Origin of the sequence: Pseudoalteromonas sp. 0303 (assembly GCF_013349995.1) — a bacterium.
Taxonomy (GTDB): Bacteria; Pseudomonadota; Gammaproteobacteria; order Enterobacterales; family Alteromonadaceae; genus Pseudoalteromonas.
The window spans coordinates 1-57,671 of sequence record NZ_JABVXF010000028.1; the positions used below are offsets into that span (position 1 = coordinate 1).

Genomic DNA, 57,671 nt, shown 5'->3' on the forward strand with positions numbered 1-57,671 from the left:
CCTTATTGGTAAAAGTAATTGTCCAATCTCTTTATACCGTACTCACCCCATTTGGGGGAGGAGTCCATACATCTCCTACCTCACATCTCGTACCTCGCATTTCGCACCTCACACCTCGCATCTCGCATCTCGCATCTCGCATCTCGACTTTTATCTGATGGCTGACGGCTGAAAGCTGACAGCTAGATTCTCTACCAACTTCCGCTTATTTTCATTACACTGCTCCAATACAAAAATAATTATAAAAATTGAGAATGATCATGACGTCGAAACTGTTTAAACCTCTGTGCTGTGTATTTGCACTAAGCCTTGTGGGCTGTGATGGAGGTGAGGTGTTTACTGCCCCTGCTAGTAGTGAATTTGCCCATGGCAATGAGCTACTAAGTGCCACGGCGCTAACCGAGGATGCGAGTCACGCGTTAGTGGCAACCCAATCTGAGGTGTGCGTTTGGGATAATCAGTTAGAAGCGCGTTTATACGATTGTATAACAGGGCAGGGCGCTGAACATGTTGAGCTTGCGGGCTTTAGCGCTAACAAATCTCGTTTTTTCATTTCAAATCGATTATCGGTGACTTTATACGATACTCGCACTGGGCGTAGTATTGGTACTTGGCTTACCGGGCAAGAAATCGCTAGAGACATCGCTATTTCAGCCGTAGGCGATACTTTGGTTATCGCTTATCGTAGCGGCAAGGCTGAGGTGATAAATACCCGTACAGGTGATACTAAGCGTTTTGATATTCATCGTTTAGATATTAATAGCGTGGCGTTATCGGCTGATGGTCAGTGGGCGTTTACTGGCTCAAGCGACAAGTACGTTAAGCTTTGGTCAACAAGTGATGGTAGCACTCGCTTTGAAGAGCGTTTAGCGACTAGAGTGAATCACGTTACTTTAAATAAAACAGCAAGCTTGGGCTTTGCAATTGACTCGGTTGATGATCGTGTATTCTTTGATTTAGCTAATAAAAAAGAGCTATCAGAAGTGGCCTCATACTCTAACTTTATTGAATTCACTGCATCGCAATTTATCAATCAAGATAAATGGCTATTAACGGGCTCACCAAAAATGAAGATGCGTTTATACCGCGTTGCAGATGGTGAACTAATCGCTGAATACGAAGCTAAACAACAGCGCCAGCGAACGTCGGTTCTGAGTGTGGCTTACGATGGTAAGCAACTATATTCAGAAACCAGTGACGGCCTATTGCAAGCTTGGCCTTATAAAGCAAATAAAAGCTAAAACAAAAACGCCTACTTTCAGTAGGCGTTTGTTTTTGAGTGCGATTAAATTAGTAATCAAACTTATGCTTGGTAAACAAGCTTTGCACTTGTTGCCAAACTGCACCAGGTTTACCATCGCCAACTAACTTGCCATTTACTTTTACAACTGGGCCAACTTCTTTAGTGGCGCTGGTGATCCATACTTCGTCGGCATCAAGTAACTCATCTTTACTAATAATGCGCTCTTGCACTTTAAAGTCACTGTAACTGTGAAGAATATTGAGGATTAACCAGCGGGTGATCCCCGGTAAAATTTGGTTATCAAGTGGTGGCGTACTGATCACACCCTCTTTTACAATAAACACGTTACTTGAACTAGCTTCGGTAATTTCTTCTAAGCGGTTAAATAGAATGGTTTCTTTGTTACCTGCTGCTGCACCGTGCTGGTAATGGATCACGTTGCCAAGCAGTGCCGTTGATTTAATATGGCAGCGTTGCCAGCGACGGTCTTGCTCAAGCGATACAGTGTAAGTTGTTGCATTGTCGATCTCGCCTTTTGGCTCTGCTGGAATTTCAAAAGCAAACGCGAATACGGTCGGGGTAATATTAGTTGGGTAACCGTGAGCACGTTTAGTATCAGCGCCGCGGCTGACGTGCAAATAAATCCCTAGGTTGTCACCTTGGTTTTTCTCGCATAAATCATTACAGATTTTACGCCATGTATCGGCACTGTAATCGAGCTTAATTTCAAGTTCGTTTAAACCGTTATTCATACGCTCAATATGTGCGCCAAAGCCTAGCATTTTACCTTGGTATGATGGGATCACTTCATAGATGCCATCGCCAAATAAGAAGCCGCGATCCATTGGTGAAATCTTTGCTTCATCAGCGCCAAGGTATTCACCGTTTAGGTATACCGTGCCCATAGTTAAACCTCATTCTCTGTCGTAAAGCCGCCAAGTTGGCGAAGCCGAGTTATTAATTGTTGACCATGCATAGCATGCAGGCCGTCTTCGGTGAGCTCATTTTTATGGGTGACGCCATCGACACTACCGCGCTCACTTAGGTAATGCAAAATGTTAAGTGGCTCAATATCAGCCAGCAAATCGGTGTTATGCCAGCGACTTAAAAAGGCAATGAGCCCGTATGCTGCCCAGTTAGATACATCGGCGAGTAACAGCTCATCACAGGTTGTTAAACAAGGAGTGATGTTTAGCGCTTGCATATGCTTTGCGAGGTTACCCATGCCTATTTCGTTACCGCCATCACCAATCGCTATGGTGGGGCAAGGTGCTTCTGTCACAAAAAAATCAAAGCAGCCGCAATGCTCAGAAATATCAATACCGCGCATATTATAATAACGCTGATGCTCGTTAAGCCCCGGGCGTTCTATTGATAAAACGCAATCAGGTTTTAGCTGCGCAAGGGCTTTAATGCTAAAAGTGTGTGCATTATCAATGCTATTAATTGGCAGCTCAAAACAGTTAAAGTCATTTTTTAGGGCACTGTAAAGGGGGTTGCCAGTAACCAAAATGGGCTGTTTACCAAGCTTTTCGAGTACCTTGTAAAGAGCTATCGCTCCAACAGGGCCGTCGGTTTCGAAAGTATTGTTAACCGCAAAGCCCGTACCTATCAACACAGTACCTTGTGCTTTATAAAGATGTTTTGCCGCGCGTAAATACGTCCCCGTTAGTTGTTTTGCGTATAAATGCTGCATACCACGCGGGTTCTGTTCAACCATCATGGTTTCAATTTGTTGGCTGAGCGCTGCGTCGCTTAGACTTGCTGACATAGTGCCTTGATCTCTTGAATGAGCGCAATACCCGCTTCATTATCGCCGTGAACACATAGACTATCGGCATTAAGTGCCAGCTGCTGACCACTTCGCGTTGTAACTGTGCCATGTGCAACTAACTGTTTTACCTGTGCCATTAGCGCCGCTTTGTCGTGTACACTGCCGGCTAAAGAGCGCGCAACAAGTTTACCTTCGTCTGTGTATTGGCGGTCGGCAAACGCTTCTAAAATGAGTTCTAGTTCAAGCTCTTTTGCTTGTACTTTGTGTTTGGCAGCTTGGTTGGTAGCTAAAATCATCAGCTTTAATGGCTTTGCATAACTTGCCACTGCGCGCATAACAATATTCAGCGTTTGCTCGTCACTCATCATATCGTTATACAGTGCGCCATGTGGCTTAACGTATTCGAGCGTTAAACCATGTACTGCAGCCATACCATCAATTGCAGCAATTTGATAATGCAGGCAATTGGTCAGCTCTTTTTCGCTCATAGCCATTGAGCGGCGACCAAAGCCTTGCTTATCTGGGTAACTTGGGTGCGCGCCAACCATTACTTTGTGCTGCTTGGCGAGGGCTAGGGTGTTTGCCATCACATCGGCATCGCCAGCATGAAAGCCACAAGCAATATTTGCCATATCAATATGTGGCATAACTTGCTCGTCTAAGCCCATTTTCCACATGCCAAAGCTTTCGCCAAGGTCACAGTTTAGTTTCATCGTCATTTATAACGCTGCCATTTTACTATTTGGAATATCAGTGATCAGCATGTGTCCTGGGCTATGCGTGATACAAAAATCAGGTGCTGCGTTGGCAATCGCAACTTGTGGAGTAACACCACAGGCCCAAAATACGGGCACTTCGCCTTCTTTAATGGTCACCGCATCGCCAAATTCAGGCTTGTTAATATCTTTTATGCCAATTGCTACAGGGTCACCAAAATGCACTGGCGCACCATGTACACTTGGAAAACGACTGCAAATTTGGATCGCGCGAATAGCATCTGCAGGTTTCATTGGGCGCATGCTAACGACCATATTGGCGTGGAAAATCCCCGCACTCTGGCAGGCCATATTGGTCACATACATAGGCACATTTTTTTGCTCGCTGATATTTCTGATCTCAAGACCTGCGGCAATAAGCGCTTCTTCAAACGAGAACGAGCAACCAATTAAAAAGGTGACTAAATCATCGCGCCAATGGCTTGTAATATCAGTTACTTCTTCAACCATTTGGCCATTTTTAAAGACGCGGTAACGAGGTAAGTCGCTACGAATATCTATATCTTCACCAACGGTTGGCATATCGGTAACGCCCGGTAAACGGCTAGTAGCAATGATCGGGCAAGCTTTCGGGTTTGCTTGGCTAAACTGCAAAAAATCAAACGCATATTGTTTAGGTAAAATCACTAAATTTGCTTGCACAAAACCCGGTGCAAAACCCGATGTATTTCCACTGTAGTCACCCTCACGTACCATTTTACGAATAGCCGCAGGAGTGGTTAAAGATGCATTTTTTTGCATGTGACTCTCCTTGAAGTTAACACTTGCCCATAGTTGCTACAATAACACTCAGTTCAGGTCATTAATAGTAACGGGCAGCTGCCCTTTAGCAGGGGCCTTCCCTAGTAAAACTTTTGCTAGTGCTGTGAATGCAGGACCAGCAATCTTTTCATCTGTATCTACATCTATATTGTAAGCATAGGTGGCAAGTACAGCATCACCAAATTTTCCGAATTGAGCAATATCGTAAGGGGCACGTAAGCTTACAAATACGGTCTTCTTATGGGCTAATTTTGCTTGTTTTAGCAATGATTCTAATGCCGCAGATTGATCTGCTTTAGCAATTGCAAATTCTGGGTTATCAGCTAAATCGTCCATTCCACCTACTTCAACAGCACTTTGTTTTGGTGAGGCATTTGCGGCAATGATTATATCGGCTTCGTTAATTTCTTTTAACGTGGCAAGCTTCTCATAGCCTTGCAAACTAGTGCAGCTAAAGCTGATTAACTTATCAGTGTTATCAACTAACGCCTGCTGTAGGGCATAGCACTTGCGGGTATCTGGCATAATAATATGCACTTTGCTGCCTGATTTAATGTCGAGTGGTAGGGTATTTTTTTCGTTTTTAACTTCGGTGATAGCTGCTAATGCTAATTCGGCTTCTACTTTTCTATGGCTTTGATCACCCAGTAAAAGCTGTGCTTTTTTGATTGCTGCCTCGTCATCAAGTAAAGAGGTGAGTTTAAACTTTTCTTTAAGTTTTAAAATGCGTGTTGCAGAAGCACTCATCTCGTTGGCATTTAACGTGCCGCGTTGTACTTCTTGCTCTAATCGCTCAATCAGGGCTTCAAGTACTGTTAAGTCTTTAGGGCTTCTTATTTCAATTGGCATAAGCGCAATATCAACACCCGCTGCAAAGGTATTTATCACTGCTTCAATTGGTTCAAAGAAGTGGCTAATCCCCGCCATATCAAGTGCATCGGTGATCACAATACCTTGATAACCGAGTTCATCACGCAATAAGTCGGTGATGATTTTGCGCGACATCGTTGCAGGTTTGATCATGGTTTTGCCTTCTTTACTGACAAACGTGCTGTCATCAAGGGCAGGGTATTGGATATGGGCAGTCATGATCATACCCGGTTGTTGGTTTTTAATAATTTCTTTAAAAGGGGGGAGATCTTGCTGCCAAATGGTTTCTTTATCATGCATTACTTTTGGCAGGCCTGTGTGGCTATCTACGTTCGTATCGCCATGCCCCGGAAAGTGCTTTAACGATGAAATAACGCCGTTGTTTTCAAACCCTGCCACTTGGGCACCACCTAGTTTTGCAACCAATTGCGGATCTTCACCGTAAGAGCGCACGTTAATAACGGGGTTATCTGGGTTCATGTTTACATCAACCGTGGGTGCATAGTTAACATTAACACCCAGTGCCAATAGCTCGTCGGCAATAATGCGTGCAGATTCAGTTGCGAAGTGGGTACCATGTTCTTTATAGGTCGCGCCAATCGACATGTTACCGGTAAACGACGTTCCTACATCACGAGGAATACGGGCAACTCGGCCACCTTCTTGGTCTATCGAAATAAACAGCGGTAAGCCTAACTCTGACTTAGCGGCGGCTTTTTGTAGGTCATTGTTAAGTTTGATCACTTGCGGCACAGTATCGATATTTTCTGCAAATAAGATCACCCCACCAATGTTATGTTTAGTGATGATATTTGCTAAATCGGCCGGCAGTTCTGTCACCGGTGTACGGCATTTTTGCTCACCCGGGTCTTGCTCGCAGTAATAACGTAGGTCAAGCATGAGCTTTTGCCCTAACTGTTGTTTTAAAGTTAATGCAGACTCAGCAAATGATGATTGTAATGGCATGAAACATCCTAATCCGATAACCAGTGACGATAGTGCAAACTTATTTAACACAGCAAGCTCCAAAGCAAAACGCTTATTTAGTTTTTAGAATAAATTATTCTTGATGTTAATGGGTTTTTAAATATAAATACAGTATTTTTTTGCTACCCTAGCGGTTTTTGAGTCCGACTGCAAAAAGCTAAGTTAGATCACCAAATAGGGCTAACAGGCATAAATAACCAAACCTTTATACTTATTAAAAGCGTGGCAAGTTGATAATTTATCAATTTAATGGGTCGCTTTTTAGTACAATTTAAAGTAATAATATATTCCATAATCATCAGCGTAAATATGACAAGCCTGGGGGCGAGATGGCTTTAACTCGGTTACACGCATTTAAACAGCAAATTAAACCTTTTTTACCAGAGTCAGCATTAATAGAAGATTACTCGCGCCGCTATGCGTACGGAACAGATGCCAGCTTTTATCGATTAATCCCTGAATTAATTGTATTAGTTAGCAATCAAAATCAAGCACGGCAAGTGATCATTGCCGCCAACGAGCAACACGTACCCATCACATTTCGCGCCGCTGGAACGAGTTTATCTGGGCAAGCAATTACTGACTCTGTATTGGTTTTACTTTGCGATAGTTGGAGCAAGTTTGAAATCCTTGATGACGCCGAGACAATACGCTTACAACCGGCTATTATTGGCGCTCGAGTAAATCAAGTATTAGCCCCGTTTGGTAAAAAAATAGGCCCTGATCCCGCTTCAATTAATAGCTGCAAAATAGCGGGGATGGCGGCAAATAATTCATCGGGCATGTGTTGTGGGGTGGCGCAAAACAGCTACCACACAGTAAAAGATATGACCCTCATTTTTGCCGATGGCACTGTGCTTAATACGGCTGATAGCCAAAGCTGTAATGCTTTTTTGCAAAGCCATAGTCTTTGGGTTGATGAGCTAATGAGCCTGGTTGATAGCGTAAAGCAAAACCCCGATTTGAGTGAGCGCATCGCCCATAAATACCGTTTAAAAAATACCACGGGCTATGGTTTAAATGCGCTGCTGGATTTTTCTGATCCAATCGAAATCATTAAGCACCTCATTATTGGCTCTGAAGGTACGTTAGCTTTTATCGCTGATATCACCTACCACACCGTAGTTGAGCATAAGTACAAACACACAGGTTTCTTTATTTTTGACGACATCAGCAAGGTGTGTGAGCTGGTACAAAGGCTGAGTGAACTTGATGTTGCAGCCGTTGAGCTACTAGATAAACGTGCCCTGATGTCGGTGTCTGAGCACGCCATCATGCCAAAAGAAGTGGCTAGTTACCCAGAGCAATCAGCGGCACTGTTAATCGAGTTAAGAGCTGAAAATGCACAGGCACTCGATGCGCTCACAAAGATCACCGAGCAACTTCTTGCCGAGTTTAAGCAAAGCCAACTGGCAGCGATTGAGTTTTCAGCAGACAGCGTCCGTAATGCGGCACTTTGGAATATCCGTAAAGGCACGTTTCCTGCGGTTGGCGCAGTGCGCGAAACTGGCACCACGGTGATTATTGAAGATGTTGCTTTTGCCCTTGATAAATTAGCTGAGGGCGTGAATGCGCTTCATCAACTTTTTGTTAAATATGGCTATGATGAAGCCATTATTTTTGGGCATGCACTTGCCGGAAATCTGCACTTTGTATTCACCCAAGCTTTTGATACACCAGAGCAAATAAGCCGATACGAGCAATTTATGGCTGATGTGGCGAACTTAGTGGCGGTTGAACTAAAAGGGTCATTAAAAGCTGAGCATGGTACAGGGCGGAATATGGCGCCGTTTGTTGCCACCGAATGGGGAGACGATGGCTTTGCGGTGATGGTTGCGCTTAAAGCATTATTCGATAAACAAAATATTCTTAACCCTGGCGTTATTATTAATCACGACAAAAATGCTCACACTCAGCATTTAAAAGTCATGCCAAAAAGTGATGATATTATCGATACCTGTATTGAATGTGGTTTTTGTGAAGTTGTTTGCCCGTCAAAAGGGCTTACCTTAACACCGAGGCAGCGTATTACTTTATGGCGACACCGCACAGAGCTGCACAATCAATTACTTACAACCGAAGATGTAGCAAGCAAACAGAAGTTAAATCAAAAGCTCAGTGTTATCGAGGCCGACTTTAAATACCTTGGTATTGATTCGTGCGCGGCAACGGGTCTTTGCGGCCTTAAATGTCCGGTGGGGATAAACACAGGTGAATTTATAAAATCACTCAGAGCAGAGCAAGCTTCTTCTAGCAAGGTTGCTCGATCATTATCACGCTTTGCGGGCAAGCATTTTGCGGTTGTTGCTAATGGTGCACGGTTTGGCTTATCCGTAATACAGGTGCTCGAAAAAGCAATCGGTAGCAGTAACCTAAGAAGCCTGAGTAAACCTGCTAATAAGTTGCTTGGTACACCGCTGTATTACTCGGCGTGGCCAAGGGCTGAGCAGCCAATTAATAGAAAGCTTCAACAACCCCAACAAGCGAAAAAGTTGGTGTATATGCCAAGCTGCGCAAGCCGAATTTTTGCGGCCGATAAACGTGCTGATGATAAGCGCCCACTGCTTGATGTTATTTATTCACTCGCAGCCAAAGCTGGCTATGAAGTGATACTTCCGACACAAGCAGATTCACTTTGTTGTGGTATGCCATTTGCTAGCAAAGGCTTTAATAAAGAGTCTAAAAATAAAAGTGAGCAGTTACTTACTGAGCTCGAGGCGCTTTCAAATAATGGCCAATACCCCATTGTTTTTGATGCCAGCCCTTGTGCGCTTACTACTCTAAATGCCACGCAAAATACGGCACTCAAAATTTATGAAAGTGCTGATTTTGCAGCCCAGCATTTACTGCCTAATTTACAAGTAACGCAAGTGAATGAGCCGGTAATGCTCCATGTTACCTGTAGCTCAAAGCGATTAGGTAAAGAGCAAAGCCTAGTATCACTTGCCAAGGCATGTAGTAATGAGGTGATTATTCCAGCTGATATAGAGTGCTGTGGTTTTGCCGGTGATAAGGGTTTTAACTTACCAGAACTCAATAGCAACGCGTTAAAAACCCTTAAACCACAAGTACCAAAAAACTGTAGTCGTGGCGTGTCTAATAGCCGTAGTTGCGAAATTGGTTTAACTGAACACAGTGGCATTAGCTACCAGTCAATTTTGTATCTACTCGATAAGCAAAGCCATACAATATAACAAGGCTTAATTGCTAATTTGATGAGCCAGTTACTGACTGGCTCATCTATTTTTAAAACTTACACTTTCCAAAAAATGCCTTTGCGGTAGCAGCTGTACATCACCCCATAAGACACCACTAAAAACAGCAGTGAAAAGCTAAAAGAAGCGAGGTAATCATTGCTGAACACTAATTGTATTAGGCCATAAATATAGCCTTTTAAACTGCTATCGCCGAGCGGGATCATAATTAATAGCCGTGCAAACACGCCTGCGAACATAAAAAATAATATTGCATTCGCACCAAATACAATAAACGGAGCGCCCCAGCTGCGCAGCTTATAAATATCTAAAATAGCACTGCACAGTGCATAGAAAATCGCTGCCAGCCCTGAGCTGAGCAGCACATAGCTCGGTGTCCATAAGGCTTTATTGATAGGCGTTAATGGCGAAATAGCATAGCCGGCAAGAACAGCCAATGTGCCCAGAAAGATAAGTGTACGGGCTTGTTTTTTAAGGTCGGTTTGCTTAGTTAAATAAACCGCAGCCAAGATACCGCTAAGTGCACTTGCAGTGGCAGGTAGTGTTGAGAATAGCCCTTCAGGGTCAAATGGCAGTGGCTTAGCGTTGGCATAATACAGGTGATGACTACCAAGTACGGTATTGTCTATGAAGGCGCTTAAGTTATTGCCATGTAACCATAAGCCACTCACTACCTCGCCGTTTGGCAAGGTATAAGGGATATAAAGCATGGCGGCGCCATAAAATAATAAGAGAGCGATGCAAGTAATGGCTATTTTCTTAGGTGATAAATAAAGATAACAACACAGAGCGACTAAATACACCAAACCGATACGTTGCAGCACGCCCAACACGCGCAGCTGCAATAGCTTGTCATCAACCCAGCTAAAAGAGGGGTCTCGAAAGTTGTAATAAAACAAGGCTAAAAACCAACCGAGGGCAATGAGTTTAATGGTGCGAATAACACCCGCTTTTAGTATTTGCTGATCACTGACTCCTTTAGCACGCAAGCTATTTACTGAAAGCGTGATAGACATGCCGACAATAAAAATAAAAAATGGAAAAATTAAATCGGTAGGCGTCCAACCATGCCACTGTGCATGTTTCAAAGGCCAATACATCGCTCCCCAACTACCTGGGTTATTCACTAATATCATGGCGGTAATAGTCAATCCCCGCATGACATCTAACGCCATAAGACGATGTGAAGGGAGTTTATTGATGATTTCAGCACAGTGTTGACGCATAGGAAAACTTTATTGTTGTATTTTTCTTATAGTGTAATAAATTATTACATCAAAGCAAACTGCTATTTGAACAATATAAATCGCATGTATTAGCTGTTCTTTTAACAGTACTAAGCTTTATAGTTTATTAAATTCAACATGTTAAATAACGAGGGTTGTTGGTAAGTGACTTTGATGTTGTTCATATTCAACGAGTGCTTGGTAGCTGAAGTTATTAAACAGAGTTACTTTAATTAATTAGAGTAATTGCACTCATTTGTTTGCGCTAAATCAAATTATGACAAAAGTTTTATAGAGGTACACAGAACATCTTGCTAGTATAAAGGTATTAGATATTCCCAATATGGACTTTGGGCCTGTATGTGAGAAGTATCGTGCTTAATAGTCTTAGTCGTGGTTTAAATCTACGCCGCTTAATTTTAGTGTTAGCGTTTTCAGCAACGCTTATAACCTTTCTAAATAGTTATTACTCGAGCTACCAAGTTCAAAAGCAACAACTAATAGATAAAACCCTTAATAATCATAAAGCATACGCCGCTAAGTTGGTGTCAGCGACCGATAATTTTTTACTTAATGCTCAGCAACAGCTTGCTTATGTTGGAAAAATTCTTGAAGACGATTTTAATAATCAAGGCTTAATTAATGCTGAGGCAGACCGACTAAGGCTACAAACTAATAGTTTTAATTCGACCATTATTGTTAATGCGCAGGGTGATATTCTAGGGGTTTCTCCAAAGTCATTGAAGCTACAAAACCGTAAAGTAGATAGCTTTGGCACTAAAGCCGCTTTATCGTATCGCACCCCAATGATCAGCGAGCCGTATATTTCGATGGCGGGCAATTTACTGATCTTTATATCGCAGCCTTTATTCGACAAACAAAGTAATTTTATTGGTTATGTAGGCGGCACCTTATACTTAAAACGTACCAGTATTTTAAATGAACTGCTGCAAGTTCATTACTATCAAGACGGCTCTTATTTGTATGTGGTTGATGAAAATCATCGCTTACTGTATCACCCAGATAAAAGCCGTATTGGTGAGCAAGTGTTTGATAACAAAGTAATTAAAGAAGTACTAAAAGGAAACGCCGGCACACAGCTTGTTACCAACAGCAAAGGCGTTGAGATGCTTGCAGGCTACGCACCTATGACGGTCGCTTCTTGGGGGGTCGTCACTCAGCGCCCACTCGAAAACACACTTGCTCCGCTTGATAATTTAATGTGGCAAGTGTTTGTAAAAACTGCCCCAATTGGTTTGCTGACTTTTATATTCATTTGGGTATTAGCACGTTTAATTGCTCAGCCTTTGAGGCAGTTAGCCGAAACCGCAAATACTTTAGATCGCCCTTCAACGTCACTTGAGCTGACACAAATTCGCTCATGGTATTTTGAAAGTAATGAACTCAGAAAAGCCATGTTAAAAGGGGTAGGGCTATTACAAAGTAAAATAGGGCTATTGCGTCAAGAAGCGCAAACTGATCCCCTCACTTGCCTTCATAATCGCCGAAGCCTTGATATGCAAATTAGCCATTTGATAGCTCAGCGTTGTCCTTTTGCTGTATTGGCTATCGACATCGACCATTTTAAACGGGTAAACGATGAGTTTGGTCATGACATTGGTGATGTGGTACTGCAGTCGTTGGCTAAAATTTTGTTAGATGTCACTCGCGATAGTGATGTAGTTGCTCGTACAGGCGGTGAAGAATTCATTGTGATCATGCCAAGAGTCGAAGCAAAACGTGCGTATCAACTGGCTGAGCGTTTGCGTATGCGGGTGTCAGAAAGCTACATAGACCCCGTTGGCTGCATTAATGTATCGATTGGTATTTCAGGCTGGCCAATTGAGCAATTAAACATTGATGAAGTATTTAAGCTTGCTGATCAGGCTTTATATCAAGCTAAAAAAACAGGGCGTAACCGCTCAGTTGTCGATGCCACATATAGCCAAGATCTTGCTCCAGTTTCTGAGCTTTCAATCTTGGAATAAGTTATTTAATGTGCAATAGTGGATGCTATTAAGTTATTTATGGAAAATCAAAATGGCATTCACTTTGTTGGCTCGTTTAACTAAATCTACTTCTCTGTTAGGTATTGCGCTTATGAGTGCAAGTGCTGCTTGTGCAAACCCTAGCGATGATAAACGTAGCGAATTTGTGGATGTAGGTTCTTTGCTACCTAATGCCGTGTTAGATATCCGTTATTTTGGTCATCATAACTTTGTTGGCAGACCAGTTGATGGCTATAACGCACCTAAATGTTTATTGCATAACAGTGCTGCCACTGCTCTAAAAAATGTGCAAATAGCAGCGCAAACCCAAGGCCTAAGCTTAAAAATATTTGATTGTTATCGTCCGCAGCGCGCCGTTGATCACTTTGTGCGTTGGGTTAACGATTTAGAAGATACCCGCACTAAAGCTGAGTTTTATCCAAACTTAGGCAAAGACCAGCTGCTTGGTGATTACATTGCTGCTAAATCGGGTCACAGCCGTGGTTCAACGATTGATTTAACCTTAGTTGATACAAAAGGCAAAGAGCTCGATATGGGTTCACCGTTTGATATGTTCGACACTCTTTCTAACACCGACGACTCACGTATTAGTGCAGAGCAAAAAGCCAATCGTTATAAACTAAAAACCCTGATGACAGAGGCCGGCTTTGCCCCTTATTCAATGGAATGGTGGCATTTTACCTACCAACCGCAAGCATACCCCGCCACCTATTTTGATTTTGTGGTGGAGTAGGTAAAACAGCTTTAAGCTTTCAGCTGTAAGGTTTAAGCCGAAAAGTATTGTTTTTGAATGTTGAGTTAGCTTGATCAAATGGCGTTGAATGTTAGACACGCCATGCAAGCATGACGCCTACGGTTTGATGTAGGCGTGAAACTTGTTTCGCGCGTCTGGCGGCTGATAGCTGAAGGCTGACAGCTTCTTTACTACATCACCTCTTTTATCGGTGAATAATCAACTTTAATTTCAACGACATCGACATTGGCATTTTGTTTAAAAGCGTTTTGTACTTTTAATAAATCAGTGTCTTTTTCAGCAAGGTAGCGATAGCTTTTGTTGGTCATTTTTTTCAGTGTATATTGACTGCTAAGCTCTACTGGTAAGCTGTTTTCTTTTAGCGTTAAGTAAATTGCCCCAGTGGCGATGCCGCGCTCTTGCATTGCGTGATTAAATACTTCTGTACCTTTGGTTAAAGTAGTCGCATCAAAGGTAATTTTTTCGCCATTATTACTAAAAGCATTCGTCGATTTTTGTTTGTTGATTTCGACTGCATTTTTAACATCTTTTTCTAAACTTTGTTCTTTTTGTGAACTAGCTGTTGGCTGTTGTTCTGTGTCTTGATCAGATATTTCATTTTTTTGACAGCCTGACATTAGCACTAATGTTAGTGTAAGTGTTTGTATATTAATTATTTTTTTCATTTTTACCCTGTTGGCCTGTTACTTTTTTTTACAATTAATTCTGTTTTTTAATTGCTGTATTGGGTACATTGGACTTGGTTATGATTGTTAACCGAAAATAAAAATATAACAATAGGGAACGTAAGGAATGTCTCAATTTAAAGTAACAGCAGTTGCTACCATGGTAACGGCTATCTTGGCATCATCTCAAGTACAGGCAAGTGAACAAACTCGCTTTTATAATGCTTCAAGCGTTAGCTCTCAAGTACAATTTAATCCTCAAGTATCTCAGCAACGTGCATTGGCTGAGCGTCGCACTGTATCGGGTCACAAATCTATTTTCGATGCGCAATTAGGTAAAGCTACTTTCCTATGGAATGCAGTAGGTCAAGCTAAACCTGATATGGCAATGGTGCTTCCTGAGCAACGTAATGCTTACGCTGCAGATTTTTATTTAAATGCCTTAACAGGTGTTAGCACCGCTAAAAAAGGTGTATCAAGCGCAGTATTAGCAGATTTATCTGAGCAAAAGCTTGGCTCAATCACAGCTAAATACAAGCAAAAAGTTCATGACATTGAAGTATTCAACCGTGAATACAACTTGATCATGGATAAAGAATATAACCTAGTTGCAGGTTCTGGTTATTTCGCGAACACAAGTTCAAATGCAACGCAGTCGTTCGCGCCACTTGCTGAGTTTGTCGGTGCTGAGCAAAGCATTAAACGTGCAATTAAAGAACTTGCTGATATCAATGTGTCGCTAACTAAATCAACTGAGCAAGGTGACTATGTTAAGTACACTGTGTCTAACCAAAGTGGTGACAAAGTTGTATTAGGTCAGCCACGTGCTAAGAAAGTATTCTTTGAAGTGGCGGGTGAGTTGCAATCTGCATACTATGTTGAAGTAGAAGTTGCTGATAAAAACAGCCTAGAAAGCGATTACTTCAGCTATGTTATTGGCGCGCAAAACAGCAAAGTTTATTTCAAGAAAGACTTAAAAGCACACGCGGCAGACTTTAACTACCGTGTATGGGCTGACGAAGATGGTTATCCGTGGGAAGGTCCACACGGTGACGTGATCCCAGCTGATGGCCCAGATCAAATTGATGAAACTGAAATCCTAGATGCACCACTTGTAAGCTTGTCTTACTACAAAAAATTAAGCACGATGGATCCGTGGCTTGCTGATGACGCTACAACAACATCAGGTAACAACGTATTTGCTTATGCTGATGTAATTGCACCCCAAGGTTACACTGAAGGTGACTTCACTGCTGAAACTACATCAGATTACACATTCGATTACCCTTACCAAGTTGATCAAGTAGCAAACAGCTATGACAACCGTAAAGCGGCGATCGTTAACTTGTTCTATATGAACAACTTCTTACACGATTTCTTCTATGACCATGGCTTTGACGAAACATCAAATGTTGCTCAAGTATCTAACTACGGCCGTGGTGGTGTAGAAGGCGACCCAATCGAAGCACAAGCGCAAGATAATAGCGGTTTAAATAACGCTAATATGGCAACACCTGCTGACGGTGCAAGCCCACGCATGCAAATGTACTTATACAACTCGAAAGATGCGAAAGTGGGTGTAGATTTCGGTGTGGTTGTAACATCAGATGAAACAATTGGTCTACTTGAGTCTTCTAAAGTATCTGGCTTTGGTCAAATGCAATTTGCTGATATCGCAGGCGAAGTTGTTCGTTTAGTTGACGGCAATGATGTAGATTCTGGTAGCGTAACAGACGGCTGTGAACCTGCAACAAATGCAGCAGAACTAGCTGGCAAAATTGCGCTAGTCGATCGTGGTTCTTGTAACTTCACAGCAAAAGTACTACACGCTCAAGAAGCGGGTGCAATTGGTGCTATCGTTGTAAACAACAACCCAGATACAGATGAGCCAGCGCCAATGGGCGGTGAAGACGATGCAGTTATCATTCCTAACATGGGTCTGAACTATGCTGACGGTCACGCACTTTACGATGGTATCGCTGCAGGCGACACTGTTACTGTTAATATGTTCAACAAAGCAACGTTAAAAGACGGTACGCTAGATAACGGTATTATTGCTCACGAATGGGGTCACTATATCAGTAATCGTTTAGTGGGTAACTCATCAGGTCTTATCAACTTCCAAGGCCGTGCGATGGGCGAAGGTTGGGGTGATTTTCACTCACTAATGTTCATTGCTAAAGCTGATGATATTAACATCCCAGGTAACGACAAGTTCCAAAAAGCCTACGGTAGCGGTACATTCGTAGAAGATTTCTACTATGGTATTCGTCGTGTTCCATATTCAACAAATATGGAAGTAAACCCGCTGTCTTTCCGCCACATTACTGAAAATGAAGGTGCTGATGTAGGTATTGCTCCAACTAATGTTGGTTCGCCACACGCAGCAGGTGAAATTTGGGCAACTATGCTTTGGGAAAGCTATGTAGCACTTATCAACGAGCACGGCTTTGAAGAAGCACAAAACCGCATGGCTAACTACTTAGTTGCTGGTTACAAGCTAACTCCGGTTGCTCCGCTATATACAGAAGCACGTGATGCTATCTTGGCTGCTGCGTACGCAGTTGACCCAGAAGATTACAAACTAATCTTAGGTGCATTTGCTAAGCGTGGTATGGGCTTAGGTGCTAAAGCGCCAGAGCGTTTCAGCGAAGATTTAACAGGTGTTGTTGAATCAGACAAAATGAAACTTGCTAGCTTCACATTGAAAGATGTGGCAATGAATGCAACCTACAACGGTGCAGAACTAGGTTATTGTTCAAATGATAACGTGCTAGATAAAGGCGAAACAGGCACATTAACAGTTAGCATCATGAACACTGGTAGTGAAGTGCTAACGGGTACACAAGCACAATTAACTGTTGTTAGTGGTCACGATGTAACGTTCGAAAATGATGGCTTAATCACATTTGACGATACAACTCCTTACTCTTCACAAACAAGCGCGCCTATCACGTTTACACTAAATGATGCAGACACTGCTGATACACTTGAAATCGAAGTGTCATTCCCAGAGCTGTCTGCAGATGACGAAATTGTTGAAGCTGCAAGCGATACAGTATCTTACCTTGTTAACATGGACTTTGAAGATAAAGCACCAGTTAGCTCACAAACTGCTGACGATATGGAAGTAGCAGGCGCTTCATTACGTGACTGGAAAGAAAACGTAATGACAGGTGATGACTTAGCTGTTGGCACACAAAGCATGGCAACTGGCGGTAATGTTAACTTCTTCAACAGCTTTGGCTTCGGTCTTGGCGAGCAAACAATGTACCTAAACAACAATGACTTCCAGTCTGACGTTGCGGTTGAATCAAGAGAGTTTGATATCGGTTTTGCTGGTGATTTTGAAGTTTCATTCTGGCACTTCTACCTAATCGAAAACGAATGGGATGGTGGTGTTGTAGAGATTAGCGTAAACGGTGGCAACTGGGTAGATGTTACTGAAATGGGCGGCACATTTGATGTTGGTTACGATGGCCCACTAATCGAAAACGATGCGCAAGCGCTACAAGATCGCGATACCTTCACAGGTAACAATGTTGATGGTAACGGTGTTTATGGTAACTACGAAACAATTCGTTTCGGTACTGAACTAAACGGTAACCGTGCAAAATTACGTTTCCGTATGTCATCAGACAGCGCAGTACGTGAGTTCGGCTGGTGGATTGATAACGTAACTGTTAGCAATGTAACGTCACCAATCTTCTCAAACGTGATTGCTGGTGATGCATTAGCATGTGATAACGCACTACCATTGCTTTCTGTATCGGGTGATGAGTCTGTTTCTGAGTCTGCTTCAGGCACATTAACGGCAACAGCGTCAGACCGTAACAGTGATGACACGCTAAGCTACACGTGGACGCAACTAAGCGGCACAACAGCAACACTTACTGGTGCTGATACTGCAACCCTAGGCTTCACGCCAGGTGCTATCTCAAGCGATGACGAGTTAGTATTTGAAGTAACAGTAAGCGATGGTACAGACTCTGTATCAGAGCAGTTCACTGTTGCCGTAACTAACGAAGCTGAGCCAGTAGAAGAGAAGAAAGTAACTAAATCTAGCAACGGTAGCTTTGGTTTCTTAACACTACTACTTGCACCACTAGCGCTTATCGGCCGTCGCCGTAAACGTAAATAAGACTTTTAAATAGTGATAACAAAGCCCTTACAGTTCGATGTAAGGGCTTTTTTGTTTTAAGTTAGCGAGGGGAAAGTTAGCGAGGGGAAAGGTACGAGATACGAGGTAGCAGCGATTTTATATCGCGTCCTAGCGCCTTTTTGTAGGCGTGAAACTTGTTTCGCGCGTCTGACCGCTGATAGCTGAAGGCTGACGGCTCTTTTTACTATCGTTGTGGGGTTATCAACACTCGATAACCCCACATTTCTGACTTACAACTTGCAGCTTAGAGCTTAAAGCTATTGAACCGTTGCTTTTAGGCCGCGGCGCTTTAATAGCGCTGAGGTGTCTGGCTCTTGACCACGGAATGCTTTGTACGATTCCATTAGGTCACGTGAGTTACCCACTTCTAAAATTTCTTTGCGGTATTTATCACCCATTTGGCGAGTTAAACCACCTTGCTCTTGAACATAAGCAAAGGCGTCTGCCGCTAAAATTTCACTCCACATGTAAGCATAGTAACCCGCTGAGTAACCGCCGCCCATTGAGTGTGAGAAGAAGGCTGACTTATAACGTGGTGGTACAAATGGTACATCAACACCATGTTTAGCAAGCGCTTGTTGCTCAAATTTTTCAATGTCTTGTAATGGTGCATCAGCAGAAAGTGAATGCCATTCCATATCAAGTAATGCAGCTGCAACGTACTCTAGGGTATCAAAACCTTGGTTGAAGCTACGTGATTGAATTACTTTTTTCAGTAGCTCATCAGGAATTGGCTCGCCAGTTTTATGATGTTTTGCATAGTTAGCGATTACTTCAGGGTACATGGCCCAATCTTCTTCAAATGTTGATGGGAACTCAACGAAGTCGCGTGATACTGAGGTGCCAGATAGAGTCGGGTACTTCACGTTTGAGAACATGCCGTGTAAGCCATGACCCAGCTCGTGGAAAATCGTTGTAGCTTCATCGTAGCTAATAAGCGTAGGTTCGCCATTCGCACCTTTTTGAATGTTCATAACGTTTACGACAACCGGCTTTTGTTCTTTAAGGCCCGATTGTTTAACGAATGAGCTCATCCATGCACCTCCTCGTTTGCCTTCACGAGCGAAGTAGTCAGCAAAGAAAATGGCTAAGCTCTTACCATTTTCATCAAATAACTCATAGGCTTTTACATCAGGGTGGTAAACCGGAATATCGTTACGCGGTTTAAAGGTGATGCCGTATAAACGGTTCATGGTGAAGAATACGCCGTCTTCTAAAACTCGGTTGAACTCGAAGTATTCTTTCACTGCATTTTCGTCAAGGTTGTATTTATCTTTACGTACCTGCTCTGCGTAGAATAACCAATCCCATGGCTGTAATTTGAATTGCTCACCTGACTCATCAATCTTAGCTTGAATAGCCGCCGCTTCTGCGTTGACGTTCTGCATTAATGCAGGGATCATGCTTGCAAACATATCAAATACAGCTTGTGGTTTTTTCGCCATTTGTGACTCTAAACCAAAATCAGCCCAGCTGTCGTAACCTAATAGTTTCGCTTTTTGAGCACGTAACTGAGCAAGTTCTGCCACAATATCACGGTTACTATTTTCGCCCGATAATGCACGCTCAGCCGATGCACGCCATACTTTTTCACGTAAATCACGGTTTTTCAGTGTTGCCAGAATAGGCTGACGCGTGGTGTTTGTGATCTTAATTAGGTATTTACCTGGGTGACCTGCCTCTGCTGCGGCATTGGCAAGCTGCTCAATTTTACCTGCAGGTACGCCTTCAAGCTCTGCTTTGTCATCTACTAAAACAACATTTGTTTTAGTCAGCGCTAATAAGTTTTGTGAAAACTGAGTTGTTAAGCTTGAGTGCTTCGTATTGATATCACGAATTTGTTGTTTTTGCTCTGCACTTAATTTTGCACCTGCACGCACAAAACGTTTGTAATAAACGTCTAATAAACGCTTTTCTTCAGCCGTTAAGGTAAGGCTGTCAGCTTCGCTGTGAATAGTAGCTACTTTTTCAAAGAGTGCTTTATTTAAGAAAATATTGTCGTTATGAGCAGCTAATTTTGGCGCTAATTCTTTTTGTAATTCACGACGAGCCGGATTTGAATCAGTACCTGCTAGGTTATAAAAAATGCTGCGTGTGCGTGTTAATAGCTCACCACTTTTTTCAAGCGCAACAATTGTATTAGCAAAATCAGGCTTTGCTGGGTTGTTGATAATAGCTTGCACTTCAGTCATTTGCTCAGTCATGCCTTTATTAAATGCAGGCATGAAATGTTCATCTTTAATCGCACTGAAATCAGGCGTTTCGTATTGTAATACGCTTTTCACAAACAGTGGGTTAGCTTGCTCTTTTGCAGCAACAGGTGCTGATTGCTCTGATTTAGGCGTTGATGTTGTGGTTTTTGGCTCTGAACATGCTGTGAGTAATAGCGCAGAGCTTATTGCTGTCGCGAGTATATGTTTCATTATTTTTCTCTTGTCTTTATAGGTTAAATTGTCCAGTTAATGCGCAGTGATCACTTAGCATTAAAGGTGAATCGTAATGGTGAAAATGTACTGAAGAGGGAGTTAGTGCTTGTTCAAATGGTTTAGAAAGCACCATATGATCAATTGGGTCAGGGTACTTAGGGTGACAACTTTGAAGGTTGTCCGTTGCAATATTAAGGTTTTGCTGTGATGTTGATAAGCTCAAAAGCTCCTGTCTAAAGCGATTACCTTTTTTTGCTAAATGATGATTAAAATCACCTAGTACAAGCCAATAGTCTTTTGCTAAATTTTGCTTATTTAGATAAGTTTGTAAATGTTCAGCTTGCTGCTTAAACACCACACAACTTGATTTTTTTGAAGTTTTATAATTTTCAACAAAGCAACCACTTTTCAAATGAACATTGAGTAAATTTATATTTTTACCCTCATGATCAATTTGTAGATGAATCGCTTCTCTAGCACCCACTTTCGCATCAGCAAATTCAGTTAGGTGATTTACTCCCTTTATCAAGATGGATTTTTTAACGACAAATGCAACTTTTTGCTGGGTTGACGCTAATTTGTTTTCTCGACATGTATAGCTCGGCGAGTCTGTGCGAGATGACATTATTATTTGCCATTGCGAGGCTGGAAATACCCGTTCCACAGCAGCTAAAGAACCAACTTCTTGTAATGCAATGATATCTGCATCGAGTGATTGAGCGTATTTGCGCATCTGAGTGTAACTTTCAGTGTCTCTGGCTTTACAGCCTGCACCATTGTGAGCTGCTAAGTGTTCTGTGTTCCAAGTGGCTACGCGTAAGCTTTTGGCATTTACCAAATTGCTGTTCAAAGCTGCGAGAAGTAGCAATGCCAAACAACTCAAATGCGGATGTTTAATTATTTTCATCTACGACTATTATCTAAGAATAATGATGTGGTATGTTATATTGTAACAATTTAATCTGCAATCAATCTTGCCATGGAGTGCATTTTTTTACGATAAGTTGCAAATGTTGCTGAATAAGCAAGGAGTCATATGGCTATCATAATTAAACATGCCTGCGTTGTTAATGAAGGACAGCGCGAAATAAACGATGTACGAATTATTGGCAATCGAATCGCTGAAATTGCCGCAGATATCAGTGCCAAGGCCAATGATCAGGTAATTGATGCAAGCGGCCTGTTGCTATTACCTGGCATGATCGACGATCAAGTACATTTTAGAGAGCCAGGCCTTACCCATAAAGGCACGATTGCCAGTGAATCTGCCGCCGCAGTGGCTGGGGGCATTACAAGTTTTATGGAAATGCCTAATGTATCTCCCTCGACTACCACGGCAAAAGCACTTGCAGATAAATACGCGATAGCGGCGCAAACGAGCGCTGCGAATTATGCGTTTTACTTTGGTGCAACACCAGACAACCTCGATGAAATCAAGGCTCTTGATGCCAAAAAGGTATGTGGTGTTAAAGTGTTTATGGGAGCATCAACAGGCGATTTACTGGTTGAACACCCTCATGCTCTTGAAGCCATTTTTCGGGAAAGCCCAGTACTCATTGCCACCCATTGCGAGCAAGGGGAGGTTATTCAACAGAATCAGCGTCGTTTAGAAAAACGTTATGGCGAGTTACAAATAGAGCATCACCCGTTAATTCGTGATGAGTTGGCGTGTTATGCATCTTCATCCTATGCCGTGTCGCTGGCAAAACGCTATGGCTCGCAGTTGCATGTTTTACACCTAACAACAGCAAAAGAGCTAGAACTATTTAGTAACGCACCCATAGAGCAAAAGCACATAACCGCCGAAGCTTGCGTACATCATTTGTGGTTTAACCAAGACGATTACGCAAACTATGGTAATCTAATTAAATGCAACCCCGCCATAAAATCAGAGCAAGATCGCCAAGCGCTACTCGCAGCAGTGCGTGATGGTCGTATTGATATTATTGCCACCGATCATGCCCCTCATACTTGGCAAGAAAAGCAGCAACAATACAGCGCTGCACCAGCTGGCCTCCCTTTAGTCGAACATGCATTACTATCGTTACTTGAGCAGGTAAAACGCGGTGCGTTGAGCCTTGAGCAAGTCGTTGAGAAAACAGCGCATAACGTGGCAAAGCGATTTGCTATCGAAGAGCGAGGGTTTATCAGAGAAGGCTATTTTGCCGACTTAGTTCTGGTTGACCCAAACGCAGAAAAGTACGTCGAACACACAAACACACATTATTTATGCCAATGGACGCCATTTAATGGCACTACTTTTTCAAACCGAATCACACATACCTTTGTTAATGGTGAGTGTGTCTTTGATGGGCAGCACGTAACCCCGCACAAACAGGCCGCTATGGCCTTAACATTCAATCGTTAAAAGAAGTTGATATGCAATTACCCGATATTACCTCGCACTCTAATGTAGATTTTCAGTCGCCTTTAAAATGGGTTGGTATGGAAAAAATAGCATTGCCTTTGAAGCTTGCACAAACTCATGTTGATGTGCACCTGAATGCCAAAGCTGATGTGTTCGTTAGCCTTGATAGCGATGCTAAAGGCATTCATATGTCGCGTCTTTATTTACTACTAAATCAGCTATTGGCTAAACAAAGTTTAACGACTCAGCGTGTTAACGAGTTTATGGAAGCCGTTTTAGCATCACAAAAAGGCTTAAGTAAAGGCGCAAAACTGGTGCTGCATTTTGATTTACCTGAGCTAAAACCAGCGCTACTTAGCGACAATGCAGGTTACAATGCTTACCCTGTCGTTTTAACTATTACAAAGCAGCAAACGCTTGCCATTAACTTAAAAGTCGATATTGCCTATAGTAGCACCTGCCCGTGTTCAGCAGCATTATCAAGGCAGCTTTTGAGTGAAGCGGTCGATAAGCAATTTAGCGATGCGAATATAGATAAAGCATCTTTACTCAGTTGGCTTGCAAGTGAACAGGGTTCTATTGCAACCCCCCATAGCCAGCGTTCTTATGCTTATATTGATGTCACTTTTAGTAGTGAGAAGTTGCCAGATATTGGCGGCTTTATCTCAGTATGTGAGCAAGCCATAGGCACCCCAGTACAAACCGCCGTTAAACGTGAAGATGAGCAAGCATTTGCCGCCCTTAACGCTAAAAATTTACTGTTTTGCGAAGATGCAGCAAGGCGATTAAAGCAGTGCTTCGAAACCATGCCGAGCATTGCTGATTACCAGTTTAAGGTTGAACACCAAGAAAGCTTACATGGCCACAATGCCGTGGTTCATGAATCTAAATATTAAGCTCATGAGTCTAAGTGTTAGGCTCATGAACCTCAAATGGTTTACAAATTTTGACATTAGCGGTCGCAAAATATTGCTATTCATTTTCACAATGATAATGATATGAGCGCTAAAAATGATAAACATAATAATATAAAGGACGACTATGCGTTTTAAATTTATTGCTGCTGCAGTGGGTCTCGCTGTAGCTAATGTTGCTGTTGCCGACGAAGGCATGTGGCAACCTCACCAGCTACCAGAGCTTGAATCAGTGTTAAAAGCGAAAGGCTTAAGCATTGATGTAGAGTCAATTTCTAAATTAACAGAGTTTCCGATGAACGCGGTAATTAGCCTTGGTGGCTGTACTGCTTCGTTTGTTTCTCCAAAAGGTTTAGTGGTAACTAATCATCACTGTGCTTATGGTTCGATTCAATATAACTCGACCACCGAAAACAATATTTTAGAAAATGGCTTTTTAGCTAAAACAACGGGCGAAGAAGTCCCTGCTGCGCCGGGTTCTCGTGTTTTTGTAACAGAGCAAGTAACTGACGTTACAGATAAAGTAAATAAAGGGACTGAAAAGTTAACCGGTAAAGCACGTTTTGATGCTATTCAAGCAAATGAAAAAGCACTTGTTAGTGAGTGTGAGCAAGACAAGAGCTACCGCTGTAATGTGTATACTTTCCATGGTGGTCTTGAATATTACCTTATTAAATCGCTAGAAATTAAAGATGTACGTTTAGCGTATGCACCTGCTATGGGCGTAGGTAAATACGGCGGAGATATCGACAACTGGATGTGGCCGCGCCACACAGGTGATTTCTCGTTCTATCGCGCGTATGTTGGCAAAGATGGCAAGCCAGCTGAATATTCAGAAGATAACGTGCCGTACCAAAGTGATGCGTTTTTAAAAGTAAGCGCTAAAGGCGTTCAAGAAGGCGATTTTGTGATGGTTACCGGTTACCCGGGCAGCACAAACCGTTACCGTATTTCGCCTGAAGTTGACTATGTGTTTAACACAGCCTACCCATTAGCGCGTAAATATAATTCTAAATATGTCTCTTTAATTGAAGAAAATGCGCCAGAAGGTTCAGAGGCACGTATCGCTTATGAAAGCACGATTGCGGGTTACAACAACTACATTAAAAACTATGGCTCAATGATTGAGAGCTTTAACAAAGGTTCAATGTATAGCCGTAAGCAACAATTCGAAAAAGATCTCACTGCCTGGATCAATGAAGATAGTGAGCGCAAAGCCAAATACGGACACGTACTTGCTGATTTATCTTCACTAGTTGCACAGTCGCAAGAGCATAACCAGCGCGACCGTATGTTAGGTTACGTACACCGTTCACAAATGATCTCAACTGCTCGACGTTTATACCGTTTAGCTTACGAAAAACAAAAGCCAGATGCTGAGCGCGAAAGTGGTTATCAAGAGCGTGATATGCCGCGTATTGAGTCACGTTTAAAAAGTATGAGCCGTCGTTATGATGAAACCGTTGATAAAGCCATTTTACTGTACTTTATTGAGCAGTATGCAGCTTTACCAAAAGATGAGCGCGTTGCAGAGGTCGATAAAGCGCTTGGTCTAACAAACGGTTTTGATAAACAAAAACAACAAGCTTTGCTTGATGATATGTATGCTAAATCGGTTCTTGCAGATGAAAGCAAACGTTTATGGATGGCAGGACTTGACCTTGCTCAGTTAAAACAAAGTAGCGATCCATTCATTCAGTATGCGCATGCAATCTTTGCTGCCACAAAAGATATTGAAGATGCGAAAAAAGAACTGGCTGGTAAACAGCAAGCTGCTCGCCCTGCATTAATGGAAGCAATTATTGCTTATAACAAGGCACTTAATAAGCCTGTTTATGCTGATGCTAACAGTACCCTGCGTGTAACTTACGGTACGGTAGGCGGCTATTCACCGCAAGATGGCTTAGTGGCAACCCCCTTTACATCTTTAGAAGGACTACTTGCTAAAAATACCGGCGTTGAACCATTCAACTCACCAGAAAAGCAAAATCAGTTAATTAAGCAAAAGCTTTATGGCGATTACACAGGCGGTATGAATACGGTTCCGGTTAACTTCTTATCGAACGTAGATACCACCGGTGGTAACTCAGGCTCTCCAACATTAAACGGTAATGCTGAGCTCGTTGGTTTGTTGTTTGATGGTGTGTACGAAAGCATTATTGGTGATTGGGATTACGACGAAAACTTAAATCGCTCAATTCACGTTGATTCACGATACATGTTATGGGTGATGGATAAAGTTGATAATGCTCAAAACCTACTTAAAGAGATGACTATCGTTAAATAATCTAAGTTTAACGTTAATTTAAGTATTAAAATGCCAGTCTAACAGACTGGCATTTTTATTTTCATGAGGTTGAAAAATATTTATAAAAATTAATTTTTCTTAAGTTTTATTTAAGTTTCGCTCGATAAATTTTACACATAACCTAAGTGGAGCGAACAATTATGCTTTCAGTTCAACAATCACATCAAACTCAAGTTCAAGAGCCTGCCTTTGTTTGCACGCGTGAAGGAGGTCAATTCCGTGACCGTCTTGAGCGTAATATTAAGCAAGGTTTTGCCGCAGCTTATGACGCGAAAATTTCGCAGTTCATGCCGCTACTGTGTGAGCTTAATGTTGATGATGAAGTATGTACGTTAGGTCTTCGCTCTGCATCACAACCTTTGTTTATTGAACAATACCTCCCTGCGTCTATTGAGCACTTTGTTGGTGCCAAGCGTGAGCACATTTTTGAGTTAGGTAATTTATGCTCAACGCATCGAAAAGCCACCTTGGCACATTTTGTTTTAATGAATGAAGCGCTCTATCAAGCGGGCGCAAAATATTTAGCGTTTTGCGCAACCCGTAAAGTGAGAGCGCTATTAAAAATGCTGGGTGTTAATTGCAAAGAAATAGGTGTTGCCAATGCACAAGCACTTCAAGATCCAGCAAGCTGGGGTAGCTATTACGACAATCAACCAACCATTTGCGTGGTTGACCTAAACGAAGCGCATCAGCGTGTATTAAATACCCCCGTTTTATTCAATATCAAACAGCAGTGTTTGCAATCATCCCTTGAGCTTGCTGTATTTTTGGAGGTGTTATGAGTTGGTTGACACAATTACCACATAAGGATAGCGATATCTTAATGGTTTGCCACAAAAGCGATGGTGTGCGCTCACTAACTAAACAAGAATTTACTGAACAAGTGACTCGTTTGCTTCCTACCTTGGCTGAATTTGATACCCAAGGTGTTGCTTATCAGTTAGATAACACACCTGCTTGGTGTGTATTAGAAGCTGCGCTTAGCGAGCTTAAAAGAGTGGCAATTCCGCTACCAACGTTTTTTACTGCCCAGCAAATAGCGTTTGGTTTGCAAAACAGTGGGGCAGGGTTATTTGTATGTGACCGCGCTTACGAAGGTGAGCATGCAAGGTTAGTGGCGTTAGTCGATGTATGTAAGCATTATCCTTTATATGTTTACCAATTGAGTAATACACAGCCTGTGCCATATTTTGCAAACACGCAAAAGATCACCTTTACGTCTGGCTCAACGGGCACACCAAAAGGCGTGTGTTTATCGCTTGAAAGCCAATTGCAGGTGGCAACATCACTTTATCAAAGCATTGGTTTAGAAAAACCAAACCATTTGTGTTTACTGCCACTACCGGTCTTGCTTGAGAATTTAGCCGGTGTGTATGCGCCGCTATTAGCGGGCGGTACGGTTAATTTAGTGCCTTTAGCTGAACTTGGTTTTTCTGGTGCGCAGCTACTTGAACCACATAAATTAATAGTCGCAATTGAACGTACTGAGCCAAATACTCTTATTTTAGTGCCTGAACTACTGACTAGTTTAGTGGCTTTTGTAAAGCAAGGCTGGCAAGCACCTAAAAGCTTAAAGTTTATTGCAGTAGGTGGTGCTGTTGTAAGCCAAGCGCTTATTAAGCAAGCCCGTGAGCTCGGTTTACCCGTTTATCAAGGTTATGGTTTGTCTGAATCGTCATCGGTAGTGAGTTTAAACACTCGCGATGATGATGACATCGACACCGCAGGGCGAGTGCTTAAGCACATTCAATACAAAATTGAAAATGGTCAGCTTTATATCAAAGGCTCATTGTTTTTAGGGTACTTAGGTCAAGCTGCACAAAATGCTGACGATTGGTATGCAACTGGCGATCTCGTCACTGAGCAAGAAGGTCGCTTGGTTATACAAGGCCGCTTGAAAAACCAACTTATCACCAGCTTTGGTCGCAATATCAGTGCTGAGTGGCCAGAGTCGTTATTGCTTAGCCACAGCCAGGTACAACAAGCGGTAGTGATTGGCGAAGGCCAGGCATTTTTAGCCGCACTTATCTATGCAAACCAAGCGATGAGTGACGCTGAACTTGCTGCCCATATTAGGGCACAAAACGCGCAACTACCCGAATACGCACAGATCAGAAAGTGGCATCGAATGGCAGAGCCTATGAGTCACACGCAAGGTTTATTAACCAGCAATAATCGCCCCAAACGCGATGTTATTAATCAATTTTTTGCTACAGAGATTTCAGCACTTTATCAAGAGGCGACGAGCATGAGTCAATTTTTCAATACATTACAAGCAGAAACACAGAAAGAACGCGACTACCTTTTAGCTGCGCCGATTATTGGCCGCGTTTTTAAAGGTGAAGTAAGCCTAAGTGAATATGCATCGTTCTTAACGCAAGCTTATCACCATGTGAAGCATACAGTACCACTGTTGATGGCAGTCGGTGCAAAGCTGAGCGATAAACAAGAGTGGTTGCGCGAAGCTGTTGCAGAATACATCGAAGAAGAATTAGGCCATCAAGAATGGGTGCTAAACGATATTGCAGCCTGTGGTTTTGATAAAGAGCTAGTGCGCGATTCTCGTCCACAGTTTTCGACCGAATTAATGGTGTCGTACGCCTACGATACAATTAATCGCGGTAACCCTTTGGCATTTTTTGGCATGGTTCATGTGCTTGAAGGCACTTCGATTGCATTAGCCGATAATGCAGCAGGGCAAATCCGTGAGGTTGTAGGTTTACCTAAAAAGGCGTTTACCTACCTTACTTCACACGGTGCACTTGATATTGAACATGTGAAGTTTTTCGAAAATCTCATGAACAAAATTGATAACGAGGACGACCAGCAAGCCATCATTCACGCCGCAAAATGTTTTTATAAACTGTACGGCAATATTTTCCGTGACCTCGATATCGAGCCTTTCTTTAGCGAGGCTGACTTGGAGCAAAGCGCATGAGTAGCCCAGTTTGTGTGCTAACCGGTGCAACAGGGGGCATTGGCCGTGCTATTGCCCTTCGTCTTGCAAAAGAAGGTTGGCGTTTATTACTCGTTGGTAGAAATATTAAGCAACTTGCTGCACTACAATTGGAATGTGGTAATGATGCTGAGTATTTTCAGGCCGACCTAAGTAACAGCGAATCTCGTGATGATCTTGCTAAGTTTGCTCAGCAAATTGGTGGTGCAAGGCTGCTTATCAATAACGCGGGGGTTAATGTGATGCAGGGTTTTACTGAAATCAGCGAGCAGCAAATTGATCACCTGTTAAATATTAACCTGCATGTGCCCATTAAATTGTGTCAGTTATTTTTACCACAAGTGACCCGCAATAAAGGCACGATTGTCAATATTGGTTCATCGTTTGGCAGCATTGGTTATCCGTATCAAACCTTGTACTGCGCAAGCAAATTTGGCCTAAGAGGGGTGACCGAAGCCCTTGCCAGAGAGCTCAGCCACAGTGATGTGAAAGTGTTGTATTTAGCGCCTCGTGCCACCGATACCGCGATTAATTCGCCGCAAGTACGCGCGATGAACAAAGAGCTGGGTAACACCATGGATCCGCCAGAAAAAGTGGCTGATGCATTAATAGATTTAATTAAATCAAAAAAACGTCGTCGTTTTATTGGTTTTCCAGAAACATTATTTGCCCGTATTAACGGGGCATTTCCATCATTAGTTGATAACGCAATAGCAAAACAACTTCCTAAAATTAAAAGTTTTTTTGCCAACTAAATTGATTAAGGTGAATGATTATGACTAAACTAAATTTTAAAGCCCTAATGATGTTAGGTGTTATCATGGCTGCGCCTGCAAAAGCCGACTTTAATAGCGATTTAAGTTCGGTGCAAAAGCAGTGGGCAGTGGTTAATTACGAATTAGTTGATGATGCGCAGTTAGATGCATTCGAAAAGTTAGCGAGCGAAACCGCAGAGTTTGCCAAAGCCAACGACCAGCAAGCAGCCAGCCATATTTGGTACGGCATTGTGTTATCTAGCTATGCAGGTGCAAAAGGGGGTTTAGGTGCACTAGGTCTTGCAAAAGATGCGAAAGCACAATTTGAAAAAGCGCTAAGCTTAGATCCAAAAGCGCTTGATGGCTCAGCATACACAAGCCTGGCAACCTTATACGGTAAAGTACCGGGTTGGCCAATTGGTTTTGGTGATGATGATGAAGCCAAAAAACTGTTTAAAAAAGCGCTTGAGCTAAACCCGCGTGGTATCGATAGCAACTATTTATATGCGTCATTCCTATATGACGAGCGCAAGTATAAATCAGCTAGAGAGTTTTTATTGGTTGCACAGCAAGCGCCAGCGCGCCCTGAAAGACCAAAAGCAGATCTTTACCGCCAACAAGAAATTACTAAACTTCTGGCTAAGGTAGAGAAAAAAATAAAGAGATAAACTATGCATTTATTGCTCGTTGAAGACGACCACTTAGTGGCAGAAGGCCTTTGTCGTTCTTTACGTCAACAAGGATACAGTGTTGAACATAGTTCGACCGTTAAGTCAGCGATGCAATGGCTGCAAAATGATGAAATTGAGCTGGTAGTCCTTGATTTAGGGCTACCAGACGGTGATGGCATCGACATTTTAAAACACATCAAAAAGCATCGTAAAAACCTGCCCGTGGTTATTTTAACGGCTCGGGGTAGTATCGATGATAAAGTCATGGGGCTAGATTTAGGTGCTGATGATTACCTTGCAAAGCCTTTTGATCCCGCAGAATTATTTGCCCGTCTTCGGGTTGCCAGCAGGCGTGTGACCCAAGCTCAGACCAGCACTTTAAAAGTCGGTGATGTTGAAATGGACACCGCCGCTTTTACCGTGAGTTTTCAAGGTGAGCCAGTAAACTTGCCACGTAAAGAGTTTATGCTTCTTAAAGCTTTGCTAGAAAACCAAGGCCGTGTGCAATCAAAACAGCAGTTAGAGAATAAACTGTATGAATGGGGCGAAGAGGTGGGATCAAATACCATCGAAGTGCACATTCATCACTTGCGTAAAAAATTCCCAAAAGAGTTTATTAAAACCTTACGCGGCATTGGTTATGTGGTGGGTAAACGCTAGTGTCAATTCGTAAAAGACTGACTCTACTTATTTTGTCTATGGTGATCTTAACCTGCTTTTTGGCATTTACTAAAGGTTACCGTGAAAGTATGAATCAGGCTGAAGCACTGCTCGATAACGAGCTGGTAACGCTGGCACATGTGTTAATCGAGCAGCCACTCAGTAAAGAAACCCCAGCTTATACCAGTGATTTACCGCAGTTATTATTTCAAGTTTGGGTTGATGATAGCTTGGCCTCAAGCTCAAAATCATTGCAGCAAAATCTTAGTAATCAAAGTCAGTGGCAAACCGGGTTTAGTGTTGAGAACTTGGCTGGGCAACGAGTCAAAGTGTATCGCTTAAGCGAAGGCAATAAGCGAGTGCTTATTGCAGAGCCTTTGAGCAAACGTGTGGCACTAACCGAAACCGTGATTTTGTCGGCCATGACGCCGCTGTTATGGAGTGTGCCTATCCTTGCCCTTCTTATTAGTGTATTTGTAAAACAAGGGCTTGCACCACTAACACGGTTATCAAATCAACTCAAACATCGTCAAGCAAATGACTTTACAGCTATTCCTTGGCAAACCCCAGAGCAAGAAATAAAACCCGTAATTAGCCGCTTAAATGATCTATTCAAACGGGTTGAAAGTGCCTATTTACGAGAGCGCTTTTTTGCCTCAGATGCGGCCCACGAACTGCGTACTCCGCTCAGTAGTTTAAAAATCAATGTGCATAATTTAGTGGCTCAAGGTGTTGAGAGTGTTGAGCTTGATGCGATGGAAAAAGGCGTTGATAAACTAAGCAATATCGTTGAACAAATGCTGATTTTGGGGCGTACCTATCCAGAGCAATGGCAAGCGCAATTTAGCCCTGTGTCGGTGTTAGAAATTAGCCAGCAAGTTGCCTCTCAACTTTATGATCGTATTGACGAAAAAGAGCACACAATTAGCATTGATGGCGATGATTTTATCATCGCCGGTGACGAATTCACCTTAGTTACTTTGTTTGGCAATTTACTAAGTAACGCCATAAAATATACCCCAGCTGCGGGAGAGATTTGTATTACTCTGAAAACCGAAAATAATCGTTTTATCTGGCAAATAGATGACTCGGGCCCCGGCATTGATGAAGCTCAAAAACAGCGTATTTTTAACCGTTTTTACCGTGTGGGTGGCGATAAACATCCATCAGGTGAACAAGGAGCCGGGCTTGGTATGGCCATTGTTGAACACATAGTTTCGATTTATAACGCTGATATTACTTTAGCTGACAGTCACCTTGGTGGCTTGCGGGTGAGTGTCTCTTTTATGCAAGGAGATGTCAGTGAATAAATGGATTTTGGCAATTTCTATGCTGTTGCTATGTATGTCGTCTTGGCTTGCCTATGCCAAAGAGTACAAGCTAATCTTAAAAGATCACTTGTTTTACCCTGCTGAAATTAAAGTTCCTGCAAATAAAAAGCTACGGCTTTTGATAGAAAATAAAGATGACACTCCCGAAGAGTTCGATAGCTTTGACTTAAACCGCGAAAAAGTGCTTTATCCGGGGCGTACAAGTGTCATTTATATCGGACCGCTCAACCCAGGGCGTTATGACTTTTTTGGCGAATTTTCGCCTAATACAGCCCGAGGAACTGTCGTGGCTACGGAGGTGAATAATGCTGATAACTAGTTTATTAATGAGCATTAATCAGCTTTTGCCTGTGGTGATTTTAGCCGTGCTTTTGAGTTTAATTGTGCCTTTAAGTCAGCGCCAACTGAGTATTTATGCAGTGATTGGTACGCTACTAAGCTTAGTGTTTGTGCAAGGCGCTGCTTGGCTGAGCCAGTTGTTTGATCACAGAGGCTTAGAGTTCATTCAAATGCTGCTGTGTATTGTCATTTTTATCGCTGCATTAATTAGCTGTCAGCAACGAAAAATGGCGGCTGCGCTGGCCTTGATTGCAACCATGACGTTGTATTTAAGCCATTACATGATTTATTTAGTCAGTTTTTGGCATAGCAGAGATACTGCTGAGCCATTGCTACTGGGGACATGTTTAGGTGTGGGCATTTGTATTAGCTTTGGCGTGTTGTTGTTCTTTTTGCTTGAGAGTATTACTAAGCGCGTGGGCGTGCAGCCTTTGGTTGTGTTACTTGCTTTAAATGCAACAGCAAAGCTATTGATATTTCTTGATTTAGCGAGTCAGATCGATTTACTCGATGTGACCTCAAATTATTTAGATTGGCGTGGGTTTTTAGTTGAAAATTCAGAGCTTGGGCGCGTATTAAAAGCCTTAGTTGGCTACGAAGCCACGCCAAGTAAAACCGCGCTTTGGGTGTATATCATTGCTGCATTGGCATTTATCACCTTAGTTCGCGTGTTAAAAATTAAAAAGACCAAGGAGCCTGTATGCGGTTCTTAATAGTTAGTTTAAGTTGCTTGTTTTTAATAAGTATCAGCCAATTTGCGCAGGCAGATGGCATGGTGGTTGATAAGGTATATCACCCTTATGTGATGCCGTTTGAACGTGAAGTTGAGTGGCGCTTGGTGTCTAGGCAAACCGATAGCGGCAATGTGCTCGCACAGCGTGCAGGCTTTGGCGGCGCAATTAACGACACCATGAGCCTTGAAGGCTACTTGGTTGGCGAGCGCGATGATAACGGTGACTTTGGTTTATCTTCATATGAAGTGGAGTTACGCTGGCAGTTGGTCGAGCAAGGCCGTTTGTGGGCCGATTGGGGTGCGTTATTTGAGCTTGAAAAACAGCATACCCTAGATGCTTACGAAGCAACGACCGGCTTTTTATGGGAAAAAGAGTTTGGTCGTACAAGTCTGACTATGAACGCTTTTTTAGTATATGAATGGGGGGCTGATATTGAAAACGAGTGGGAAAGTGAGTTTCGCTTACAGTATCGTTATCGCTATCGTTCGGCTTTTCAACCATCAATAGAAATCTACGCGGGTGAGGACTTTATTGGTGTGGGTCCAGGCTTTATTGGCTTACACAGATTTAGCCCTAAACGCCAGCTAAAATGGGAAGCAGGTTTTATTAGTGAACTTAGTCAATCAGGCAAAGATCATAGCTTTCGCTTGGCTTTAGAGTTTGAATTTTAATGTCGATAGTGTTTGACTTATCTAACTAACTCTATATAGTGGGCACCAGCTAGAAAGAAAGCGTGTAATTAATAAATCTTTATTTCGTTGTTGTATAAGTAATACTTGTAGTACCGTCCTGAAGTTTTTAAGTACCATCTCATTTTTTGCTACACCCGCCCATTAGGGCATGTTTAATTTTTTATATCAGGAATAATACTATGTCTAACATCGTATCAGGTACAGTTAAGTGGTTTAACGAATCTAAAGGTTTTGGTTTCATCGAGCAAGAAAATGGTCCAGACGTTTTCGCTCACTTCAGCGCTATCAAAAGCGAAGGTTTCAAAACTTTAGCTGAAGGCCAACGTGTAGAGTTCACTCTTTCACAAGGTCAAAAAGGTCCTCAAGCGGATAACATCACTCCGTTATAATTTTTACTTTTAGTAAAAATTAAGAAGAAGCAAGCTACGGCTTGCTTTTTTTATGCCTAAAAATTGACTGGGCTAGTGAATATTTCTATATTTAATGCAGCTATGTCATTAGAGTGTATTAATTATCTTAAAATATTTGTTGTTAGCATGCCTAAGCTTTGCACCTGTAGTATTGGCAAAAGATAGTGTCACCATCTACACCGAGCAATTTCCGCCGTATAACTTCTCAAATAAAGGGCATTTAGAGGGCATTAATCTAAAGTTTGTTAAAGCAATGTGCGTTGATGCAAACATTGAATGCAAATTCGAGCTCTTACCTTGGTCTCGGGCATATCATTTAGCCCAGCAAAAGCAACTATCAGGTTTGGTCTCTACGGCACGTATTCCCGACCGTGAAGAGTTATTCAAGTGGATTGGTCCAATGGCATCCTCTCGTAACTTTTTTTATCGTTTACAATCAAATGACCGTATTAATCCTATCGATTTATCGCAAGTGAAAGATCATAGCCTGTGTGTTGTTAGAGACAGCATTTACGAAAAATTTGTAGAGAGCATTGGCTTTGAAGGGGATAAAAACCTCCTCAAAGTGAGTCACTATTACGAGTGTATTAATTTATTTTTCAAAAATAAAATAGAGCTCATTATTGGATCTGAGCTTTCGTTTAAGTACCAATTAATGCAGTACGGTCACCAAGGGCGAGAAGTGGTTAAGTTAGTTGAGTTGCCTCTAAATGGCACGGTAGGAAACTTTCTCGCCTTAAATAAAGCCTTACCCGAAGAGCTAGTCAGCCGATTACAGGCAAGTTATGACAGGCTGAGTAAGCAAGGGTTATTAGAGACTTATATAGAGCAATATAAAGCAAATTAAGGGCGCTGTCCTAGCATCATCACAGCATTGTATTTAGGTGTCATTATTACTTCATTAAACGCTGCTTTTAAGGCATCGATATAGCGTTGGTCGGTATTAATATTTGCTGCGAGATAACCTTTCATGGTTAAAAAGTCGATTGCATGAGCAAAGCTGAAACGAGCTTCATCCAGTGCTAATTGCTCAGCCATAGCCGCAATATAGTTCTTATCATCAATGATTAAATCAACCTTACCCGACATCAACAGCTGATACGACTTATTAATATCAGATGTATATACCACAGTGTAACCACGTTCTGTTAGGCGCTGCGCCGCTAGGTCATGACGCTGAACCGCTATCTTATATTGCTTGGCTTGCTCATTTGAAGTGATGTTTATATCGCTGCGAGAGCTCAACTTAACAAAGCCCATTTGGTAGGTTGCCACTTCACCAATCCAATGAAAGTGTTTTTCGCGCTCAGGGGTTTTCGCCATACTGTAAATAAATATATTCGGTTTCTTCAATGCCATATTGTAGGCACGGGCCCAAGGGTAAAGCTCTATATTCGCGTTCAAATTAGCTTTAGCAAAAACTGCTTTCACAAGCTCGGTGCTCTCACCGGCAACTTGGTTATTAAGTAAGGTTTGGTTGGGAGGTGACAGTTCAGTCACAACGGTTAGGGTCGGCTTACTCAGTGCTGGCCAACTAAAGAAAAGAATTAGCAAATAAAGTCGTAAATAGTTCATTTATGTACTTAAAAGGACTTAGTAATTAAATCTTAGCACATAAAACGATAAAAGGGCCTTGCGGCCCTTGGTGAAGTATCGTTCAAGTCAGATAGACCTTTAACCCCTTAAAGTCCTATCCTATTGTTTTGCAACTACGGCTCATCTCATTAAGTTTCTAAGCTAGCGAGAGGAAAAAACCTGCAATTGCTGCACTCATGAGGTTAGCCATAGATCCTGCTAACACTGCTCTGAGCCCTAAGCGTGCGATATCCTTTCGCCGACTAGGCGCCATACCGCCTAATCCACCTAGTAAAATTGCTATCGATGATAAGTTAGCAAACCCACATAACGCGAATGTGACAATCGCTTGTGTGTGCGCACTTAACGTATCGCGATAATTAATAAAGTCGAGGTAAGCAACAAATTCGTTAACTACAACCTTCTGACCTATAAAACTGCCTGCGATTACTGCTTCGTTCCACGGTACACCTAATAACCATGCAACTGGAGCGAATACGTAACCTAAAATTTCTTGTAGCGTTAATGTTGGATGATCAAACCAACCACCAATACCGCCTAATAACCCATTTAGAAGTGCAATAAGTGCTACGAAAGCAAGTAACATCGCACCTACATTTAGTGCTAAGTGCATACCGTTTGCGGCACCTGACGCTGCTGCATCAATTACGTTAACCGGTTTTTCTTCTTGTACGTCTAAATCAGCTAAATCTTCTTTTGGTGTTTCGGTCTCTGGCACAATCATTTTTGCCATTAAGAAACCACCCGGTGCCGCCATAAAGCTGGCTGCAATTAAATATTTAAGCTCTACACCAATTGTTACGTAACCTGCCATAACAGAACCGGCTACAGTAGCAAGGCCACCAACCATTACCGCAAATAGCTCTGACTTAGTCATGCTGGCGATAAATGGTTTAACAATCAATGGTGCTTCTGTTTGGCCAACGAAAATATTGGCGGTCGCAGAAAGCGATTCAGGGCGCGAGGTTTTCAATAGCTTTTGTAAGCCACCGCCTAGAATCTTGATTATCCAATCCATCACCCCGATGTGATACAACACAGCAACGAGTGCTGAGAAGAACACGATAACGGGCAATACTTGTATCGCAAAAATAAACCCTAGGGTATCTTGCGATGCCAGTGAGCCAAATAAGAAGCTAATCCCGTCATTGGCATAACCAATAACTGATGATACGCCTCGAGACATACTTGCCAGTACGTTTTTGCCCACTTCGAAGAACAAGACAAAGCCACCAATTAACACTTGAAGTAAAAAGGCGATGCCTACAGTTCTTAAATTAATTGCTTTACGGTTCGTTGAAGCCGCAAAAGCAATGCCTAGTAGCACAACAATGCCTACTAAGCTCATAAATGTTGTCATACTGACTGTTTCCCGTTGTTATTGTTGCAGTAAATATTTTATTTTACTTTTAATTATATCAATGGCAACGCGATTCATACCGCCGCGTGTGACTACGAGATCAGCTTTGTGCTTTGATGGCTCAATAAACTGATAAAACATAGGTCGCACTGTCGCTTGATATTGATCAACAACGGACTGTAATGTTCTGCCACGCTGCTCCATATCTCGTTGCATACGGCGCATAAGGCAGATATCTAACGGTGTATCAATGAACACCTTAATATCAAATTCTTTTCGAAGTGCCGGATCACTCAGTAGCAAAATACCTTCAACGATAAGTACTTTTGCAGGTGCCACTCGACGCGATTCATCGCTACGGGTATGCATTGCATAGTCATAAGTTGGTACGTCTACTGATTTTCCAGCGCGTAACTGAAGTAAGTGCTCATGCAAAAGCTCATGCTCGAAAGCATCAGGATGGTCGTAATTGGTTTGCGTTCGATGATCAAACGGCAAATGCGACTGGTCTTTGTAATAAGCATCTTCTTCGATCACTGCGATCGCGCCCGGTTCAAGCTCATTGACTAATTCGTTATAAATTGTCTTGCTAAAAAGAGACTTGCCCGACGCAGATGCGCCAGCAATAGCTATAATTGTTCGTGTCACTAAAGTTCTCGCCCACACAGAAGGAAACATTGTTAGGTAGATCACAATAGCAAAAAAGACACGATTAATCTCTTTTGCTTCGCTTAGAGATGCAAATTTATAATGTTTCTGTTTTATGAAACAGGACTTATGTCCTGTACCAAAAATTCGAAGAGCATATAAAGTATTCACATATTGATAACGAGGTACCCATGACAAGAGCACTCATCTTAATGGCAGATAGCCTAGGAATTGGCGCAGCACCTGACGCAGAGCAGTTTGGTGACGTAGGCGCAAATACCTTTGCTCATTTACTTGAAGCCTATGCAGAAGAAACTGGTGAGCACTTATCGCTACCTAATCTTACCCGTTTAGGTTTAGCTGATGCATGCGAAGCCGCAGGTAAAGAACCTTGTTTAGTCAGTGACCGACAAGCACCTATTGGCGCATGGGGTTACGCTAAAGAGTTATCAAGTGGTAAAGACACGCCTTCAGGGCACTGGGAAATGGCCGGTGTACCTGTGTTATTTGATTGGGGTTACTTCCCAAATACACAGCCGTGTTTTCCACAAGAATTTGTTGACGAGCTAATTGCTCGCGCAGGTATTCCTGGCATTTTAGGTAACTGTTATGCCTCAGGAACTACTATTTTAGAACAGCTAGGTGAAGAACATATGCAAACCGGCATGCCGATTTGCTACACCTCAGTTGATAGCGTGTTTCAAATAGCCGCGCACGAAGAATCATTTGGACTGGAGAAACTTTATCAGGTTTGCGAAATCGCACGGGCGCTGCTTGATGAAATGAACATAGGAAGAGTGATTGCGCGGCCATTTTTGGGTTCGAGCCGTGACGATTTTGCCCGTACAGGTAATCGTCGTGACTATTCGGTGTTGCCACCGTCACCAACCTTGCTTGATAAATTATCGCAAGACGGCGGTGAAGTGATCAGTATCGGTAAAATTGCTGATATCTATGCGCACCAAGGCATCACCCAAAAACACAAAGCGCCAGGGCTAATGAACTTGCTTGAGAAAACCTCAGAAGTAATCGCAAGCGCACCTGACCATAGTTTGATTTTTACAAACTTAGTTGATTTTGATGAAAAGTACGGTCATCGCCGTAATGCAGTTGGCTATGCTAAAGCATTAAAAGAGTTTGATGATTATCTACCGACCATCTTAAATCAGCTAAATAGTGATGATGTGTTAATTATCACGGCCGATCACGGATGTGATCCAACAGCAGCAGGCACTGACCATACACGTGAATACGTGCCAGTACTTGCTTACCAACCGGGAATGACAAACACCCCGCTTGGCGAACGAGCTAGTTTTGCAGACATAGGTCAAACCCTTGCCCAGTGGTTTAATCTTCCTGCACTTGAATACGGTGATGGCTTTAAAGATAAGCTATTAGCGAACAAAAAAGGAAACCAATAATGAGTACTCCTCATATCAGCGCCAATGTAGGCGAATTTGCAGAAACGGTATTAATGCCGGGTGATCCGCTTCGCGCTCAATACATTGCTGAAAACTTTTTAGATGACGCAAAACAAGTAACAGGCGTTCGTAATATGTATGGTTTTACCGGTACCTACAAAGGTAAACCAGTGAGTATTATGGGCTCTGGGATGGGTATTCCATCAATGTCAATTTATGCCCGTGAATTGATCGTTAGTTACGGCGTTAAAAATCTAATCCGTATTGGTACCTGTGGCGGTATTGGTAGCGATATCAAAATCCGTGACGTTATCTTTGCACAAGGTGCAAGCACAGATTCAAACGTAAACCGTGCGCGCGTTCGTGGTTACGACTTTGCCGCAATTGCTGATTTTGGTTTATTACTTAACGGCGTAAATGCAGCGAGAGAATTAGGCATTGAAGCAAAAGTAGGGAATGTATTTACAACAGATACATTCTACCAAGCAGATAACACATTCTATCAAGAATTAGACAAGCTAGGCGTACTTGCTGTTGATATGGAAACAGCTGGCATGTACGGCGTAGCCGCTGAATACGGCGCTAAAGCGATGGCACTATTTACAGTTAGTGACCACGTAATCACTGGTGAAGCGACACCAAGTGAAGAGCGTCAAAGCACCTTTAACGAAATGGTTAAAATTGCTTTAGAATCAATTTAAATAAGTTCCTTGGTAACGTATTCACTGAAATTTGGAAACACGCCCAAAGTGAAGTGAGACTAACCTCAAAGCCGCATTTATGCGGCTTTTTTTATAGCTACCTGTTTATCTTGCGTAAAATCATCCTGCTCGCAACCGCCCCTTAAAACTTGAAAATTCAACTAATTGTTGCCACTTTTAATAGAGGAACAATAATTGAGGATGTGTATGTCTAATTGGGTTGAAGCTAAGGTAAAAGACGTTAAATGGTGGACCGACTCATTATTTAGCTTAATCGTTAATGCCGATGTTGAGCCATTCACTGCGGGGCAGTTTACAAAGCTTGCGATGCAAGTGGGTGATAAACGTGTAGCTCGTGCCTATTCTTATGTGAATGCGCCGAACAATCCCGACCTCGAGTTTTATCTTATTAATGTGAGAGACGGTCAACTTTCTCAACAACTCGCAAAATTAAAGCCGGGTGACTCTGTGACTATAGAGCGCCGCGCGACAGGCTTTTTTACCCTTGATGAAGTACCAAGCAGTGAGCAGCTTTATATGCTGAGTACAGGTACTGCGCTTGGGCCTTTTATTTCAATATTAGAGCAGGGCGAAGTGTGGCAAAAGTTTGAGCATGTTCATTTAGTGCATGGAGTTCGCTTTAACGAGGACTTAAGCTATCAAGAACGTATTAAAGCGCTACAGCAGCAGTACCCAAATCTTTACTATTCGCCTGTAGTCAGCCGGGAGTCAGCAAAAGTCGGTTTTAATGGCCGGATCACAGACGTAATTAAAGACCATCGCTTATTTGACGTAATTGGGCGCCCAAGCGTACCTGAAACCGCACAATTTATGATTTGCGGTAATCCGCAAATGGTAAAAGATACCACAGCTATTTTGTTAGAGCTTGGTTTTAGCCGCAACAGGCGCCGTGAACCAGGGCAGATCACAGTAGAGCAATATTGGTAAAAAACTATGACAAGTAGTCATAATTTGCTACCTTAGCGCCTCAATCAGGCATGATGCATTTAGGAAAAGTATGAAACCGTTATTTTTGGCAATTAGTTTATTATTCTCTTGGCAGTCAATTGCAAGTGAAGAAACCACTGAACAAACCGAACCTCAAACGAGCCATGAACAAAAAGCCGAAAAGAAAGACGTACCTAGTTTAGAGTTTATTGAAGAAAAACCTGCAACAGAGCAAAAATTAGCATCTGAAACTGAAAAAGCGACAGCAGAAGCCACTAAAGTAGAAGAAAAAGCTGAAGAAGCTGCGAAGGCAACGAGTGAAACAACCACAAGCAGCGACGAACAAAAAGCGACAGCCGCAGCCTTAAAAGCGGTTGCAGAAGTTGATGATAGCAAAGTACTCGGTACACAAACCCCTGCACCTGCAGAGCAACCAAAAACAGTTGCCGAAAAACAGCAAGCCGTTGCAGAAGCAGAAAAAGCCGTTAACCAAGCAAAAGAAGCGCTAACAGCGAAGCAGCAAGAAAAAGCGCGTCAGTCCCGTGAGTCAATGGCAGTGATTGAACAGCTAATTGCAGCTTATAACGCGCGTAATATTGATGCATTCATTAAGATGTATGATGAAAACGTTGAGTTTTATACATTCCCGAATGAACTGATGTTCACCGGTAAAGAAAAGCTCATTGCACGATACGGCATTATGTTTAAAAAGCTAAAGTGCATTAAATCATCGCCAATTAAACGCATTGTACTCGGTAACATCGTGATTGATCACGAACTCTCAGAAACCTGTTCACAAGACCCGAAAGTCGTCGACAAGCGCTCTGAGTTCGTCACCAGCTACAAAATAGAGAACGGCAAAATAACCAAAGTGTTATTCTTCCGTTAGAAAAAAGAGCAGCTCAGCTGCTCTTTTTTTATGGGTGAAAGTTAGTTGAATTCAAGTTACAAGTCAGCGAGTTACAAGGGGAAAGGTGAAAGTTACGAGGAGGTAGCAGATTTTACATCGCGTCCTAGCTCAACGTAGGCGTGAAACTTGTTTCGCGCGTCTGACCGCTGAAGGCTGAAAGCTGAACGCTCCTAAACGTTGGTTGTTGCTTCGCTCGTCCCAACGAACTAGTCGGCCTGAAAATAGTTTTGCACTATTACTCTTCTACACTTCATTTATTTCAGGAATTACACCTTTTAAACGAGTGATATCTTCATCACTAACGTCGGCAAAATGTTTAAAGTGAGCCGGCCAATCTTTGCAATATTCTTCAATCTCTTTGATGATGTTTTTTGCTGCTGAAGTTGCTAGTCCAAATCGCTTAGCCTGAGATAAAAAATTGCTTTTACTTGCATAACGCCCATCATTACCAAAGCCAAGACCATGTTGTTTTGAGTTGTTGATTGGAGTGATGTCATAGGCTGGACTTAATCGCCAATTTTTTTGTGAAAATGAATATAGGAATGCATGATTGCGAGTGTGATCATCTGTATTACCAATATACGCATTGAACACCATTCGCTTAAACAGCTCTTCAGCATCACCTGCATTTTGCATTGTTTGGTGCCTAATAAATTCAGCTAATTGACCATATGAGTAGTCATTTGAAAGATCACTCATAGCAACTTTGGGTTTTTGAAGTAAGCTATTCGCACTTAAAAAGTGGTGTGTTGGTAACCCATTACTAACATCAAACCGCTCAACAAGTAGCACATCACCGGTATGTGTTTTATGAATAAAGGTAGGAGCCGTTCGAATACCAAGCTGTTTCGCCATTTTCATTGCAGCATGTTCAGCTCTGACTAGATTGAATAAATCATCTTGGCGATTGAATTTTGCTAAGTAGAGTTTGTTGTCAATTTGTATAGAGGTCTTTGGTCTAGCTCCCCCCATGCTTTGGCCAAATTCAAATGCTTTCTTAGCTTCATCAGAAATTGTTTTATTCGCCAGCAAGTCATCTTTAGCTTGGTCTAGCAAGGCTAAATCAGACAAGGTATTTTTGTTAGTTTTATGCTTTGAGGCACTTCGCGAGAGACTAAAAACAAGAGCTCCTACGCCATACCCAGACCCGGCTAATAAAAATTCTAACTCGTTTTTGGGTTTTGTAGTATGAAGCGAAAGAATTAACTTGCGCCCCCACGAATCAGCTCCTGCATCACTCAATACGCCAAATACACCTCTGTTTGCACTGTAATTGAAAATCCCCGACTTTAATGGCAGATGTATTGGATCTAGAGCAAAGGCATCGCTTCGGGCTAAATAGCTCTTACCATAGTTGAACTCACCTCGACCTGATTGATTATCTAATTTAAAGTAACCACAGATAACGGGTTTTTCTTCTAAACCATCTATAAAAACATAGCACTCAGAAGTCATCATTGATTTCCTGTGGTGAATTTCGTTTGCGTTGGCGAGCATTGTATCCACCTACTTCGGCCGCTAATTCATTTATTTCATCAAGAAGCGATCCCTGTAAGTTAAGTACAACCAGCGCTTCAAAAAGAATGTCACTTTTCACAACATCACCTTGCTCTAACTTTTGTACAGTCGAGCGTGATACCCCAATCATTTTCGCAAATGTACTTTGCGTATAATGAAGTGTTCGGTGCTGGCGTATCAAATCTCCCAGCTTTTGTGCCATTTTTGTTGCCTGTTCAGAACGCATATTGATTACTTTTATAATCATTAGATATTTAATGATTAGTTTAGCGGTATTTGGTGTTTTTGCAATAGAGGGGAATAAAGTTACAAGTTAGCGAGTTTCAAGGGGAAAGGAGAAGGTTACGAGATGCGAGATGTAGGAGGCGTTTTAACGCCGAACAAGTAGAAGCGATTTTACATCGCGTCCTAGCGCCTAGGACCTAGAGCCTAAACCCTAGCGCGTCTGAGAGCTTACGGCTGACAGCTGACCGCTCCTATACGTTGGGCCTTGCTCTGCTCGGCCCAACGCATCCTTCTTTCGTCTTGGCTAAACCGTTTCGTTTAACAACGAATTAAAGCTGTCGTTGTCGTGTAGGCTGGCAAACGCGCTTTCGTGTAATAGCTCGTTACGTAGGTTAGGAGAATACTCAAGGGCCATACGAATATCAGCCATTGCATCGGCGTGTTTGTGCAGTAACGCATAGGCACAAGCACGTTGCCAGTATGCATAGCCGTAGTCGCTATCAATTTCTAATGCTTGATTACAAAGCTCGATAGCTTCACCTGTTTCGTTTATTTCTAACAGTGCATCTGCTTTGTAGGCAATGGCTTCTACGTCTTCTGGTTTACGTTTTAAGATTTCGTCAAAAATCTCAATCTTATTCGCAACATCGCTTTCTAAATTGGCACGCATCCATAAAGAATGAACTTCATTGGTGATTGAGATCTTTTGTTGGTTTAATAAGATCTCTTCAGATCGCTCACGTAGTTTTTCTTCGAGTACTTTTAAACGCTCTTCATATTCTTTGGTAATCGCACTCACGCGTGTATTAACAATATCTTCTACTTTATTTTTAACATCACGCAGTGAATTCCAGCCGACTAAAACCAAAATTGAAGCAGTAATCGTAATAATGAAAAATACATTATTAATAGTGTCTGTTGTATAAGTTAATGCACGGTCGGCAGTATCTAGTTGCGTATGAGCAACTTGCTTTGTCACATCTTCGCGCAGCTTTTGTTGGTCTTGGCGCACAGCTTTTAATTCATCAAGAATATAGCGCTCTAACAATGGCTTATACATAGGTTCTTGAAGCTTATCGAGAGCTTGCTGCTGCTCTGCTTCAGAAAGTACAGGGCGATTCTCTGGTTCATTTTGAGCTGCTGCAAGTGTGCTAAAGCTCATTAAAAAAGTGATTAAAATTAAGGTATAACGCATGACATATAAAATTTTAGTGATTTCTGAGGTAACTGTAACATGCGTGGGCACTGCGGACTAGGCAAAAAAAAACCAGCTCGGGGGAGAGCTGGCCAAACTGCTTAAACAACATAAAGTCGTAAGGGGTATCAACAGGAGTTAGGTACAATATACCCTTTTTAATCTGAACAACTACTTAATACTAAATGAGTTTTTAAAAACTTAACTTCGTTCTGTCAGAATCACAATGTTCGTCTAGACTTAAGGAATCGTAAAACTAAAAGGTGAGAGTATGCGCCAACAACTAGTCCAACTGCTGTATGGAGTATCAATTTCTTCTGATCTTGATAGTGGCAATGTTGAATTAGCTGAACGCTTAATTCTGAATGCTGTACTTGATGGCCTTGAAATTGGCCGAGCAGGGATCTGGCTGTTAAATGAAGAAAACACCGCAATTGAATGCCGGTTATTACTCGATAGAGAAAACGGCAAAGAAATCCAAATGTTAGTGCTCCCTCGTGATGCATTTCCTGATTATTTTAAAGCACTCGACACACAACGTACGATTACCGCAGTAGATGCTCATACCGACCCTGCCACCTTTGAATTTAGTGAAAGTTACCTAAAACCTCTTAACATAGGTGCAATGCTCGATGCGCCAATTCGTTATAAAGGAAAAATGATAGGTATATTTTGCTGTGAGCATATAGGTGGCAAGCGGCAATGGACAGAAGATGAATGCTCATTTATTGGTGCTTTGGCAGATCTTTATGGCAGAGCGCTCTCGGCACAAGAAAACGAACGCATCAATGCTGAACTTGAACGTGCCAATCAGCACCTAGAACAACGTGTTGCAGAACGAACGCGTACGCTTGAAAAAACCTTATCTGAACTGACCGCAATGCAAGAAAAACTCATAGAAGCCGAAAAAATGGCTTCACTGGGTAATCTTGTTGCGGGGATTGCCCATGAGGTAAATACGCCGATTGGCATAGCTGTCACAGCAAATAGTTCGGCAAAAGATAAGCTAAATACGCTTAATAAACAAATAGATTCAAATACCTTAACAAAAGCGGCCCTACTTGAAGGCATGAATCATTTAAACGAGTGTATAAAAATATCGTTTACCAACCTTGAGCGGGCCGCAAAGCTCATCAGTGACTTTAAACAAACGGCGGTTGATCAATCATCGCTTAATTTACTCGAAACCAACATTAAAGATTACTTTGAAAACATCTTACATAGCTTAATGCCACTTACACGTAGTCATAGTGTTGAAGTAAACATCAACTGTGTTGATGACCTTTCACTTATAACCGTTCCGGGGGCGCTTAGCCAAATATTCTTAAATCTTGTAAATAACAGCTGTGTACACGGATTTGTTGGCCGTGAGCAAAACCGCATAGATATCGCTGTAAGCATAGATAATGACAATCACAGCTACACTATTACCTATAAAGACAACGGTCATGGCATGACTGAAGATGTGATGCACAAAGTGTTTGAGCCATTTTTCACTACCAAGCGAGGCAGTGGCGGCAGTGGTTTAGGTATGTCGATAGTTTATAACCTTGCAACGCAAGCGCTACAAGGCGAAGTGAGCATTGATAGCAAACCTGATAAGGGCGTTACTGTCACCTTCAAATTGCCGCAAAAACTCACATAACTAATTAATATTTATACAAGTTGTAGGCTAAACAATCTGGTGACTGGGTAATAAAATTAAAAATTAATCAGTTTGCTTGGCAAGACAAGAAATATCCGAGCATTTGTTATCTTTGCAAAACTGTTTAATACGTTTTTTAGAAAATAAATAATTAATGCTCAAAGGCGTTATCAACAGCGCTAGCCAAAACAACACCGAGCTTCTAAAGGTTAGCGCCACAAGCGATGCGACTACCAGCCCTGTTAACATCAAAATAGGTAAATTGGCGATAAAAAAGTTAATGCTTAGTTGTCTAGCAACGTAAGGATTAATGGTTTTCATAAGGGCTACTCGCTGTTAAAAAATACCCTTATAAAATGGACGGTTTTGTTAAATGAATCAAATCAGATTTTTCTATCGGTGCAATCGATTTAAAACCATGTTCTGGATCTAGCTTTATTTATATACAACTCCTATAGTTTTAAACAACAGGAACTTATTTGCTATTAGTTATTCATAACTATTAGAAAATCTCTCTTTATGACGAAAGGGATAAAAGCGACTTTTTAGCGTTTCGTCATATTTTTAGCTTATGAGGAGCATATAATGAGTAATGGAAAAACGGGCCAATGCCCGGTAATGCATGGTAGTAACACTGTCACCGCTCAATCAAATACTGACTGGTGGCCAAACGCGCTCAATTTCGACATTCTTCATCAACACGACAGCAAAACGAATCCTTACGGCAAAGACTTTAATTACGCAGAAGCTTTCAAATCTCTTGACCTTGAAGCCGTTAAAACCGATTTAAAAAATCTAATGACCGAAAGCCAAGAATGGTGGCCAGCTGACTGGGGCCATTACGGTGGTTTAATGATCCGTATGGCATGGCACTCAGCGGGTTCATACCGTTTAGAAGATGGCCGTGGTGGCGGTGGTACAGGTAACCAACGTTTTGCGCCATTAAATTCGTGGCCAGATAACGCTAACTTAGACAAAGCTCGTCGTTTACTTTGGCCAATCAAAAAGAAATACGGTAACAAGCTTTCTTGGGCAGATTTAATGATCTTAGCCGGTAATATGGCATATGAATCAATGGGTTTAAAAACCTTTGGCTTTGCCGGTGGCCGCGAAGATATTTGGCACCCAGAAAAAGACGTATACTGGGGCGCTGAAAAAGAATGGTTAGCACCCAGTGATGAGCGTTATTCAAATGTAGCTAAACCAGACACTATGGAAAACCCATTGGCAGCGGTACAAATGGGCTTAATTTATGTAAACCCTGAAGGGGTGAATGGTAACCCTGATCCGCTTAAAACAGCGGAGCAAGTTCGCGAAACATTTGCCCGTATGGCGATGGATGACGAAGAAACTGCAGCGCTTACAGTCGGTGGCCACACTGTGGGTAAAACTCATGGTAATGGTAGTGAAGAAAACGTAGGCCCTGAGCCAGAAGCAGCTGATGTATTCGAGCAAGGTCTTGGCTGGAACAACCACAACTCACGCGGTATTGGTCGCGATACGATGACATCAGGCATCGAAGGCGCGTGGACCACTCACCCAACTAAATGGGATAACGGTTATTGCTACTTGCTGCTTAATTACGAGTGGGAACTCAAGAAGAGCCCTGCAGGTGCGTGGCAGTGGGAACCAATCGATATTAAGGAAGAAGACAAACCAGTTGATGTAGAAGATCCATCAATTCGTTTAAACCCTATTATGACCGACGCCGATATGGCGATGAAGATGGACCCAACCTATCGTAAAATTATCGAGCGATTTAATGATGATTTTGAATACTTTAGTGATGTGTTTGCACGTGCATGGTTCAAACTGACGCACCGTGACCTAGGTCCTAAATCACGTTATTTAGGTGCCGATGTACCAAGCGAAGATCTGATTTGGCAAGATCCGATCCCAGCGGTTGATTACACCTTATCAGACAGCGAAATTAGCGAGCTTAAAACCAAGCTTCTTAATTGTGGTGTAAGCCAAGCAGACTTAATTGCAACTGCATGGGATAGCGCGCGTACTTATCGTGGTTCAGACCATCGCGGTGGTGCAAATGGTGCTCGTATTCGCCTAGCGCCACAAAAAGATTGGCAAGGTAATGAACCAGAGCGTTTAGCCAAAGTATTAAGCGCACTCGAGTCAGTACAAGCGGGTTTAAGCAAACCAGTAAGCCTCGCTGATTTAATTGTTCTGGGTGGTTCAGCTGCGGTTGAGCAAGCAGCAAAAGCGGCGGGTGTTGATATAACCGTGCCATTTGCGCCTGGCCGTGGTGATGCCACAGACGAGATGACAGATGCAGACTCGTTCGACGTACTTGAGCCAATTCACGATGGTTTCCGTAACTGGCTGAAAAAAGACTACGCAGTTTCAGCAGAAGAGCTAATGTTAGAGCGTACGCAATTAATGGGCTTAACAGCACCAGAAATGACCGCTCTTGTTGGTGGCATGCGTGTTCTTGGTACTAATCATAACGGTACTTTACACGGTGTATTTACAGATAACGTAGGCACACTCAGTACTGACTTTTTCGTTAACCTAACCGATATGGCTAATACGTGGAAACCACTAGGTAAAGGCTATTACGACATCATTGATCGCAGCACAGGTGTAACTAAATGGACAGCAACACGCGTTGATTTAGTGTTTGGTTCAAACTCAATCCTACGCTCATACGCAGAGTTTTACGCGCAAGACGACAACAACGAACGTTTTGTAAAAGACTTTGTCGACGCATGGGTCAAAGTAATGAACGCCGATCGATTCGACATTTAACTTAAAATTCCGTTAAGTACAAAGGCCACACAGTTTAACTGTGTGGCCTTTTTTATTTAGAGAAGTTAGCGAGTTACAAGGGGAAAGGGGAAAGTTACGAGGTAAGAGATGCGAGATTCGAGGTGGCAGCGATTTTACATCTCGTCCTAGCTCCTAGCGCCTAATGTCTTCACCGTAGGCGTGAAACTTGTTTCGCGCGTCTGACCTGAAGGCTGAAAGCTCCTTTACTTCTCAACCCCAAACCAGTAACTATTTTGAAAAATACTCTCTTTTAACTCTCTTTCACTGTAGGCATACGTGCTTTGCCAAAACAGACGATCAAAAAGGTACTTATCACCTTCTTTAGCAAGAATTTTAAAATTGAATAATGATGAATAGGCAACTTCTTGATTTGCTAATACTTCATCTTTACAGCTAGCGTAATCAACCGCATTTGGGCACTGAGACATCATTGCAAAGCTAATGCTCTTATCAGCTTCTAATTGCCAATAACTACTTGGTGTAAAGTTAGCTCTGTTTTCGAGGCCATATTGGTCAGCGTAATAGAAGCTGCCTTTACCATCATCATTTATATACCAGTATATCTTCTGGTTGCCGCTGGTATAGCCTTGACGTAAGTAACTAAATAGCTGCTTATAGTCATCAAGTGTGATGGTTGAATCATCAATCACTTCCATAAATTCATAGCCTAAGCGAGCTTGGCGTTCGTCTTTATTTCGTTCGCGCGCCATGATCATTTTGCCATCAGGCTGAGTGAAAAATTGTAAGCTCGTATCTAGGCCATTGCCTGTTACTTTAACGGTGTCGCCATTATTGTCTAAGTCGTAATGCCAGTTAAACGAGTCAGTATTTTCAGGCGTATTAAATGTTACCGTTGCAGTATCGGCGGCAGTGATGGTGAAAAATGTTGGTAAATAGCGGAACGTTAGGCCTTCACCTGTATCTGAATTTTTGTTATTCAAACGGCCTGTATATGATTTGCCTACTGTAAGCTCAGGAACTGCAATAGGGGTGAGTTTTCGCAGTGCGCTAATCGTTGTTTTTACTTGCAATGCTTCAGCAAGTTCGGCTGACTCATTAATATAATTCTGAGCACTTTCATCTTGATAAGTTAGAGCATGACGTAGTTTTAGCACTAAAAAGTCATCAAATTGGGCAATGACTTCTGCATCAACAAGATCAAGATCAAATGCAACATCTACCTCATGACCAAGGTTACTAAATTGCTTTGTGCTTTGAGTTACAACTAATGTATCACTCTCAATTTTTAATGTTTTGCCATCTAACGACGCCGAAAATTCAGCATGAGGGAATGACGTAGTATTTCCTGAAGCCGTCGGAATAAAGCTTGCTAAAGGTACTTCAAAATAACTTTCCCCGCCCGCTGCACTTAAATAATTAACAGAGTGGAATGAGCTTTGCTCTACATCAGCGTAGTACGCAGAGCTAAACTCTGAATTTGATTTATAAAGGGTAACTACTTCGCCTTTATCGGTTGAAACATTAAAAAGCTCAACACGAATAGCATCATCGCGCTTAGCCAACACTTCCATTTCAAGAAGGGCTTGTTGATTACATTCATGCAAGCAATCAATCGCTTGGGTATTTAATGCAATCACATCAGGGTTCGACCAATCAAAACGGCTTAGCTCACCATTTTGAGCAATTACCCCGGCATCTTCAGTAGCAAATACCAGCTCTACGCTACCATCGCTTGACTGCCAGTTACCCATCACTTCGCTATTGCTAAGCTCAATCGGTTGCCATGCTGCACGGTTTTCGGCAACATTAACGGTTAAGGTATATTGGTTACTTGCTTTACCATCAGACACTTCTACAGTAAAAGCGTGGTTAGCTACTTCGAATAGGCTTGGCTCTGCACTAAAAGTTACTTGATTACTGCTGGTGGTTACATTTAGCCACTCTGGCTTATCAATAATCGTTGTAGTAACACTGTCGTTTTGCTCATCTTTTAAATCAACAACTAAATTAGTTGATTCAAGCGCTTTGGCTGAGAGAGTGAGTGAGCCAGAAAGTGTCGGTGCAGTATTCTGCCCTACTTTTACATCTGGCGTTTTATCTGTTGATGAACCGCCACCACAGGCTGTTAGAGCCAGTGTTAATGTCGATACGCTGAGAAGCTTTTTCATTTAGGTCCCTTAAATTTATTGTTCTATTGAAATCAAAGAAATTTAAGTTACCTAAAACGGGTAACCCAGTAAAGTGAATATGTAACTGAACGTAAACAAAAAAGGTGAGCTAACTTGCTCACCTTTTAGGGGAAAGGGTTATTGCGCTTGTTGCGCAACATGGTCCATATATTCGTCAAACGTGCCCTGAAAATCGATAAGCTGTTGATCTTTAATATCGATGATACGAGTCGCTAAAGACGATACAAACTCACGGTCGTGGCTTACAAAAATTAGCGTGCCTTGGTAATCTTTTAATGCATTATTGAGTGCTTCAATGGCTTCCATATCCATGTGGTTGGTTGGCTCATCCATTATTAGCACGTTGATGTCTTGCATCATTAGCTTACCAAACAATAGGCGGTTCTTTTCACCACCCGAGCAGTTACGGGCTTTTTTGTTAGCGTCATCTGCGGTGAACAATAAACGGCCTAACATAGCACGCACCATTAAATCGTTGTGCTTAGCGGTGCGCCACTGCGACATCCAATCAAATAAAGTTAAGTCGTTATCAAACTCTTTACTGCTGTCTTGCGGGCAATAACCAATGCTGGCATTTTCAGACCACTTAACCACACCTTCGTTACTTTGTAATTCATTCACTAGGCAGCGTAATAGGGTGGTTTTACCAACACCGTTTTCACCAATAACCGCAAGCTTAGCACCAGCTTCAAGTAGTAGCTCACCGCCGCTGAACAGGGTTTCGCCATCAAAGCCATGACCTAATTTAGTAAGCTCTAATGCTTGGCGATACATTTTTTTGCCTTCGTCAAAACGGAGTGACGGGCTAATACGGCTTGACGCTTTTACTTCATCAAGCTTAATTTTATCCATGCGCTTAGCACGAGAACTCGCTAGTTTTGCTTTTGATGCGTTAGCACCAAAACGGTTTACGAACTCTTGTAACTCGTCAATTTCAGCGCTCTTCTTAGCGTTTTCAGCAAGTAGCTGTTCGCGTTGCAAGCTTGAAGCTTCGATCCACTTTTCGTAGTTACCTGGGTAAATTCGTAGCTCACCGTAATCGATATCGGCCATGTGTGTACACACCGAGTTTAAAAAGTGACGGTCGTGCGAGATAATAATCATCGTACATTTACGCTGGTTAAGCTCGTTAGCTAGCCAAGTGATGGTGTGAATATCAAGGTTATTGGTTGGCTCATCAAGAAGCAAAATATCAGGGTTTGCAAATAGCGCTTGTGCTAACAGCACACGAAGTTTCCAGCCCGGCGCAACGTTTGCCATTAAGCCATAATGAAACTCTTGCTCAATACCCGCTTGGATCAAAATTTCTTCTGCGCGGCTTTCTGCTGTGTAGCCATCCATTTCGGCAAAAATGCTTTCAAGCTCAGCGACTTTCATGCCGTCTTCTTCACTCATTTCTGGCAGTGAGTAGATACGGTCGCGCTCTTGTTTTACTTTCCAAAGTTCTGCATCACCCATGATCACTGCATCAACCACAGTGTATTGCTCAAATGCAAATTGATCTTGGCTTAGCGTACCTAGCTTTAAACCCGGTGCAATCGACACATTGCCAGACGTTGGCACAAGCGCACCACTTAGAATTTTCATAAAGGTCGATTTGCCGCAGCCATTCGCACCAATTAAACCATAGCGGTTACCGTTACCAAACTTAGCTGAAATGTTCTCAAACAGAGGCTCTGCACCAAATTGCATGGTGATATTTGCGGTTGAAATCAACGAATTGTTCCTAGAAAAATACTGACAGGGTTATGGGCGCAGCAACTGCGAAAATAAACAAGCAATAGGGTAAATAATAGGCCGCGGATTATACAGATCAGCCCCTAATAACGCTATTAAAAAAGAGAAAGTTTCAAGTTACGAGGGGAAAGAGTAAAGGGGAAAGTTGCTAGATAAGAGATGCGAGGTAGTAGCGATTTCACATCGCGTCTTAGAACCTAGAGTCTAGCACCTGATGTTTCCCGCGTAGGACTGGCTTTAGCCGGGAAATGTCTTAAGTTACAAGGGGAAAGAATAAAGATGCGAGATACGAGGTAGCAGCGATTTCACATCGCGCCCCAGCACCTAGCGCCTATGTTTCAATCGTAGGCGTGAAACTTGTTTCGCGCGTCTAAGAGATGAAGGCTTAAAGCTCTTATTTATTTTTGGTTCGGCACTGAAGTACCTCCTACAAGACCTCCTACAAACGGAACAAATTACGAAAAAAACCTGAAAATATATAAATATAGTTAATACTTTAGGGAAATCGGGCGATAATACTAAGTAATATGACAGCAAAGGTGGATTCAATGTCTGCAAGTATTTCATTCAATAACTTGAGCATCACAAAAAAAATACACGCCATAACATGCATTGCCATAACGGCATTTGTCATTATTGTGGTGACGAACTATATCGCGATGAATGACAATAAAATCTCGCTCGACGAGCTAGAAAAGTCGTCTTATCAGGTAGTAAAACTTACTTCAGAAAATGTAGCATTACTCGAAAAACTAGATGAGTTATATACTCAAGCAGTCACGTTTGGTGAGTCAGACTTAGTGGATAGTGCTGCGCAAACATATAAAACAATTAACGAAAATCTACAAAACATCATCAGCATCAACGACAGCTATGTGCATGCCGATACCAAAAAACAATTAGAGCTTTATGCACAAACCTCGTCGAGTATTGCAACCTCAATGATCGATGGCACTGCTGACTTTAGTAAAATTCAGCAGCAAGCACAGCAAAAAACACAGCAATATGAGGCTGTTTTAGCGGGATTTAAACGTGCACAAACCCGCGCAGACGACCGCTTTTTTGAACTAGTGCAAGCAACCAAAGCGCGTTCAGACAACGCACTAAACTTAATGCTTATTGTGTCTGTAGTGTCACTGATTCTGCTTATTGCTACCTCAATTTGGATTGCCCGTGGAATTGGCTCATCAGCAAGTGCTGCGGCAGATAACTTACGTCTATTAGCCGACGGTAAAGGCTCACTAAGCACACAACTTGAAGTACACGCTAAAGATGAAATTGGCCAAGTGTCAATTAACTTTAATGCGTTTATACAGCTGTTAAAAGCGGCGGTACTTGAGGTAATAGCGGTTTGTGAACCATTAATGGAGAACTCAACGCGACTTGTGCAAGGTATGGAACGTGCAGAGCGTGCAACAACCAAACAAACATCCGATGCTGAAATCGTGAAGCAGTCGATGGAAGAAATGCGTCAAAGTGTTGCTGATATTTCTCATTCAGCGGCAAATGCATCGCAAGCTGCGCAAACAGCCGAGCGCGAAGTTGAGCAAAGCAGAACGCAAATACGACGTTCTGTTACTGAGTCGAAAACATTAAGTGATGAGATTAACCAAGCAGCATCAACAATTAATCAATTGGAGAATGATACTAAAAATGTCACACAAATCTTGAATGTGATCACTTCAATTGCCGAGCAAACTAATCTGCTTGCTTTAAACGCGGCAATTGAGGCTGCGCGCGCAGGTGAACAAGGCCGTGGCTTTGCGGTTGTAGCTGATGAAGTACGTGAGCTTGCCTCAAGAACGTCGCACTCAACCAACGAAATCAGAGAGCTGCTTTCAACACTAACAACAGCAGCAAGCGACGCGGTAATTGCTATGAACTCGGCTCGTGATATGGCTATAAACAATGCCGAAGCGGCTGAAAATACAGGGCAATCGATTGATAAAATCTCTGAGCAGATTTTAGAAATTAACGGTATGAATTCACAAATTGCAGCGGCCACCGAAGAGCAAACATCGGTTGCTAGTATGGTTGTTGAGAACGTGTCGAATATGCATATGTCGTTTGAAGAAACAATGGATTCATTGTCGGCAGTACGTGATGTCGCGAAAAACCTTCATTACCTGTCTGACTCGTTACTCGACGCCACAGCTAAATTTAAAATTGAGTAATTTAAGCGCATAAAAAACCAGGCATTGCCTGGTTTTTTATTAACCGTAGTAAGGACTTAAAAAGTACCGACTACTTTAACTTTATCAGTTACTTTTGCTGCATCGATATAACCAATGGCGTCGCCGTTGGCTGCAACAAAATCAATAACAGCTTGATCGTTTGCTAGTTTCTCAGGCGGAGTACCTTTACCAGTAAACACCAGTTTCGACCAATAAGCGTTAAGCTGGCTGCTCGACTTACCAACAACCTTATCGTTAAACTCATCGCTTACGCTGTTGCTGTCTTGGTTTACCGGGTTTACTTTAGTGCCATCGTCAAACGATTTTGTCTTGCCAAGGTAAATCTTTTTGATTGTTCCTTCATCAATAGCATTGCCATTTGCAGGATTTACAATAACAGCAACCTCAGCAAATGCAGCGTGCGAGCAAAGAGTCATTGCTGTAGCGATTAATAATTTTTTCATCATGAGCTCCAATTAAAAAACTAAATCAACAGCAACAGCAACAACGTCGGTTTCTGTATCTGAAATGTCATCTTCAAAGCGGCTGAAATCTACTTTTAATGCAGCAGATGGGTGGAAGTCATAACGAGTACCAATGGTATATACATTGCTTTTTGCTCTAACGCCTTCAAGCACCTGATTAATACCCGCGTTTAAAGCAGGTACTGCAGGTAGCGCGTTGTAGCGATTGCTATCGTGTTTGTCGTCGTTATTTTCGTAAGTTAAGTGCACAATCCACTCATCCATACGGTAACCAACAGACGTGTAGTATTGAGTTTGTTTAGCAAGAGCACTGTTTTCTACTTCAAACTCAGTGTATTCAGCATCAAACAGAATGTCGTTGTAATCAATTGAAAAGCCCACAGCGAAGAAAGAACCATCATCTTCGTCTACAGCAATATCATCTGCTTGATCAATAAAGCCCGCAGCGCGAAGAGTTTGCTCAAGGCCATTAAGTGCAACACCTGCATCGGTGTCATTTTCAATTGCAATTGTTGTATCAGCTACAAAGTAAGCAGCACGAGCGCTGAACCAGTCATAGCTCATTGTCCAGTTTATACCAGCAATATCATTAAGCTCTGTATCGCCATTAACCGATACCACAGCAATGTTGCCATCGAAGCTACCGTAAATAACTTGCACGGTTGAATCCCAATCACCTAATTGGGTGTTGTGTAATAGGCTTAGGCCTTCATACGTCGAAAACGGGAGGTTATAAACAGATTGCGGCGGACGAACCCAACGGTAAGTGTAACCAACGTCTAAGAAGTCTGAATAACGGTAAAAAGGAACACGCATTTTACCTGCACTCACCTGAAGCTCATCGCTGAACTCATAGGTTAAATAAGCCCATTCAAACTCAGCATCAAAATCATCGCTACCACGAGCCACAATTTGTGCCGTAGCGCTTAGCTTTTCTTGTAAATCTGCTGAAAGTTGCAATGCGAACATACTTTCGTTTTTAAACGAAATATCGTCATCGTAACCGTAAAGAGTAGCGTCGTCGTCAAGGGCTTTACCGCCAACAATAGAAGCAAAGCCGTTTATGCGAACCTCTGCCATTGTGTTTGCAGACACAAAAGCAGCACATAGAGCCAATGCAATAGGAAGTTTTTTCATTGTGTATCCCTAGTATTTAGTGTGAAAATG

46 protein-coding genes and 1 pseudogene are annotated in these 57,671 nt (G+C 42.3%); 27 read left to right on the forward strand and 20 right to left on the reverse strand.

The window, feature by feature from the left end:
• The first annotated feature begins 260 nt into the window (after positions 1-260).
• On the forward strand, positions 261-1,241 hold the full coding sequence (locus HUS62_RS16365; protein ID WP_175080428.1) for a WD40 repeat domain-containing protein: 981 nt from the start codon (positions 261-263) through the stop codon (positions 1,239-1,241).
• Positions 1,242-1,290: 49 nt separating this feature from the next.
• Here HUS62_RS16365 and HUS62_RS16370 read toward each other — a convergent pair whose 3' ends face one another.
• The 5 genes from HUS62_RS16370 to HUS62_RS16390 are packed head-to-tail and all read right to left on the reverse strand — an operon-like array spanning position 1,291 to position 6,391.
• Positions 1,291-2,148: an aminotransferase class IV gene (locus tag HUS62_RS16370; RefSeq protein WP_175080429.1), complete on the reverse strand. Its 858-nt coding sequence runs from the start codon at positions 2,146-2,148 to the stop codon at positions 1,291-1,293.
• A 2-nt stretch (positions 2,149-2,150) separates the two neighbouring features.
• Entirely contained in the window at positions 2,151-3,014 is an 864-nt protein-coding gene (locus HUS62_RS16375; RefSeq protein ID WP_175080430.1) for a glutamate cyclase domain-containing protein, read from the reverse strand.
• Positions 2,999-3,730: a 5-oxoprolinase subunit PxpA gene (locus tag HUS62_RS16380; RefSeq protein WP_175080466.1), complete on the reverse strand. Its 732-nt coding sequence runs from the start codon at positions 3,728-3,730 to the stop codon at positions 2,999-3,001. The genes HUS62_RS16375 and HUS62_RS16380 overlap by 16 nt, the downstream gene beginning before the upstream one ends.
• 6 nt (positions 3,731-3,736) lie before the next feature.
• Positions 3,737-4,534, reverse strand: coding sequence for a putative hydro-lyase (locus HUS62_RS16385; protein ID WP_175080431.1), 798 nt, complete (start codon positions 4,532-4,534; stop codon positions 3,737-3,739).
• A gap of 48 nt (positions 4,535-4,582) precedes the next feature.
• On the reverse strand, positions 4,583-6,391 hold the full coding sequence (locus HUS62_RS16390) for a glycoside hydrolase family 3 protein (RefSeq protein ID WP_175080432.1): 1,809 nt from the start codon (positions 6,389-6,391) through the stop codon (positions 4,583-4,585).
• 350 nt (positions 6,392-6,741) lie between these two features.
• On the opposite strand from HUS62_RS16390, the gene HUS62_RS16395 reads away from it, so the two are divergent.
• The gene (locus HUS62_RS16395; RefSeq protein WP_175080433.1) at positions 6,742-9,606 is read left to right on the forward strand and encodes an FAD-binding and (Fe-S)-binding domain-containing protein; all 2,865 of its coding nucleotides are present in this window, start codon (positions 6,742-6,744) and stop codon (positions 9,604-9,606) included.
• A 59-nt stretch (positions 9,607-9,665) separates the two neighbouring features.
• Here HUS62_RS16395 and HUS62_RS16400 read toward each other — a convergent pair whose 3' ends face one another.
• Positions 9,666-10,853 (reverse strand): acyltransferase family protein, encoded by a 1,188-nt coding sequence (locus HUS62_RS16400; RefSeq protein WP_175080434.1) that lies wholly within the window; start codon positions 10,851-10,853, stop codon positions 9,666-9,668.
• Between the two features lie 374 nt (positions 10,854-11,227).
• Between HUS62_RS16400 and HUS62_RS16405 the strand changes: the two genes are divergently transcribed.
• Entirely contained in the window at positions 11,228-12,841 is a 1,614-nt protein-coding gene (locus HUS62_RS16405) for a sensor domain-containing diguanylate cyclase (RefSeq protein WP_175080435.1), read from the forward strand.
• A gap of 52 nt (positions 12,842-12,893) precedes the next feature.
• The gene (locus HUS62_RS16410) at positions 12,894-13,595 is read left to right on the forward strand and encodes a M15 family metallopeptidase (protein ID WP_175080436.1); all 702 of its coding nucleotides are present in this window, start codon (positions 12,894-12,896) and stop codon (positions 13,593-13,595) included.
• A 191-nt stretch (positions 13,596-13,786) separates the two neighbouring features.
• Here HUS62_RS16410 and HUS62_RS16415 read toward each other — a convergent pair whose 3' ends face one another.
• Positions 13,787-14,281, reverse strand: coding sequence for a hypothetical protein (locus tag HUS62_RS16415; RefSeq protein ID WP_175080437.1), 495 nt, complete (start codon positions 14,279-14,281; stop codon positions 13,787-13,789).
• Between the two features lie 127 nt (positions 14,282-14,408).
• Here HUS62_RS16415 and HUS62_RS16420 point away from each other — a divergent pair, with 127 nt between their 5' ends.
• Positions 14,409-18,422, forward strand: coding sequence for a rhombosortase-dependent M36 family metallopeptidase (locus HUS62_RS16420; RefSeq protein ID WP_175080438.1), 4,014 nt, complete (start codon positions 14,409-14,411; stop codon positions 18,420-18,422).
• 278 nt (positions 18,423-18,700) lie between these two features.
• Here HUS62_RS16420 and HUS62_RS16425 read toward each other — a convergent pair whose 3' ends face one another.
• Positions 18,701-20,866, reverse strand: coding sequence for a M3 family metallopeptidase (locus HUS62_RS16425; RefSeq protein WP_175080439.1), 2,166 nt, complete (start codon positions 20,864-20,866; stop codon positions 18,701-18,703).
• Positions 20,867-20,882: 16 nt separating this feature from the next.
• Positions 20,883-21,776, reverse strand: coding sequence for an endonuclease/exonuclease/phosphatase family protein (locus HUS62_RS16430; RefSeq protein WP_175080440.1), 894 nt, complete (start codon positions 21,774-21,776; stop codon positions 20,883-20,885).
• A 129-nt stretch (positions 21,777-21,905) separates the two neighbouring features.
• Between HUS62_RS16430 and HUS62_RS16435 the strand changes: the two genes are divergently transcribed.
• The 15 genes and pseudogenes from HUS62_RS16435 to HUS62_RS16500 all read left to right on the forward strand — a co-directional run bounded on the left by HUS62_RS16435 (position 21,906) and on the right by HUS62_RS16500 (position 35,854).
• Positions 21,906-23,237 (forward strand): dihydroorotase, encoded by a 1,332-nt coding sequence (locus HUS62_RS16435; RefSeq protein WP_175080441.1) that lies wholly within the window; start codon positions 21,906-21,908, stop codon positions 23,235-23,237.
• Between the two features lie 11 nt (positions 23,238-23,248).
• Complete coding sequence (gene folE2 / locus HUS62_RS16440; protein WP_175080442.1) at positions 23,249-24,133, forward strand: GTP cyclohydrolase FolE2; 885 nt, start codon at positions 23,249-23,251, stop codon at positions 24,131-24,133.
• 145 nt (positions 24,134-24,278) lie between these two features.
• Complete coding sequence (locus HUS62_RS16445) at positions 24,279-26,438, forward strand: S46 family peptidase (RefSeq protein ID WP_175080443.1); 2,160 nt, start codon at positions 24,279-24,281, stop codon at positions 26,436-26,438.
• Positions 26,439-26,599: 161 nt separating this feature from the next.
• Entirely contained in the window at positions 26,600-27,241 is a 642-nt protein-coding gene (locus tag HUS62_RS16450; RefSeq protein WP_175080444.1) for a thermostable hemolysin, read from the forward strand.
• Positions 27,238-28,695: pseudogene (locus HUS62_RS16455) on the forward strand (AMP-binding protein); the annotation flags it as partial. The gene HUS62_RS16450 and the pseudogene HUS62_RS16455, both read left to right, overlap by 4 nt.
• A 12-nt stretch (positions 28,696-28,707) precedes the next feature.
• The gene (locus HUS62_RS22920) at positions 28,708-29,397 is read left to right on the forward strand and encodes a TenA family transcriptional regulator (RefSeq protein WP_220095056.1); all 690 of its coding nucleotides are present in this window, start codon (positions 28,708-28,710) and stop codon (positions 29,395-29,397) included.
• The gene (locus HUS62_RS16460; RefSeq protein WP_175080446.1) at positions 29,394-30,170 is read left to right on the forward strand and encodes an SDR family oxidoreductase; all 777 of its coding nucleotides are present in this window, start codon (positions 29,394-29,396) and stop codon (positions 30,168-30,170) included. The genes HUS62_RS22920 and HUS62_RS16460 overlap by 4 nt, the downstream gene beginning before the upstream one ends.
• 20 nt (positions 30,171-30,190) lie before the next feature.
• Positions 30,191-30,838 (forward strand): hypothetical protein, encoded by a 648-nt coding sequence (locus HUS62_RS16465; protein WP_175080447.1) that lies wholly within the window; start codon positions 30,191-30,193, stop codon positions 30,836-30,838.
• A 3-nt stretch (positions 30,839-30,841) separates the two neighbouring features.
• Positions 30,842-31,501 (forward strand): response regulator transcription factor, encoded by a 660-nt coding sequence (locus HUS62_RS16470; RefSeq protein ID WP_063703908.1) that lies wholly within the window; start codon positions 30,842-30,844, stop codon positions 31,499-31,501.
• Positions 31,501-32,811 (forward strand): ATP-binding protein, encoded by a 1,311-nt coding sequence (locus HUS62_RS16475; RefSeq protein WP_175080448.1) that lies wholly within the window; start codon positions 31,501-31,503, stop codon positions 32,809-32,811. Before HUS62_RS16470 ends, HUS62_RS16475 begins: the two co-directional genes overlap by 1 nt.
• A 19-nt stretch (positions 32,812-32,830) precedes the next feature.
• Positions 32,831-33,151 (forward strand): cupredoxin domain-containing protein, encoded by a 321-nt coding sequence (locus tag HUS62_RS16480; protein ID WP_175080467.1) that lies wholly within the window; start codon positions 32,831-32,833, stop codon positions 33,149-33,151.
• Positions 33,138-33,884, forward strand: a complete 747-nt coding sequence (locus HUS62_RS16485; protein ID WP_175080449.1) for an iron transporter — start codon at positions 33,138-33,140, stop codon at positions 33,882-33,884. The genes HUS62_RS16480 and HUS62_RS16485 overlap by 14 nt, the downstream gene beginning before the upstream one ends.
• Complete coding sequence (locus HUS62_RS16490; RefSeq protein WP_175080450.1) at positions 33,872-34,576, forward strand: hypothetical protein; 705 nt, start codon at positions 33,872-33,874, stop codon at positions 34,574-34,576. Before HUS62_RS16485 ends, HUS62_RS16490 begins: the two co-directional genes overlap by 13 nt.
• Positions 34,577-34,776: 200 nt before the next feature.
• Complete coding sequence (locus HUS62_RS16495; RefSeq protein WP_004587186.1) at positions 34,777-34,986, forward strand: cold-shock protein; 210 nt, start codon at positions 34,777-34,779, stop codon at positions 34,984-34,986.
• Positions 34,987-35,158: 172 nt separating this feature from the next.
• On the forward strand, positions 35,159-35,854 hold the full coding sequence (locus tag HUS62_RS16500) for an ABC transporter substrate-binding protein (RefSeq protein ID WP_258536798.1): 696 nt from the start codon (positions 35,159-35,161) through the stop codon (positions 35,852-35,854).
• On the opposite strand, the gene HUS62_RS16505 is transcribed toward HUS62_RS16500, so the two are convergent.
• The 3 genes from HUS62_RS16505 to udk all read right to left on the reverse strand — a co-directional run bounded on the left by HUS62_RS16505 (position 35,851) and on the right by udk (position 38,611).
• Positions 35,851-36,582 carry an ABC transporter substrate-binding protein gene (locus HUS62_RS16505; protein ID WP_175080452.1) on the reverse strand — a complete coding sequence of 244 codons (732 nt, stop codon included), beginning with the start codon at positions 36,580-36,582 and terminating at the stop codon, positions 35,851-35,853. The two genes, HUS62_RS16500 and HUS62_RS16505, sit on opposite strands and share 4 nt — an antisense overlap.
• Before the next feature lie 157 nt (positions 36,583-36,739).
• Positions 36,740-37,963, reverse strand: coding sequence for a NupC/NupG family nucleoside CNT transporter (locus tag HUS62_RS16510; protein WP_130052976.1), 1,224 nt, complete (start codon positions 37,961-37,963; stop codon positions 36,740-36,742).
• Between the two features lie 18 nt (positions 37,964-37,981).
• Complete coding sequence (gene udk / locus HUS62_RS16515; RefSeq protein WP_135926701.1) at positions 37,982-38,611, reverse strand: uridine kinase; 630 nt, start codon at positions 38,609-38,611, stop codon at positions 37,982-37,984.
• 191 nt (positions 38,612-38,802) lie between these two features.
• On the opposite strand from udk, the gene HUS62_RS16520 reads away from it, so the two are divergent.
• The 4 genes from HUS62_RS16520 to HUS62_RS16535 all read left to right on the forward strand — a co-directional run bounded on the left by HUS62_RS16520 (position 38,803) and on the right by HUS62_RS16535 (position 42,570).
• A complete protein-coding gene (locus tag HUS62_RS16520; RefSeq protein ID WP_175080453.1) occupies positions 38,803-40,032 on the forward strand; it encodes a phosphopentomutase in 1,230 nt (409 codons plus the stop codon).
• Positions 40,032-40,733 (forward strand): purine-nucleoside phosphorylase, encoded by a 702-nt coding sequence (deoD, locus tag HUS62_RS16525; protein ID WP_175080454.1) that lies wholly within the window; start codon positions 40,032-40,034, stop codon positions 40,731-40,733. Before HUS62_RS16520 ends, deoD begins: the two co-directional genes overlap by 1 nt.
• 207 nt (positions 40,734-40,940) lie before the next feature.
• Positions 40,941-41,681 (forward strand): ferredoxin--NADP reductase, encoded by a 741-nt coding sequence (locus HUS62_RS16530; protein WP_175080455.1) that lies wholly within the window; start codon positions 40,941-40,943, stop codon positions 41,679-41,681.
• A 70-nt stretch (positions 41,682-41,751) separates the two neighbouring features.
• The gene (locus HUS62_RS16535) at positions 41,752-42,570 is read left to right on the forward strand and encodes a nuclear transport factor 2 family protein (RefSeq protein ID WP_175080456.1); all 819 of its coding nucleotides are present in this window, start codon (positions 41,752-41,754) and stop codon (positions 42,568-42,570) included.
• 264 nt (positions 42,571-42,834) lie between these two features.
• Here the strand turns inward: HUS62_RS16535 and HUS62_RS16540 are convergent, their stop codons facing one another.
• The 3 genes from HUS62_RS16540 to HUS62_RS16550 form a co-directional block, all read right to left on the reverse strand.
• Positions 42,835-44,046 (reverse strand): type II toxin-antitoxin system HipA family toxin, encoded by a 1,212-nt coding sequence (locus HUS62_RS16540; RefSeq protein ID WP_175080468.1) that lies wholly within the window; start codon positions 44,044-44,046, stop codon positions 42,835-42,837.
• Positions 44,036-44,335, reverse strand: a complete 300-nt coding sequence (locus tag HUS62_RS16545) for a helix-turn-helix transcriptional regulator (protein ID WP_058584433.1) — start codon at positions 44,333-44,335, stop codon at positions 44,036-44,038. The genes HUS62_RS16540 and HUS62_RS16545 overlap by 11 nt, the downstream gene beginning before the upstream one ends.
• Positions 44,336-44,638: 303 nt before the next feature.
• On the reverse strand, positions 44,639-45,529 hold the full coding sequence (locus HUS62_RS16550) for a TPR end-of-group domain-containing protein (RefSeq protein ID WP_175080457.1): 891 nt from the start codon (positions 45,527-45,529) through the stop codon (positions 44,639-44,641).
• 271 nt (positions 45,530-45,800) lie between these two features.
• On the opposite strand from HUS62_RS16550, the gene HUS62_RS16555 reads away from it, so the two are divergent.
• Complete coding sequence (locus HUS62_RS16555; RefSeq protein ID WP_175080458.1) at positions 45,801-47,174, forward strand: GAF domain-containing sensor histidine kinase; 1,374 nt, start codon at positions 45,801-45,803, stop codon at positions 47,172-47,174.
• 63 nt (positions 47,175-47,237) lie between these two features.
• On the opposite strand, the gene HUS62_RS16560 is transcribed toward HUS62_RS16555, so the two are convergent.
• On the reverse strand, positions 47,238-47,495 hold the full coding sequence (locus HUS62_RS16560; protein ID WP_175080459.1) for a hypothetical protein: 258 nt from the start codon (positions 47,493-47,495) through the stop codon (positions 47,238-47,240).
• Between the two features lie 264 nt (positions 47,496-47,759).
• Between HUS62_RS16560 and katG the strand changes: the two genes are divergently transcribed.
• Positions 47,760-49,937 (forward strand): catalase/peroxidase HPI, encoded by a 2,178-nt coding sequence (gene katG / locus HUS62_RS16565; protein WP_054563203.1) that lies wholly within the window; start codon positions 47,760-47,762, stop codon positions 49,935-49,937.
• Between the two features lie 224 nt (positions 49,938-50,161).
• Here katG and HUS62_RS16570 read toward each other — a convergent pair whose 3' ends face one another.
• The gene (locus HUS62_RS16570) at positions 50,162-52,087 is read right to left on the reverse strand and encodes a hypothetical protein (protein ID WP_175080460.1); all 1,926 of its coding nucleotides are present in this window, start codon (positions 52,085-52,087) and stop codon (positions 50,162-50,164) included.
• Positions 52,088-52,225: 138 nt separating this feature from the next.
• A complete protein-coding gene (locus HUS62_RS16575) occupies positions 52,226-53,824 on the reverse strand; it encodes an ABC-F family ATPase (protein WP_175080461.1) in 1,599 nt (532 codons plus the stop codon).
• Positions 53,825-54,393: 569 nt separating this feature from the next.
• Between HUS62_RS16575 and HUS62_RS16580 the strand changes: the two genes are divergently transcribed.
• Positions 54,394-56,019 carry a methyl-accepting chemotaxis protein gene (locus tag HUS62_RS16580; protein ID WP_175080462.1) on the forward strand — a complete coding sequence of 542 codons (1,626 nt, stop codon included), beginning with the start codon at positions 54,394-54,396 and terminating at the stop codon, positions 56,017-56,019.
• A gap of 56 nt (positions 56,020-56,075) precedes the next feature.
• On the opposite strand, the gene HUS62_RS16585 is transcribed toward HUS62_RS16580, so the two are convergent.
• Positions 56,076-56,483 carry a phosphate ABC transporter substrate-binding protein gene (locus tag HUS62_RS16585; protein ID WP_175080463.1) on the reverse strand — a complete coding sequence of 136 codons (408 nt, stop codon included), beginning with the start codon at positions 56,481-56,483 and terminating at the stop codon, positions 56,076-56,078.
• Between the two features lie 12 nt (positions 56,484-56,495).
• On the reverse strand, positions 56,496-57,641 hold the full coding sequence (locus tag HUS62_RS16590) for a porin (protein ID WP_175080464.1): 1,146 nt from the start codon (positions 57,639-57,641) through the stop codon (positions 56,496-56,498).
• Positions 57,642-57,671 lie beyond the last annotated feature (30 nt).

Coding starts and splice junctions, on each gene's coding strand:
- HUS62_RS16365 (WP_175080428.1), top strand. CDS start 261: ATGACGTCGAAACTGTTTAAACCTCTGTGCTGTGTATTTGCACTAAGC.
- HUS62_RS16370 (WP_175080429.1), bottom strand. CDS start 2,148: ATGGGCACGGTATACCTAAACGGTGAATACCTTGGCGCTGATGAAGCA.
- HUS62_RS16375 (WP_175080430.1), bottom strand. CDS start 3,014: ATGTCAGCAAGTCTAAGCGACGCAGCGCTCAGCCAACAAATTGAAACC.
- HUS62_RS16380 (WP_175080466.1), bottom strand. CDS start 3,730: ATGAAACTAAACTGTGACCTTGGCGAAAGCTTTGGCATGTGGAAAATG.
- HUS62_RS16385 (WP_175080431.1), bottom strand. CDS start 4,534: ATGCAAAAAAATGCATCTTTAACCACTCCTGCGGCTATTCGTAAAATG.
- HUS62_RS16390 (WP_175080432.1), bottom strand. CDS start 6,391: ATGCCATTACAATCATCATTTGCTGAGTCTGCATTAACTTTAAAACAA.
- HUS62_RS16395 (WP_175080433.1), top strand. CDS start 6,742: ATGGCTTTAACTCGGTTACACGCATTTAAACAGCAAATTAAACCTTTT.
- HUS62_RS16400 (WP_175080434.1), bottom strand. CDS start 10,853: ATGCGTCAACACTGTGCTGAAATCATCAATAAACTCCCTTCACATCGT.
- HUS62_RS16410 (WP_175080436.1), top strand. CDS start 12,894: ATGGCATTCACTTTGTTGGCTCGTTTAACTAAATCTACTTCTCTGTTA.
- HUS62_RS16415 (WP_175080437.1), bottom strand. CDS start 14,281: ATGAAAAAAATAATTAATATACAAACACTTACACTAACATTAGTGCTA.
- HUS62_RS16420 (WP_175080438.1), top strand. CDS start 14,409: ATGTCTCAATTTAAAGTAACAGCAGTTGCTACCATGGTAACGGCTATC.
- HUS62_RS16425 (WP_175080439.1), bottom strand. CDS start 20,866: ATGAAACATATACTCGCGACAGCAATAAGCTCTGCGCTATTACTCACA.
- HUS62_RS16430 (WP_175080440.1), bottom strand. CDS start 21,776: ATGAAAATAATTAAACATCCGCATTTGAGTTGTTTGGCATTGCTACTT.
- HUS62_RS16435 (WP_175080441.1), top strand. CDS start 21,906: ATGGCTATCATAATTAAACATGCCTGCGTTGTTAATGAAGGACAGCGC.
- folE2 (WP_175080442.1), top strand. CDS start 23,249: ATGCAATTACCCGATATTACCTCGCACTCTAATGTAGATTTTCAGTCG.
- HUS62_RS16445 (WP_175080443.1), top strand. CDS start 24,279: ATGCGTTTTAAATTTATTGCTGCTGCAGTGGGTCTCGCTGTAGCTAAT.
- HUS62_RS16450 (WP_175080444.1), top strand. CDS start 26,600: ATGCTTTCAGTTCAACAATCACATCAAACTCAAGTTCAAGAGCCTGCC.
- HUS62_RS22920 (WP_220095056.1), top strand. CDS start 28,708: ATGAGTCAATTTTTCAATACATTACAAGCAGAAACACAGAAAGAACGC.
- HUS62_RS16460 (WP_175080446.1), top strand. CDS start 29,394: ATGAGTAGCCCAGTTTGTGTGCTAACCGGTGCAACAGGGGGCATTGGC.
- HUS62_RS16465 (WP_175080447.1), top strand. CDS start 30,191: ATGACTAAACTAAATTTTAAAGCCCTAATGATGTTAGGTGTTATCATG.
- HUS62_RS16470 (WP_063703908.1), top strand. CDS start 30,842: ATGCATTTATTGCTCGTTGAAGACGACCACTTAGTGGCAGAAGGCCTT.
- HUS62_RS16480 (WP_175080467.1), top strand. CDS start 32,831: ATGCTGTTGCTATGTATGTCGTCTTGGCTTGCCTATGCCAAAGAGTAC.
- HUS62_RS16485 (WP_175080449.1), top strand. CDS start 33,138: ATGCTGATAACTAGTTTATTAATGAGCATTAATCAGCTTTTGCCTGTG.
- HUS62_RS16490 (WP_175080450.1), top strand. CDS start 33,872: ATGCGGTTCTTAATAGTTAGTTTAAGTTGCTTGTTTTTAATAAGTATC.
- HUS62_RS16495 (WP_004587186.1), top strand. CDS start 34,777: ATGTCTAACATCGTATCAGGTACAGTTAAGTGGTTTAACGAATCTAAA.
- HUS62_RS16505 (WP_175080452.1), bottom strand. CDS start 36,582: ATGAACTATTTACGACTTTATTTGCTAATTCTTTTCTTTAGTTGGCCA.
- HUS62_RS16510 (WP_130052976.1), bottom strand. CDS start 37,963: ATGACAACATTTATGAGCTTAGTAGGCATTGTTGTGCTACTAGGCATT.
- HUS62_RS16520 (WP_175080453.1), top strand. CDS start 38,803: ATGACAAGAGCACTCATCTTAATGGCAGATAGCCTAGGAATTGGCGCA.
- deoD (WP_175080454.1), top strand. CDS start 40,032: ATGAGTACTCCTCATATCAGCGCCAATGTAGGCGAATTTGCAGAAACG.
- HUS62_RS16530 (WP_175080455.1), top strand. CDS start 40,941: ATGTCTAATTGGGTTGAAGCTAAGGTAAAAGACGTTAAATGGTGGACC.
- HUS62_RS16535 (WP_175080456.1), top strand. CDS start 41,752: ATGAAACCGTTATTTTTGGCAATTAGTTTATTATTCTCTTGGCAGTCA.
- HUS62_RS16540 (WP_175080468.1), bottom strand. CDS start 44,046: ATGACTTCTGAGTGCTATGTTTTTATAGATGGTTTAGAAGAAAAACCC.
- HUS62_RS16545 (WP_058584433.1), bottom strand. CDS start 44,335: ATGCGTTCTGAACAGGCAACAAAAATGGCACAAAAGCTGGGAGATTTG.
- HUS62_RS16550 (WP_175080457.1), bottom strand. CDS start 45,529: ATGCGTTATACCTTAATTTTAATCACTTTTTTAATGAGCTTTAGCACA.
- HUS62_RS16555 (WP_175080458.1), top strand. CDS start 45,801: ATGCGCCAACAACTAGTCCAACTGCTGTATGGAGTATCAATTTCTTCT.
- HUS62_RS16560 (WP_175080459.1), bottom strand. CDS start 47,495: ATGAAAACCATTAATCCTTACGTTGCTAGACAACTAAGCATTAACTTT.
- katG (WP_054563203.1), top strand. CDS start 47,760: ATGAGTAATGGAAAAACGGGCCAATGCCCGGTAATGCATGGTAGTAAC.
- HUS62_RS16570 (WP_175080460.1), bottom strand. CDS start 52,087: ATGAAAAAGCTTCTCAGCGTATCGACATTAACACTGGCTCTAACAGCC.
- HUS62_RS16580 (WP_175080462.1), top strand. CDS start 54,394: ATGTCTGCAAGTATTTCATTCAATAACTTGAGCATCACAAAAAAAATA.
- HUS62_RS16585 (WP_175080463.1), bottom strand. CDS start 56,483: ATGAAAAAATTATTAATCGCTACAGCAATGACTCTTTGCTCGCACGCT.
- HUS62_RS16590 (WP_175080464.1), bottom strand. CDS start 57,641: ATGAAAAAACTTCCTATTGCATTGGCTCTATGTGCTGCTTTTGTGTCT.